Annotated in this window: 53 protein-coding genes and 1 tRNA gene (1 of these 54 running past the window's edge); 25 read left to right on the forward strand and 29 right to left on the reverse strand. The window is 60.9% G+C overall.

Annotated features, from left to right (window positions below):
- Both TRM7557_RS16275 and thrS read right to left on the reverse strand, forming a co-directional pair.
- Window positions 1-273, reverse strand: partial view of a BufA1 family periplasmic bufferin-type metallophore gene (locus TRM7557_RS16275; RefSeq protein WP_058291279.1) — the 5' portion only. Its footprint begins 33 nt before the window's first position; 273 of the gene's 306 nt are visible here — the first part of the coding sequence; the start codon lies at window positions 271-273; its stop codon lies beyond the left edge, outside the window.
- A 231-nt stretch (window positions 274-504) separates the two neighbouring features.
- Complete coding sequence (thrS, locus tag TRM7557_RS16280) at window positions 505-2,436, reverse strand: threonine--tRNA ligase (protein ID WP_058291280.1); 1,932 nt, start codon at window positions 2,434-2,436, stop codon at window positions 505-507.
- A gap of 294 nt (window positions 2,437-2,730) precedes the next feature.
- Here thrS and TRM7557_RS16285 point away from each other — a divergent pair, with 294 nt between their 5' ends.
- Window positions 2,731-2,964 carry a hypothetical protein gene (locus TRM7557_RS16285; protein WP_058291281.1) on the forward strand — a complete coding sequence of 78 codons (234 nt, stop codon included), beginning with the start codon at window positions 2,731-2,733 and terminating at the stop codon, window positions 2,962-2,964.
- A 21-nt stretch (window positions 2,965-2,985) separates the two neighbouring features.
- Here TRM7557_RS16285 and TRM7557_RS16290 read toward each other — a convergent pair whose 3' ends face one another.
- Both TRM7557_RS16290 and TRM7557_RS16295 read right to left on the reverse strand, forming a co-directional pair.
- Window positions 2,986-3,393: an MAPEG family protein gene (locus tag TRM7557_RS16290; protein WP_058291282.1), complete on the reverse strand. Its 408-nt coding sequence runs from the start codon at window positions 3,391-3,393 to the stop codon at window positions 2,986-2,988.
- A 12-nt stretch (window positions 3,394-3,405) separates the two neighbouring features.
- Window positions 3,406-4,164 (reverse strand): ArsR/SmtB family transcription factor, encoded by a 759-nt coding sequence (locus tag TRM7557_RS16295; protein ID WP_058291283.1) that lies wholly within the window; start codon window positions 4,162-4,164, stop codon window positions 3,406-3,408.
- A gap of 140 nt (window positions 4,165-4,304) precedes the next feature.
- Between TRM7557_RS16295 and TRM7557_RS16300 the strand changes: the two genes are divergently transcribed.
- The 3 genes from TRM7557_RS16300 (at window position 4,305) to TRM7557_RS16310 (ending at window position 6,632) form a co-directional block, all read left to right on the forward strand.
- The gene (locus TRM7557_RS16300) at window positions 4,305-5,054 is read left to right on the forward strand and encodes an alpha/beta hydrolase (RefSeq protein WP_058291284.1); all 750 of its coding nucleotides are present in this window, start codon (window positions 4,305-4,307) and stop codon (window positions 5,052-5,054) included.
- 84 nt (window positions 5,055-5,138) lie between these two features.
- The gene (locus tag TRM7557_RS16305) at window positions 5,139-6,140 is read left to right on the forward strand and encodes an alpha/beta hydrolase (protein WP_058291285.1); all 1,002 of its coding nucleotides are present in this window, start codon (window positions 5,139-5,141) and stop codon (window positions 6,138-6,140) included.
- 63 nt (window positions 6,141-6,203) lie between these two features.
- Window positions 6,204-6,632 carry a VOC family protein gene (locus tag TRM7557_RS16310; protein ID WP_058291286.1) on the forward strand — a complete coding sequence of 143 codons (429 nt, stop codon included), beginning with the start codon at window positions 6,204-6,206 and terminating at the stop codon, window positions 6,630-6,632.
- Window positions 6,633-6,639: 7 nt separating this feature from the next.
- On the opposite strand, the gene TRM7557_RS16315 is transcribed toward TRM7557_RS16310, so the two are convergent.
- Window positions 6,640-7,233 (reverse strand): DUF6151 family protein, encoded by a 594-nt coding sequence (locus TRM7557_RS16315; protein ID WP_058291287.1) that lies wholly within the window; start codon window positions 7,231-7,233, stop codon window positions 6,640-6,642.
- A gap of 10 nt (window positions 7,234-7,243) precedes the next feature.
- Window positions 7,244-8,527: a polyhydroxyalkanoate depolymerase gene (phaZ, locus tag TRM7557_RS16320; protein WP_058291288.1), complete on the reverse strand. Its 1,284-nt coding sequence runs from the start codon at window positions 8,525-8,527 to the stop codon at window positions 7,244-7,246.
- 257 nt (window positions 8,528-8,784) lie between these two features.
- On the opposite strand from phaZ, the gene phaC reads away from it, so the two are divergent.
- From phaC to TRM7557_RS16350, 6 genes are all read left to right on the forward strand, one after another.
- On the forward strand, window positions 8,785-10,587 hold the full coding sequence (phaC, locus tag TRM7557_RS16325) for a class I poly(R)-hydroxyalkanoic acid synthase (protein ID WP_058291289.1): 1,803 nt from the start codon (window positions 8,785-8,787) through the stop codon (window positions 10,585-10,587).
- A 215-nt stretch (window positions 10,588-10,802) separates the two neighbouring features.
- Window positions 10,803-11,246 carry a phasin, PhaP gene (locus TRM7557_RS16330; protein WP_058291290.1) on the forward strand — a complete coding sequence of 148 codons (444 nt, stop codon included), beginning with the start codon at window positions 10,803-10,805 and terminating at the stop codon, window positions 11,244-11,246.
- A gap of 211 nt (window positions 11,247-11,457) precedes the next feature.
- Window positions 11,458-12,408 carry a LysR family transcriptional regulator gene (locus tag TRM7557_RS16335; protein WP_074941807.1) on the forward strand — a complete coding sequence of 317 codons (951 nt, stop codon included), beginning with the start codon at window positions 11,458-11,460 and terminating at the stop codon, window positions 12,406-12,408.
- Window positions 12,409-12,494: 86 nt separating this feature from the next.
- Complete coding sequence (locus tag TRM7557_RS16340) at window positions 12,495-13,199, forward strand: NAD(P)H-dependent oxidoreductase (RefSeq protein WP_058291291.1); 705 nt, start codon at window positions 12,495-12,497, stop codon at window positions 13,197-13,199.
- A 173-nt stretch (window positions 13,200-13,372) separates the two neighbouring features.
- A complete protein-coding gene (gene phaR, locus TRM7557_RS16345; protein WP_058291292.1) occupies window positions 13,373-13,948 on the forward strand; it encodes a polyhydroxyalkanoate synthesis repressor PhaR in 576 nt (191 codons plus the stop codon).
- A 5-nt stretch (window positions 13,949-13,953) separates the two neighbouring features.
- The gene (locus tag TRM7557_RS16350; protein WP_058291293.1) at window positions 13,954-14,727 is read left to right on the forward strand and encodes a trypsin-like serine peptidase; all 774 of its coding nucleotides are present in this window, start codon (window positions 13,954-13,956) and stop codon (window positions 14,725-14,727) included.
- Between the two features lie 76 nt (window positions 14,728-14,803).
- Here the strand turns inward: TRM7557_RS16350 and TRM7557_RS16355 are convergent, their stop codons facing one another.
- From TRM7557_RS16355 to TRM7557_RS16420, 14 genes are all read right to left on the reverse strand, one after another.
- Window positions 14,804-16,012 (reverse strand): DegT/DnrJ/EryC1/StrS family aminotransferase, encoded by a 1,209-nt coding sequence (locus TRM7557_RS16355; RefSeq protein ID WP_058291294.1) that lies wholly within the window; start codon window positions 16,010-16,012, stop codon window positions 14,804-14,806.
- 227 nt (window positions 16,013-16,239) lie between these two features.
- Window positions 16,240-17,550, reverse strand: coding sequence for an NAD(P)/FAD-dependent oxidoreductase (locus TRM7557_RS16360; RefSeq protein WP_058291295.1), 1,311 nt, complete (start codon window positions 17,548-17,550; stop codon window positions 16,240-16,242).
- Between the two features lie 5 nt (window positions 17,551-17,555).
- Window positions 17,556-18,941, reverse strand: a complete 1,386-nt coding sequence (locus TRM7557_RS16365; RefSeq protein ID WP_058291296.1) for a glutamine synthetase family protein — start codon at window positions 18,939-18,941, stop codon at window positions 17,556-17,558.
- Window positions 18,941-19,621, reverse strand: coding sequence for a type 1 glutamine amidotransferase (locus TRM7557_RS16370; protein ID WP_058291297.1), 681 nt, complete (start codon window positions 19,619-19,621; stop codon window positions 18,941-18,943). Before TRM7557_RS16370 ends, TRM7557_RS16365 begins: the two co-directional genes overlap by 1 nt.
- A gap of 26 nt (window positions 19,622-19,647) precedes the next feature.
- Window positions 19,648-20,967, reverse strand: coding sequence for a glutamine synthetase family protein (locus tag TRM7557_RS16375; protein ID WP_058291298.1), 1,320 nt, complete (start codon window positions 20,965-20,967; stop codon window positions 19,648-19,650).
- A gap of 197 nt (window positions 20,968-21,164) precedes the next feature.
- Window positions 21,165-21,971, reverse strand: a complete 807-nt coding sequence (locus tag TRM7557_RS16380) for an ABC transporter permease (protein ID WP_058291299.1) — start codon at window positions 21,969-21,971, stop codon at window positions 21,165-21,167.
- Window positions 21,968-22,858, reverse strand: a complete 891-nt coding sequence (locus TRM7557_RS16385) for an ABC transporter permease (protein WP_074941809.1) — start codon at window positions 22,856-22,858, stop codon at window positions 21,968-21,970. Before TRM7557_RS16385 ends, TRM7557_RS16380 begins: the two co-directional genes overlap by 4 nt.
- A 92-nt stretch (window positions 22,859-22,950) precedes the next feature.
- The gene (locus tag TRM7557_RS16390) at window positions 22,951-23,661 is read right to left on the reverse strand and encodes a transporter substrate-binding domain-containing protein (protein ID WP_058291301.1); all 711 of its coding nucleotides are present in this window, start codon (window positions 23,659-23,661) and stop codon (window positions 22,951-22,953) included.
- 34 nt (window positions 23,662-23,695) lie between these two features.
- Entirely contained in the window at window positions 23,696-24,475 is a 780-nt protein-coding gene (locus TRM7557_RS16395; protein ID WP_058291302.1) for an ABC transporter ATP-binding protein, read from the reverse strand.
- 174 nt (window positions 24,476-24,649) lie between these two features.
- Window positions 24,650-25,414, reverse strand: coding sequence for a phosphate/phosphite/phosphonate ABC transporter substrate-binding protein (locus TRM7557_RS16400; RefSeq protein ID WP_058291303.1), 765 nt, complete (start codon window positions 25,412-25,414; stop codon window positions 24,650-24,652).
- Entirely contained in the window at window positions 25,411-25,851 is a 441-nt protein-coding gene (locus TRM7557_RS16405) for a tellurite resistance TerB family protein (protein WP_058291304.1), read from the reverse strand. The genes TRM7557_RS16400 and TRM7557_RS16405 overlap by 4 nt, the downstream gene beginning before the upstream one ends.
- Before the next feature lie 4 nt (window positions 25,852-25,855).
- Window positions 25,856-26,350: a tellurite resistance TerB family protein gene (locus TRM7557_RS16410; protein ID WP_058291305.1), complete on the reverse strand. Its 495-nt coding sequence runs from the start codon at window positions 26,348-26,350 to the stop codon at window positions 25,856-25,858.
- A gap of 44 nt (window positions 26,351-26,394) precedes the next feature.
- Window positions 26,395-26,688 (reverse strand): DUF1330 domain-containing protein, encoded by a 294-nt coding sequence (locus TRM7557_RS16415; RefSeq protein WP_058291306.1) that lies wholly within the window; start codon window positions 26,686-26,688, stop codon window positions 26,395-26,397.
- Between the two features lie 227 nt (window positions 26,689-26,915).
- Window positions 26,916-30,020 carry a valine--tRNA ligase gene (locus TRM7557_RS16420; protein WP_058291307.1) on the reverse strand — a complete coding sequence of 1,035 codons (3,105 nt, stop codon included), beginning with the start codon at window positions 30,018-30,020 and terminating at the stop codon, window positions 26,916-26,918.
- Window positions 30,021-30,216: 196 nt separating this feature from the next.
- Here TRM7557_RS16420 and TRM7557_RS16425 point away from each other — a divergent pair, with 196 nt between their 5' ends.
- Window positions 30,217-30,714 (forward strand): GNAT family N-acetyltransferase, encoded by a 498-nt coding sequence (locus tag TRM7557_RS16425; protein WP_058291308.1) that lies wholly within the window; start codon window positions 30,217-30,219, stop codon window positions 30,712-30,714.
- Between the two features lie 225 nt (window positions 30,715-30,939).
- Here the strand turns inward: TRM7557_RS16425 and TRM7557_RS16430 are convergent, their stop codons facing one another.
- Window positions 30,940-31,374: an Lrp/AsnC family transcriptional regulator gene (locus tag TRM7557_RS16430; protein WP_058291619.1), complete on the reverse strand. Its 435-nt coding sequence runs from the start codon at window positions 31,372-31,374 to the stop codon at window positions 30,940-30,942.
- A 100-nt stretch (window positions 31,375-31,474) separates the two neighbouring features.
- Here TRM7557_RS16430 and TRM7557_RS16435 point away from each other — a divergent pair, with 100 nt between their 5' ends.
- The 3 genes from TRM7557_RS16435 to TRM7557_RS16445 all read left to right on the forward strand — a co-directional run bounded on the left by TRM7557_RS16435 (window position 31,475) and on the right by TRM7557_RS16445 (window position 36,146).
- Window positions 31,475-32,680, forward strand: a complete 1,206-nt coding sequence (locus TRM7557_RS16435) for a type III PLP-dependent enzyme (protein ID WP_058291309.1) — start codon at window positions 31,475-31,477, stop codon at window positions 32,678-32,680.
- A 77-nt stretch (window positions 32,681-32,757) separates the two neighbouring features.
- Window positions 32,758-35,046 (forward strand): xanthine dehydrogenase family protein molybdopterin-binding subunit, encoded by a 2,289-nt coding sequence (locus tag TRM7557_RS16440; RefSeq protein ID WP_058291620.1) that lies wholly within the window; start codon window positions 32,758-32,760, stop codon window positions 35,044-35,046.
- Window positions 35,046-36,146, forward strand: a complete 1,101-nt coding sequence (locus tag TRM7557_RS16445) for a DUF2235 domain-containing protein (protein ID WP_058291310.1) — start codon at window positions 35,046-35,048, stop codon at window positions 36,144-36,146. Before TRM7557_RS16440 ends, TRM7557_RS16445 begins: the two co-directional genes overlap by 1 nt.
- Here TRM7557_RS16445 and TRM7557_RS16450 read toward each other — a convergent pair.
- Together TRM7557_RS16450 and metF are read right to left on the reverse strand one after the other, a co-directional pair.
- On the reverse strand, window positions 36,143-36,643 hold the full coding sequence (locus tag TRM7557_RS16450; RefSeq protein WP_058291311.1) for a PaaI family thioesterase: 501 nt from the start codon (window positions 36,641-36,643) through the stop codon (window positions 36,143-36,145). The genes TRM7557_RS16445 and TRM7557_RS16450 overlap by 4 nt on opposite strands.
- Window positions 36,644-36,730: 87 nt before the next feature.
- Window positions 36,731-37,615 carry a methylenetetrahydrofolate reductase [NAD(P)H] gene (gene metF / locus TRM7557_RS16455; RefSeq protein ID WP_058291312.1) on the reverse strand — a complete coding sequence of 295 codons (885 nt, stop codon included), beginning with the start codon at window positions 37,613-37,615 and terminating at the stop codon, window positions 36,731-36,733.
- A gap of 115 nt (window positions 37,616-37,730) precedes the next feature.
- Here metF and TRM7557_RS16460 point away from each other — a divergent pair, with 115 nt between their 5' ends.
- From TRM7557_RS16460 to TRM7557_RS16470, 3 genes are all read left to right on the forward strand, one after another.
- The gene (locus TRM7557_RS16460; RefSeq protein ID WP_058291313.1) at window positions 37,731-38,636 is read left to right on the forward strand and encodes a LysR family transcriptional regulator; all 906 of its coding nucleotides are present in this window, start codon (window positions 37,731-37,733) and stop codon (window positions 38,634-38,636) included.
- 117 nt (window positions 38,637-38,753) lie between these two features.
- Window positions 38,754-39,824: a hypothetical protein gene (locus TRM7557_RS16465; protein WP_058291314.1), complete on the forward strand. Its 1,071-nt coding sequence runs from the start codon at window positions 38,754-38,756 to the stop codon at window positions 39,822-39,824.
- A 146-nt stretch (window positions 39,825-39,970) separates the two neighbouring features.
- Window positions 39,971-40,756, forward strand: coding sequence for an inositol monophosphatase family protein (locus TRM7557_RS16470; RefSeq protein WP_058291315.1), 786 nt, complete (start codon window positions 39,971-39,973; stop codon window positions 40,754-40,756).
- A gap of 63 nt (window positions 40,757-40,819) precedes the next feature.
- Here TRM7557_RS16470 and TRM7557_RS16475 read toward each other — a convergent pair whose 3' ends face one another.
- The gene (locus tag TRM7557_RS16475) at window positions 40,820-41,602 is read right to left on the reverse strand and encodes a rhomboid family intramembrane serine protease (RefSeq protein WP_058291316.1); all 783 of its coding nucleotides are present in this window, start codon (window positions 41,600-41,602) and stop codon (window positions 40,820-40,822) included.
- Between the two features lie 110 nt (window positions 41,603-41,712).
- On the opposite strand from TRM7557_RS16475, the gene TRM7557_RS16480 reads away from it, so the two are divergent.
- Window positions 41,713-42,279 carry a tetratricopeptide repeat protein gene (locus tag TRM7557_RS16480; RefSeq protein ID WP_058291317.1) on the forward strand — a complete coding sequence of 189 codons (567 nt, stop codon included), beginning with the start codon at window positions 41,713-41,715 and terminating at the stop codon, window positions 42,277-42,279.
- 148 nt (window positions 42,280-42,427) lie between these two features.
- Window positions 42,428-42,513, forward strand: a tRNA-Leu gene (locus TRM7557_RS16485).
- Between the two features lie 60 nt (window positions 42,514-42,573).
- On the opposite strand, the gene TRM7557_RS16490 is transcribed toward TRM7557_RS16485, so the two are convergent.
- Window positions 42,574-43,344 carry an alpha/beta fold hydrolase gene (locus TRM7557_RS16490; protein WP_058291318.1) on the reverse strand — a complete coding sequence of 257 codons (771 nt, stop codon included), beginning with the start codon at window positions 43,342-43,344 and terminating at the stop codon, window positions 42,574-42,576.
- Window positions 43,345-43,456: 112 nt separating this feature from the next.
- Here TRM7557_RS16490 and TRM7557_RS16495 point away from each other — a divergent pair, with 112 nt between their 5' ends.
- The 4 genes from TRM7557_RS16495 (at window position 43,457) to TRM7557_RS16510 (ending at window position 45,723) form a co-directional block, all read left to right on the forward strand.
- Window positions 43,457-43,822 (forward strand): hypothetical protein, encoded by a 366-nt coding sequence (locus tag TRM7557_RS16495; protein WP_058291319.1) that lies wholly within the window; start codon window positions 43,457-43,459, stop codon window positions 43,820-43,822.
- Between the two features lie 109 nt (window positions 43,823-43,931).
- Window positions 43,932-44,522 carry a TetR/AcrR family transcriptional regulator gene (locus TRM7557_RS16500; RefSeq protein WP_058291320.1) on the forward strand — a complete coding sequence of 197 codons (591 nt, stop codon included), beginning with the start codon at window positions 43,932-43,934 and terminating at the stop codon, window positions 44,520-44,522.
- 175 nt (window positions 44,523-44,697) lie between these two features.
- On the forward strand, window positions 44,698-45,372 hold the full coding sequence (locus tag TRM7557_RS16505; protein WP_058291321.1) for a PspA/IM30 family protein: 675 nt from the start codon (window positions 44,698-44,700) through the stop codon (window positions 45,370-45,372).
- 63 nt (window positions 45,373-45,435) lie between these two features.
- Window positions 45,436-45,723: a YiaA/YiaB family inner membrane protein gene (locus TRM7557_RS16510; RefSeq protein WP_058291322.1), complete on the forward strand. Its 288-nt coding sequence runs from the start codon at window positions 45,436-45,438 to the stop codon at window positions 45,721-45,723.
- Window positions 45,724-45,807: 84 nt separating this feature from the next.
- Here the strand turns inward: TRM7557_RS16510 and glyA are convergent, their stop codons facing one another.
- A complete protein-coding gene (gene glyA / locus TRM7557_RS16515) occupies window positions 45,808-47,103 on the reverse strand; it encodes a serine hydroxymethyltransferase (protein ID WP_058291323.1) in 1,296 nt (431 codons plus the stop codon).
- 225 nt (window positions 47,104-47,328) lie between these two features.
- Here glyA and TRM7557_RS16520 point away from each other — a divergent pair, with 225 nt between their 5' ends.
- Entirely contained in the window at window positions 47,329-48,084 is a 756-nt protein-coding gene (locus TRM7557_RS16520) for an NAD kinase (RefSeq protein ID WP_058291324.1), read from the forward strand.
- 219 nt (window positions 48,085-48,303) lie between these two features.
- Here the strand turns inward: TRM7557_RS16520 and TRM7557_RS16525 are convergent, their stop codons facing one another.
- Window positions 48,304-49,752, reverse strand: coding sequence for an amidase family protein (locus TRM7557_RS16525; protein ID WP_058291325.1), 1,449 nt, complete (start codon window positions 49,750-49,752; stop codon window positions 48,304-48,306).
- Between the two features lie 85 nt (window positions 49,753-49,837).
- Window positions 49,838-51,727 (reverse strand): propionate-CoA ligase PrpE, encoded by a 1,890-nt coding sequence (gene prpE, locus TRM7557_RS16530; RefSeq protein WP_058291326.1) that lies wholly within the window; start codon window positions 51,725-51,727, stop codon window positions 49,838-49,840.
- A 375-nt stretch (window positions 51,728-52,102) separates the two neighbouring features.
- Here prpE and TRM7557_RS16535 point away from each other — a divergent pair, with 375 nt between their 5' ends.
- Complete coding sequence (locus TRM7557_RS16535) at window positions 52,103-52,696, forward strand: YceI family protein (RefSeq protein ID WP_058291327.1); 594 nt, start codon at window positions 52,103-52,105, stop codon at window positions 52,694-52,696.
- Window positions 52,697-52,753: 57 nt separating this feature from the next.
- Here the strand turns inward: TRM7557_RS16535 and TRM7557_RS16540 are convergent, their stop codons facing one another.
- Window positions 52,754-55,036 carry an NADP-dependent malic enzyme gene (locus TRM7557_RS16540; protein WP_058291328.1) on the reverse strand — a complete coding sequence of 761 codons (2,283 nt, stop codon included), beginning with the start codon at window positions 55,034-55,036 and terminating at the stop codon, window positions 52,754-52,756.
- Window positions 55,037-55,276: the final 240 nt, after the last annotated feature.

Raw genomic sequence — 55,276 nt, forward strand, 5'->3', positions numbered from 1 at the left:
GGAGCCCTTGCGCTCGGTGCCGTCCGCCATTGCGGGCACGTCCATGGTTTCGCAGGTGCCTGCGGGGACGAGGGTCCAGGCGTTGCCCTGATAGTCAACGGTCGAGGTGCCCGCGCAGGTGGTGCCGGGGCCTGCGGCGCAGTCGTTGCCGCCTGCGACAGACACGCCATAGCATTTCTCTTTGGCGGCCGCCGCGGCCTGAGTTGCGGTCATTGCGGCCAGTGCGGTTGCAACGGCGCCTGCGACTGCGAAGGTTTTCTTGGTGGTCGACATACGCATGTCCTCCTGAGTGTTTGCGTGTCTTATCAAGTGACAGGGACACACTAACCGAGTGTTTCTGAAAGGAACATTCACGAGGTCGTGCCTCACGACCGCGTTAGGTCATGTGACCGCAAATTTGCCGATGGTTTCATGTTTTTAAGGTGATTTCCCGCCCAAGCGGAGGGGCTGTAACAAAAAGGCCCCCGAAATGGGGGCCAATCTGTTACAGTTTTTCGTCGATTGTTACAGCAGGTCAGGGGCCGTCGCCTCGCGGGCGAGGGTGGCTGTAACATTTTCCAGGGTCTCGACCGAGGTCTGTTTCTGACCCAGACGACGCACAGAGACGGTGCGCTCTTCGACTTCGCGGTGACCGACGGCAAGAATGACCGGGACTTTGGACAGCGAATGTTCGCGGACCTTGTAGTTGATCTTCTCGTTGCGGATGTCGGCTTCGGCCTGAATGCCCGCTTTGCGCAGGGTCTCGACCACCTCGGCCACATAGTCATCGGCATCAGATGTAATCGACGCGACAACCACCTGACGGGGGGCAAGCCAGAAGGGCAGTTTGCCTTCCCAGTTCTCGATCAGGATGCCGGTGAAGCGTTCGAGCGAGCCAAACAGCGCGCGGTGCAGCATGACAGGCGCCTGCTTTTCACCGGACTGGGTGACATAGGTCGAGCCAAAGCGTTCCGGCAGGTTGTAGTCCACCTGCAGGGTGCCGCACTGCCAGTCCCGGCCAATGGCGTCGCGCAGAACATATTCCAGTTTGGGGCCGTAGAACGCGCCTTCGCCCTCAAAGATGGTGTAGTCCATGCCGGCACGATCCAGCGCGGTTTTCAGCGCGCCTTCCGACAGATCCCAGCTCTCGTCCGAGCCAATCCGGTTTTCCGGACGGGTGGAGAGTTTGACGTGCACATCTTCAAAGCCGAAGTCTTTGTAGATCGACAGGATCAGGTCGTTCACCTTCAGACATTCGTCGGTCAGCTGTTCCGGCGTGCAATAGATATGCGCGTCGTCCTGGGTGAAGCTGCGCACGCGCAGAAGCCCGTGCAGCGCGCCCGACGGCTCGTATCGGTGGACCTTGCCAAACTCTGCGATCTTGATCGGAAGCTCGCGGTAACTGCGCAGAGAGTGGTTGTAGATCATCATGTGACCCGGGCAGTTCATCGGCTTCAGTGCATAGTCGCGATCGTCATGCGTTTTGGCGAGGAACATATTGTCCATGTAGTTGAACCAGTGGCCCGAGGTCTCCCAGAGCTGGCGGTCCATAATGTCGGGGGTGTTGACCTCCTCATAGCCTGCGGCCTCCTGACGGCGGCGCATATAGGCAATGAGGTTCTGGAACACACGCCAGCCGGCGGGGTGCCAAAAAACGGACCCCGGCGCGTGCTCTTCAAAGTGGAACAGGTCCATTTCACGGCCCAGCTTGCGGTGGTCGCGTTTGGCGGCCTCTTCCAGCATGGTCAGATGCGCTTTGAGCTTTTCTTTGCCGGTGAAGGCGACACCGTAGATGCGCTGCAGCATCTGGCGGTCGCTGTCGCCGCGCCAGTAGGCGCCGGCCACGGACATCAGTTTGAACGCGTCACCCGGAAGCTGGCCGGTGTGCTGCAGGTGCGGGCCGCGGCAGAGGTCCTGCCAGTCGCCATGCCAATACATGCGCAGCGGCTCATCGCCCGGAATGCTTTCGATCAGCTCGACTTTATAGGGTTCGTTGTTTTCAGTGTAGAAATCAATCGCGCGCTGACGATCCCAGACCTCGGTCCGGACGGCGTCGCGTTTGTTGATGATTTCTTTCATCTTTTTCTCGATCACGCCGAGGTCTTCAGGGGTGAAGGGCTCGGATCGGTCGAAGTCGTAATACCAGCCATTGTCGATCACCGGGCCAATGGTGACCTTTGTGTCGGGCCAGATCTCTTGCACGGCGCGCGCCATGATATGGGCGAGGTCGTGGCGGATCAGCTCATTGGCTTGGGGTTCGTCCTTCATGGTGTGGATGGCGATGGAGGCATCGGCATCAATCGGCCACTGGAGGTCCCAGTGCTGGCCATTTACGGTGGCGGAGATCGCTTTTTTACCAAGGGAGGTCGAGATGGAGGACGCGACGTCGGCAGGGGTGATGCCTGCGTCAAATTCGCGTGCGTTGCCATCGGGGAAGGTGAGGGAAATCTGGGCCATGTGCCTGGCTGCTCCTCGTCGGTTTGGCGCCCACTGAACGCCCGGTTGCGGGTTATTTGTGTGCGCCCTGAATGGCCAAAGGGGGCGGCGAGGTCAAGGGGCGTTGGAGAAAATGCGGTTCAAGTTTTAGCGGTTCCCGCAGGCGGTGAGGGCGGGAGCGAAGGGCCGGCCCTTCGCGCATCCCGGAGTATTTGGGGCCAAAAGAAGAAACGGGGTGGCGCAAAGCGGCCATTGTTTTGATGGGGAAACGGGTTATCTGGGGAGGATCATTGGGGCGCGGAAGCGAGGTGCGCGATGTTGCAGGACAAGCGGAAAGATTTGGACAGTGAACGGCAGAAGAAGCTGTTGCAGCGGCTGGTTGAAGAGCTGAGCCGCAGTCAGCCGGATCTGTATTATCAGACAACCAGCACCATTGCGCTGTTGCTGGAGGCGCATATTCAACGCGGCGCGGGGCTGAGTTTGGAAGAGCGTGACTTGCTGCAGCCCCTGAGCAAGCGCGATATTGAACTGTTGCTGAGCCTGCATTGAGGCTCAGCTGTTGGGGTGGGGTCAGGCCGCAGGCGCAAATAGGAGCGCAAGCGCGATGGCAACAGTGCAGGCATAGCTGGCGGTGAACAGGATCGGGCGGATCGGGAAGGTCGCGAGGCCCGAAATCATGCCCGCCGCATGCAGGATGCGGATCCAGAAAAAGGCGGCGGCGGCGGTTGATGTGACCCAGGTGGATATCCCGGCCAAATGGGCGATCAGAACAACAATGGCAAAGGGCAAAAGTGTTTCCAGCATGTTCTGATGGGCCCGGAAGGCGCGTTGCACCCAATCCCGCATGCGCCGTTGATCGGGCGGGCGGGTGAAGTCGGTGTAATCCTCCGGTTCTGAGCTGACGCCGACAATGAAAGGGATCCAGAGCGACCCTGCAAGCAGGGCCGTCAGGGTCAGGTAGAAAAGCTCCGGTGTCATGCGCGCGCGCCCTTAGTTTGGCAGCTTGATGGGGGTGCCGGTTTCAATCCAGCTTTTCATCGACGCAATATAGCGCGCCCAGCCGTCGCGGACGCCTGCATGGGCTTCGGGAATCTCGTAGTGTTCGCAGGTCAGCTTGCAGTGGGGGCCTTCGACCTCGATCACAAAGGCCATATGACTGATGGTTTTGACGCCATCGCCAAAGTTGGGTTCAAAGGTCATTTCGAGCCGGGATTTCGGTTCGATCTTGGTGACCTTCTGGCTGAGCATGACGCTGCCGTCCTGACGGATCATATCCATCCGATCGCCTGTGGCGGTGGCATCACCGCTGGCTTTGGAGCAGGCAAAATGGTGCAGCGCGACCTGATCGGCGCGGGTCAGCGCGTCCCAGAGCGCATCTTGGGTGCAGCGGATCATGGTCTGGTGAACAAAGTCGGGTGTGCGGGTGTCGAGCATAGTCTGGTCCCCCTCCAGGTGGGATTTGAGATCAATCATGCCGCGGGCAAGCGGGGCGGCAATCAGCGGTTCGATCCAGCGATCGATGACTTCCTGCAGGGGCACGGCGTTCAGATAGTGGTATTTGAACCGCCCCTTTTTATAGGTCGTGATCAGTCCGGCCTCTTCCAGGAGACCCAAGTGTTTCATCACCCCAAAGCGGGTCATGTCGAACTGTGGCAGCAGGTCTGACAGGGTCTGACCATCTTTGTCCCGCAGGCTATCCAGGATCGCGCGGCGGGCTGGGTCGTTCAGGGCTTTGAAGATCGCGTCCATGTTTTGACTATAGGTGAGTAAATAGTCACGTGTCAATTGGGTCACCTAATGGGGGCAGTGGAAGCGACGACAGGAGTTTTGCATCGGGGCAAAAAACGTGGCATTCCAACGGCAAGCACCGAGATTTAGGGAGAGCGCTGATGTCTGCTGAGACCACCCCGAGCTATCTGGACACGCCGCAGGGGCGGCGAATCGCCTATCACAAGACCGAAGGGCAGGGCCCTTGCGTGGTCTTTCTGGGCGGGCTGAAATCCGACATGGAAGGCACCAAGGCGCTGCATCTGGAGACTTGGGCGCGGGCGCGGGGGCAGGCGTTTTTGCGGTTTGACTATTCCGGGCATGGGCAGTCTTCGAACACGTTTGAGGAAGGCTGCATTGGCGATTGGCACGAGGACACGCTTGCGGCGGTGGATCAACTGACCGAGGGGCCGATTGTGCCGGTGGGATCCTCCATGGGGGGCTGGCAGGCGCTGTTGTTGGCAAAGGCGCGGGCGACCCGGATCAAGGGCATGGTCACCATCGCCGCAGCTCCAGATTTCACCGAGGATGGGTACTGGGCCAATTTCACCGACGCGCAGAAAGCGCAGCTGGAGGCCGAGGGGCAGGTGGCGCTGCCGAGCGATTATATGGAGCCCTATATTGTCACCAAACGGATGGTGGAGAACGGGCGCGAGAACCTGGTGCTGCGCGACGCCCTGCCGCTGCCGTTTCCGGTGCGTTGCCTGCAGGGCACCGATGACAGCGCGGTCAGCACGGAAACGGCGCTGCGCCTGCTGGATCATGCCACCTGCGATGACATGCGGCTGACGCTGGTCAAAGATGCCGATCACCGGTTTTCGGACGAAGCCTGCCTGGGCCTGATCGAAGCCGCGGTCGCGGAGGTTCTGTAACCTCGCGCGTGACGCGGCGTTCGTATTGCGGCACTTGGCCTTGGCTTGCAGGTTTGTTGAAACTGCTCAGCGGGAGGGCGACGCATGCGGCGCGCATTGAAAATCATGGGCCGGGGCGTATTGGGCCTGGGGCTGGGCCTGGGGGTCGCGGCGGCGGCACTGTTTGCCTTTGGGCCCTATGAACCCGTTGATCTGGAAGTGTCTTTTGACGACAGCCAACTGGATGGCGGCGTGGACGCCTATTTCCAACAGGTGGAAGCGGGCTTCTCTGATATCACCCCGGGCGTTGAAAAACGGGTGGTCTGGGCAGGCGTATCGGAGGCAAAAACGCCGGTTTCGGTGCTGTATGTGCATGGGTTTTCGGCCACGTCCGAGGAGATCCGCCCGGTGCCGGATCGCGTGGCTGCGGCGCTGGGCGCCAATCTGGTCTTTACCCGCCTTGCGGGTCATGGGCGCGGCAGCGCCGCCATGGCAGAGCCAACAGTGCAGGACTGGATGCAGGATGTGGCCGAAGCGCTGGCGGTGGCGCGGCATGTGGGGGAGCGGGTGGTGGTGATGTCCACCTCGACCGGGGGCACGCTGATGGCGCTGGCAGAGCTGGACCCGGAACTGAAACGCGCAATTGCCGCGCAGATCTTTGTGTCGCCGAACTTTGCCCTGCAGGGGAGCATGGACAAAGTGTTGTCGCTGCCAGCGGCGCGCTATTGGGGGCCGATCGTTGCCGGCGCGGAACGTGCGTTTGAACCGGCGAACACTGAACATGGGCGATATTGGACCACCACATATCCCACCGTGGCCCTGATGCCGATGGCCGCCGCAGTGCAGACGGTTCAGAAGCAGGACTGGTCACGGGCGACAACGCCTGCCCTGTTCTGGTTTTCGCCCGAGGACTGGGTGGTGGATGCCAGTGTCACCGCAGATCTGGCCGCGCAATGGGGCGGTGACAGCACGGTTGGGCATCCCGATCTGAGCGCCGGTGACGATCCGTATTCTCATGTTATTGCAGGGGATATCATGTCGCCCCATGCAACAGACCAAGCGGTCAGGGCGATGGTGGATTGGTTGCAGTCAGAGGGGATCGAGTGATTTTTGTTCCCTTAATGTTCTTTAGATGCTAGGGTTGGCCCCAGACGGGTCTGGGAGGGTAGAATGGACCAAAGGGTAAGCCTGATCACATTGGCCGTGCACGACATTGACCGTGCGGCGGCGTTTTACGCGGCATTGGGCTGGGCAGAGGTGCAGCACCTCAACGAAGGTATTGTTGTTTTTGACCTTTTGGGCCAGTCGCTGGGGCTGTATCCGCGGGCGAAACTGGCCGAAGACATGGGGCTGCGCGAGGCAGAGCTGGGCCATGGCGCCATGACGCTGAGCCATAATGTCGAAAGCCCCGCGGCGGCGGATGCGATTATGGCCAAGGCCGAAGCGGCAGGGGCGACCGTGCTGTCGCCCGCAAAAGAGGTCTTCTGGGGCGGCTACACCGGGTATTTCCGCGACCCTGAAGGCCACGTCTGGGAAGTGTCGCACAACCCGTTTTCCAAACTGTCCCCCGAGGGGGCGTTTCGCTGGAACGGGTACTGACCAGCCTTCAGTCGTAGAGCGCCGCGCGTTCGGATTTTGAAAGGACCATCGGTTCGGCCCGTGGGGTGCGGCTGCCCGTGTCGAAAAACGGCGTGTTGCGCCAGCGGCCGGTGACCAGCGAGGTGATCATCCGCGAAAACACGCCATAGACCAGACGCCCGGCACCGCGATGGCGGGGCTGGCCGCCGGGGGTGCGCGGCGGCAGGAAGCCTTCGGCTTTTTCGCGGCCCAGAGCGTCGGGGGTTTCCAGCGTGTTCACACAGACCCCGACAAAGGGCAGGGTGGGTTTTGCCAGCGTATTACACATAGGCGTGCCGCAGCAGCTGGCATACCAGCGCATCAGCCCGTTTGGCCCCAGCCGCATCACCGCCAGATGTTCCTGCCCGGTGTCAAAATGCACAAAATCGGGATGGGTCTGGTACAGGGCGACACCGCGCGCAGGTTCGTCCCGTCCCTGAGCGCGCGTATGGTAGCGTTCCGCCGCGAGGCAGTCATTGCAATGACAGGTCAGCCGCAACCCATGGCGCAGCGCGCCGGGATCCAGATGACCTGTCAGGCTGCCACAACGGCAGGAAAACGAAAGCGTATCAGAGCTGGACATGTCCTGCCCCTTATTCGGCCGCTTGCGGTTTGGCTGGACGCTTTGCCGCGGCCTTGGGCGGTTTGCGGGTGTTGGCATTCATAAATTCGATCACCAGCGGGCGGATATTGTTGCGCCAGCTGCGGCCGGCAAAGATGCCATAGTGGCCGGCGCCGGGTTCAACGTGGCTCGCCTTTTTCTCTTCCGGCAGGCCGGTGCAGAGGTCGAGCGCGGCAATACATTGACCGGGGGCGGAAATGTCGTCTTTCGCGCCTTCAACCGTTTTGACAGCCACATCGGTGATCTTGCCAATATCGACCTTGCGGCCGGCAACGGTAAAGGTATTGGCGCCAATCTCGCGGTTCTTGAAGATGCGTTCGACGGTCGACAGATAAAACTCCGCCGGCATATCCATCACGGCGAGGTATTCGTCGTAGAAGCGGTTGTGCGGATCGTGGTCCGTGGCCTCTCCGCGGCTGACGCGGGCGATCTGTTCTGAGAACGCTTTGGAGTGGCGCTCCATGTTCATCGACATAAAGGACGACAGCTGCAGCAGGCCGGGATAGACCTTGCGACCCACCCCTTTGTATTTGAAGCCGACGCGCTGGATCATGGTCTGTTCCAGCTGCCCCATGGTGACGCGGTGGCCAAAGTCGGTGACGTCGGTGGGCGTTGCATCCGGGTCAACCGGGCCACCAATCAGGGTCAGCGAAGAAGGTTGCGCCTCGGGGTCGATATCGGCCAGATAGGCGGTTGCCGCCAGCGTCAGCGGGGCCGGTTGGCAGACCGCGATCACATGGGTGTCGGGGCCCAGTTCCTTCATGAAGTCCACGAGGTAGAGCGTGTAATCTTCGACGTCGAACTTGCCCGCAGACACAGGGATGTCGCGCGCATTGTGCCAGTCGGTGATGTAGACTTCGCAGTTTTCAATCAGGCTTTTGACGGTCGAACGCAGCAGGGTGGCATAGTGGCCGGACATCGGCGCGACCAGCAGAACCTTGCGCGGCTGGGTCTTGCGGCCCGAGACGCGGAAGTGGATCAGATCGCCAAAGGGGCGTTCGATCACCTTGTCGATTTCCACCAGATGGTCCTTGCCATCTTCGCAGGTGACCGTGTGGATGCCCCAGTCGGGTTTGGCGACCATACGCTGAAAGCTGCGCTCGGTCACTTCGCCCCAGGCAGCCATCCAATTCAGCATCGGATTGGGGATTGCGGCAAAGGCCGGATAGGAGGCCATCGACAGAGCTGTGGCGCCATACCACTGGTTTGCATTGCGCAAAGTCTCCATCAAGTCATATGATAGCATGTAACGCATCTGGTTCTCCTCGGTCCCCGGGGTGCGGGCGTGTCACTCGTTCCGGTATTCTTCCGGTCTTTACTAAGGGTTAGCGCCCCGATCTTCTGGGACCCAGTGTCTCTTTTGCCAGCGTTTGAGACGGTCTGCGCAAATATAGCGCAATTTCGCTTCGCTGGCTTCCCGACATGGTTGTGGAGTCGGTGCTTTCGTCGCTTTGTCATGGAATGTGGTCTACACATTCTGCACAGCAGAAAGATTATGGGGGTTTCCTTAAGATGACAACAACTGACACCGCAAATGAAGTGACTTCGGGGGAAAGCGTTGATCGCCTTAAGGAAAATCTTGAACGTGTTGAGACCCTTTCGAAACGCCTGATGGAGGTGATGGCGCATAAACGTAATCACCACCCGGGGCTGGATGGTCCGAATCAAGAGCTTTTCGCACGTGCAGCATCCTCCTATTGGAGCGGAATGCTTCAAAACCCCGCAAAACTGATGAGCCAGCAGGTCGAGTTCTGGAGCAAATCGGTCCACAACTTTGCCGAGGCCCAGAAGATGGTCAGTGGCCAGATTTCTGAGCTGGAGGACGCCCCCTCGAAGGACCGCCGGTTTCAGAACCCGCTGTGGCAGTCCAACCCTTACTTTCACTACATCAAACAGCAGTATCTGACGAACTCTGAGGTGCTGCGGTCGATGGTGGAAGAGGTCGACGACATGGACAGCACCGACAAGCGGCGGCTGGGGTATTTCACCGAGCAGATTATAAATATGATGTCGCCGACCAATTTTCTGGCGACCAATCCGGACGCTTTGGAAAAAGCGCTGGAGACGGAAGGCCAGTCACTGATTGACGGGCTTGAAAATCTGGTCGCGGATCTTGAGGCCAATGACGGCGAGCTGATCGTGCGTCTGGCCGATGAAAGCGCCTTTGAGGTTGGCGAAAACCTTGCCACCACCGAAGGCAAGGTTGTGTTCCGCAACCGCATGCTGGAGCTGATCCAATACACGCCGGTGACCGAAACCGTCTGTGAAACTCCGATTGTGCTGTTCCCGCCGTGGATCAACAAATTCTACGTCCTCGACCTGAAGGAAAAGAACAGCCTGGTTAAATGGGTGACCGAGCAGGGCTATACGCTGTTCGTTGCCTCCTGGGTGAACCCGGACGAGACCTATGCCGATGTGGGCATGGAGCAATACATCGAAGAGGGCTACCTGGGCGCGATTGACGCCGCCAAGAAGATCTGTGACGTCGATCAGGTCAATGCGGTTGGCTACTGTATTGCGGGCACCACGCTGTCGCTGACCCTGTCGCTGCTGAAACAGCGCGGTGACAAGTCGATCAAATCCGCGACGCTGTTCACCGCGCTGACCGATTTTGCCGATCAGGGCGAGTTTACACCCTTCCTGCAGAACGACTTTGTCGATGCGATCGAGGCCGAGATTGGCGATGATGGCATCCTGCCGCAGTATATTATGGCGCGCACCTTCTCGTTCCTGCGGTCCAATGATCTGGTCTATGCGCCGGCGATTCGCAGCTACATGCTGGGAGAGACGCCGCCGGCTTTTGATCTGCTGTATTGGAACGGCGATGGCACCAACCTGCCGGGCAAGATGGCGGTGCAGTATCTGCGCGGCCTGTGTCAGAACAATGAATTTGTGAACGACGGCTTCGAGCTGTTGGGCCACAAGCTGCACGTCAAAGACGTGGATGTCCCGGTGATGTCGATCACCTGCGAGGCCGACCATATTGCCGCGTGGAAGCAATGTTATCGCGGGGTGCAGCAGATGGGGTCACGCTCCAAGACCTTTGTGGTCAGCCAGTCGGGGCACATCGCAGGCATCGTTAATCCGGTCAGCCGCAACAAATACGGCCATTACACCAATGCCGACCTCAAGGGCACGCCCGAGGAATGGATGGAAGCGGCCACGTTCACCGAAGGGTCCTGGTGGCCGCGCTGGGCGGAGTGGCTGAAGAAACGGTCCGGCAAACAGGTGCCCGCCCGCATTCCCGGCAGCCCCGAGTTCCCGGCACTGGAGGCCGCCCCCGGCCAATATGTCCGCGCCCGCGCAGCCCGCTAAGGGCAGGGGGTAATACGGCATACAGTTGCATTCAAAAGCCGTCTCTCTGCGAGGCGGCTTTTTGCATAATTTACGCGCGCTGTGATACGCAATTTTTGATGAATTTTCTGCGACGCAGCAGAAAACCCTTGAAATGCTGCACCGCAGCATCCATAGTATAGCTACGCACAGAGGACGGGGCTGGCCCGTCAGGGCATGCACAAGGAATGAGTAATATGGCTAACCAAGACTTCACCGCGATGTTCAAAGACATGATGGGCGCGTTCCCGGTTGACACCTCCGCAATGGAAGACGCTTTCAAGAGCACTGCTGCTCTGAGCGAAAAACTGTCCACCGTTGCCCTGGACGCTGCTGAGAAATCCGCAGAGCTGTCCTCTCAGTGGACCAAAGACACCCTGACCAAAATGGGTGAGATCTCCAAAGTTAAGGCAGAGCCTGCCGACTACGCAAAAGCCGCGACCGATTTCGCCTCTGCGTCTGCTGAAGTTGCTGCCGAGAACATGGCCGCTTTTGCTGAGATCGCGAAAAAAGTTCAGATGGACACCGTTGAAGTCCTGATGGCTGCGGGCAAAGACATGTCCGAAGAGGCAACTGCCGCTGTGAAAAAGGCCACCGAAGAGGTGACCACCGCAGCGAAAAAAGCCGCAGCTGCGAAATAAGAACGACCCACAGGCCAGACGCCGCGCGCTCCTCCCTTTGGCGTCGGTTTGTGTAAGCGAAGGGCAGACCTCCACGGGTCTGCCCTTTCCCTGTTTCGGGGGGCCTGTTTTTAGCGCCCTGTTTTAGGGCGCTGAATCTGCGGGGGCTTGGCGGGGCGGGCGGGCGTCTCTATCTCTGGGGGGATCGACACCCAAGGGACCAAAGCGCGCCATGGCATTGGAACAGAAAAACCTGCAGCTGTTTGACCGCGTCGCGACGCTGGGCGCGATTGGCCGGGCGGGGGCCGAATTTGGCCTGTCCTCGACCAATGCCAGCGAGCGGATCAAAGCGCTGGAGGCAGAGCTGGGCGTGACCCTGTTTCACCGCACCACCCGCGCGGTGACGCTGACCCCGGACGGAGAGCTGTTCCTGGGCTATGTGCGCCGGATCCTTGGCGACATGGAAGAGGCGCGCACCGTGCTGGCGCAGGAAGGTGGTGCGGTGACGGGCCGGGTCAAAGTCACCGCGCCGGCGTCCTTTGGCACCAGTCAGATCCTGCCGCATGTGCCAGAGTTCCTGTTGCTTTATCCGCAGGTGGACGTGGATCTGCATTTCAGCGATGCGGTGGTGGATATTGTCGGTGATGGCTATGATCTGGCGTTTCGCATTGCCGAGCTGGAGCCGTCGTCCCTGCGGGCGCAGAAGGTGGACCGCAACCCCACATGGCTGGTGGCCTCGCCCGGGTATCTGGCGCGCGCCGGGCTGCCGGACCATCCCCAAGACCTGATGCAGCACAGTTGCCTGCCTCTGGGCGACCGGCGCAGCTGGCGGCTGAAGGGCGCAGATGGTCAGGTGCATGAGGTGCGCGTTACAGGGCAGGTGAAATCGAACCTTGGCAATGCGCTGATGGATCTGGCGCTGGCGGATGTGGGGATCTGCAAGATCTCGCTCTGGCAGGCGGCGGATCATCTGCGCGAAGGGCGCCTGATCCGGGTTTTGCCAAGCTATAGCGATCTGCCCGAGCTGGAGCTTTGGGCCCTGCGCCCGCCGGGCCGGGGGATGCCTGCGCGGGTAAAGGTGTTTCTGGATTTCATTCGCGACCGCATCCGCGCGCGTAATCGCCAGTTGGCGCGGGATTGTTCGATGATGCGGGCAGAAGTGGCGCTTCACACTCCCAATTAGCGGGATAATGTTTCCGTTTTTTGCTGGATAGACCTGAAATGTGGGCGAGATTAGGTTTCGGTCATCGCAATTCAGGAGATGATCCAATGAAAGACGTCACCCCGCAGACCGCGCTTCAGGCCCAGATCCTGGACGCTTATGCCTTCCGTCATGCCGCCAAAGTTTTTGACCCCGGCCGCAAGATCCCGGAAGACGAATTCAACACGATTTTGGAAACCGGCCGCCTGTCGCCAACATCGTTTGGGTTGGAGCCCTGGCAGATGCTGGTCGTACAAAGCCCGGAAAAACGCGCTTTGCTGGAGCCGATGTCCTGGGGTGCAAATGGCATTGTCAGCGGCACCGAGGGGCAGCTGAAAACCGCCAGCCATTTCGTGATCTTCCTGTCCCACACCAGCGCCACCATGGCCGCCGACAGCGCATATCTGCCGAAGTTCCTGCGCGAGGTGAAAGGCTTTCCTGAGGAAAACATCACCGGTCTTCTGGGCGCCTATGCGCAGTTTCAGGCCGAGCATTTCGACCTGACCGATGATCGCAAAATCACCGATTGGGCGCGTCACCAGTCCTATATCGCACTGGGGAACATGATGACCACCGCCGCACTGATGGGGATCGACAGCTGCCCGATCGAAGGCTTTGAGATGGACGCTCTGAGCGCGGTGTTGGAAGCGGAATTTGACGTCGACCCAACACTGCTGAAACCTGCTGTGATGGCGGCCTTTGGCTATCGCGCCAGCCCGCCGCGCCACCCACAGTCGCGCCGCAGCATGGACGAAGCGGTGCGCTGGGTCTGAGACTGGATTGCGGGCGGGGCCTCATGCGGTCCTGCCTGCGCCAATGCTGCAATGCAGCATTCCATGCTGCGCAGCGAAGCCCCTGCGCAGGATTGTTGCTGCGGCTGCAAGATATGCTTTCTTTTTGTGAAACCCTCGCTTAGTGTTTTTCAACCAAGCGCGGGGAGACTGACATGGCTGAACAGGAAAAACCTTTGCTGATCAAACGGTACGCGAGCCGCAGGCTCTATAATACCGAGACCAGTGATTACGTGACGCTGGAAGATATTGCAGGGTTCATCCGCGACGGGCGCGAGGTTCAGATCATGGATCTGAAGACCGGCGACGACCTGACACGCCAGTATCTGCTGCAGATCATCGCGGAACACGAAAGCCGTGGTGAAAACGTTTTGCCGGTGACGGTTCTGAACGATCTGGTGCGCAGCTATATGGTGCCGGGCGGTGGGGTGATGCCGCAGTTCCTTCAGGCCTCTTTTGACATGCTGCGCGACAGCCAGGAAAAGATGGTCGAGAAGATGACGGCGATGAATTCCGCGATGAACCCAATGGCGCAGATGCCGGGGTTCGAGGCGCTGAAAGCCCAGCAGGAGGCCTTTCTCAAGGCGATGACCGGCGGCTTTTCGGGCGGCTGGCCCGGTTCGACCGGTGGCGCCAGTGGCGCGCGCGACGGCGGCGAAGAGGGCGAGGACCTCGATTCCATCAAAAAGCAACTTGCAGAGCTTCAGGACAAGCTCTCGAAGTTGAGCTGACCTTTATGCGGTGGCGCCGGTGGCATGGGCTGTTTGCCCTGTTGCTGGCCGCCTGTCTGCCAGCAGATGACCTGAAGGCCCAGTCGGCCGGGATCTGCGGGATTGGCGCATCGGGGAGCAAACAGAGCGATGCCTGCGCCGCGGTGCGGGATCGCAGCATACCCGACGCCACGGTGCCGCCTTGGTCGGCGATTGGCCGGGTCAATTTTGCCTCTTATGCACAGCGGTTTCACTGCACCGGCGTTCTGATCGCGGAACGGCTGGTGCTGACCGCTGCGCATTGCCTTTACAATGGCAAAAACCGCGCCTGGGTCCGGGCCGAGGACGTGGTGTTTGCGGGCGGTTATCAGCGTGGGACAGCGGTGGCATCGTCCCGTGTGCGACGCTACATCCTGTCCAAAGACCAGAGGCCGGGGCGGTTTTCACGTGATCACCGCCGAGACTGGGCTGTGCTGGAGCTGGAGGAACCGCTGGGGCAGCGGCTGGGGATCCTTCCGGTCTGGCAGGGGGGCGCAGCCAAGGCGGGGTTTGCCGTTGGCTATGCCGGGCTGCGGCCCCACGTGCAGAACCGCACCGCGCCGTGCCCGCTCAATCCGCCTCAGGGTGGGGTGCTATTGGTGCAATGCCCGTTGATGCGTGGCGATTCCGGGGCGCCCTATATTGTGGAAACACCTGAGGGCCTGCGGGTGCGGGCGATCACCTCGGCCGTGCGGGTGCAGGGCGGCGGGGTCGAGGCGTTGATGGTGCCGGTTGAACACATGGACATTCCACGCCCCTGAGATCAACATCTGCCACGCCAATAGAAAACCCCCGGCAACCCTGCGGCGCCGGGGGCGAGAGATGCTTGCGATTGGTTTAAGCGGCGGCTTTGGCCACGGCTTCTTCGACCGAGGTCAGCAGAATATCGGCAATGACGTCCAGCTCTGCGCGGGTCAGGCGCACCGGCAGGCGCACGTCGCAGGCTTTCATCAGCATGGCGCGGGTCTGGGGAAGCTCGGGCACATTCCCAATGAACTGCCAGTTCCAGAAGGCGCGTGCATTGTCGGCAGAGCGGCCAAAGATCTGGACCTTCACGCCTTTGGCTGCGGTGGCGGCGGCAAAGGCTTCGATCTGGGCTTCGGTCATGTCGACCAGATTGAACTGGATCGAATCCGGTGCGCGCTGTTCCGGGGCCAGCGGGGCGGGCACGTTGAAATGCGCAGCGCTGTTCAGGCGACCGGCCACATAGTCGTGGTTGGCCAGACCGTCACGCACACGACGCGCCAGTTCCGGGATCTGCGGGCGGATCACCGCCGCCGACAGGTTCGACAGGCGCAGGTTATAGAGCGGCAGCTGGTTCTGCCAGCGGCCAAAGGCATTAGACAGTTCGGGGTCGTTCTGGCCTTCGGGGGTTTTGTGCTTCTTCCAGTTGTGCTCGTAGGCGCCGGACATGATCACGGCGCGGGCCACCAGATCTGCGTCGTCGGTGACCAGAATGCCCCCTTCGCCTGCGTTGATCATCTTGTAGCTTTGGAATGAAAAACAGCCAACGCGCCCGATGGTGCCGATGTTTTCCCCATGCCAGGTGGTGCCGAGCGAATGCGCCGCGTCCTCAACCACCGGAATGTCGCGCGCGTCACACAGCGCCATGATCGCATCCATATCGGAGGTATGGCCGCGCATATGAGAGATGATTACCGCAGCGATGTTGTCATCAAGCTTGGCCTCAAAGTCGGCCATGTCGATGCGGTAGTTGTCGGCCACTTCGCACAGGACCGGCACGCAGTCGGCATGGATCACCGAGGAGGGCACAGCGGCAAAGGTAAAGCCGGGGATCAGCACGCGGGCGTCGCGGGGCAGACCCAGCGCTTTCAGCGACAGGAACAGGGCCGCGGAACAGGAGGACACCGCCAGCGCATATTTGGTGCCCAGAAGGGCCGCAAACTCGGCCTCGAGCAAGGCGACGGGAGCGTCTTGCGGGGCTGTGTAACGGAAAAGATCGCCGGACTGGAGAAGCTGCTCAATCGCCTCACGGGCCGCTTCGGGGATCGGTTCGCCCTGATGGACGTCGGGGACGTTTTGCATATTTCAAAATCCTGAATTTAGCCTTTCAAAAATATAAAACAATGCGCGGGAAAATCCAAGAGTGGCGGCGTGAAATCGGCGCTAAGGCGCTGAAATTTCATGAAACTGTTGCGTTCTGGCCGGTCTGGCGCGAAATGGGCAGGGACAAGAGGGACCTGCGGGCCACGTGCGGGCCGCTGCGGCGCGACTCGCAGCTGGGTATCATTGGGAAACTCGAAGCTTTCCGATCAGACCCCAAGCCGGTCGCGCAGGGCGTACCAGGTCATGGCAAGCGTCAGAAGCGGGCTGCGCAGATGGGCGCCGCCGGGGAAAGGCGGCACCGGCAGGCGGGCCATCAGATCAAACCCTTCTGATTGGCCTGCGACGGCTTCGGCCAACAGGCGGCCCGCATGGGTGGCGGTGCCCAGCCCGTGCCCGGAATAGCCAGACGCCGCAAGGGTGCGGGGCGACAGGCGGGCAAAATGTGGCAGGCGTTTCATGGTGATGGCCAATGTGCCGCCCCATGCGTAGTCGATTTTAACATCAGCGAGATGCGGGAAGATCTCGAGCAGGGGCGCGCGCACTTTGGCGGCTATGTCTGTTGGGAAGCGATAGCCATAGCTTTCCCCACCGCCAAACAGCAGCCGCCCGTCATGGGACAGGCGGAAGTAGTTCACAACAAACTTGCTGTCCGCCACCGCCACATCGCGGTTCAGGACCTCGGCTGTGCGCAGGCCAAGGGGTTCGGTGGCGGCGATGAAGTTGTTGATTGGCATCACCCGCGCCGCGACTTTCGGGTTCAGACGCCCCAGATACCCGTTGCAGGCGAGGATCAGGTGATCGGCGCGCAAGCTGCCCTGAGCGGTCTTGACCGTGACCTGCCGGTCCTCAGCAATGCTAAGGACCTCGCTTTGTTCATGGATCTTTGCACCGGCGGCATGGGCGGCACGGGCCAGCCCAAGGGCAAAGTTCAGCGGGTGCAGGTGGCCTGCGCCCATGTCCAGAATGCCGCCGTGATAAGCGGGGGAAGGGCAGAGCTTTTCGCAGGCAGATTGACCCAGTTTCTCGATCTGATCATAGCCGTAGCGGTCGTTCAGAAAATCGGCATAGGCGTGCAGATCGCGGGTTTCGCGGTGGGACATGCCGGTCCAGGCGACCCCCGGTTTCAGGTGGCAGTCGATTTTGTGGCGCGTCACCAGATCGCGCACCAGATCCTTGGCCTCTTCGCCCAGATCCCACAGTTTGGCCGCGTCATCACGGCCCATCATGGCTTCCAGTTTTTCCTGATCCTGCCGCTGCCCCGACCCCAGTTGCCCGCCATTGCGGCCAGAAGCGCCAAAGCCCACGCGCTGTGCCTCCAGAAGGGTAACGGAATAGCCCCGTTCGGCCAGATGCAGGGCGGCTGACAGCCCGGTGAACCCAGCGCCAATGATGCAGACATCGGCCTTCGCGTCGCCGACCAGCGCGGGAAAGGGATCAAGCGGTGTCGCCGTGGCTGCATACCAACTGGTCGGGTACTGGCCGGGCGCATCATTGGCGTGCAGCAGGTTCAGGGCCATCAGCGTCAGACGTTCATCAACAGATGTTCGCGTTCCCACGGTGAAATCACCTGCAAGAACTCGTCATATTCAGCCCGTTTGACAATCGAATAGACGCGGGCGAATTCGGGGCCAAGGATTTCGTGCAGTTTGGTGGCCTCGTCAAACAGATCCAGCGCCTGACCCAGCACGCGGGGGATATCGCCTTCGCCCTCATAGGCATCGCCCTTGAATTGTTTCGAGGGGCGTTCCTGTTCCATCAGGCCAAGATAGCCACAGGCCAGCGAGGCGGCGATGGACAGATAGGGGTTGCCGTCCATGCCGCCAATGCGGTTTTCGATCCGGCGGGCTTCGGGCCCGGAAAGCGGCACGCGAATGCCGGTGGTGCGATTGTCGCGTGCCCATTCCAGATTGATCGGCGCGGCGTGGTCTTTGACATAGCGGCGGTAGGAGTTCACATAGGGTGCCATCACCGCAAGGCCCGCAGGGAGGTGGTTCTGAAGCCCCGCGATAAAGTGATAAAACGCGTCCGTCTCGCCCCCTTGCGGCCCAGAGAACAGGTTTTCGCCGGTTTCCATGTCGATGATCGAATGGTGTATGTGCATGGCCGATCCGGGCTCATCCGCGATCGGTTTGGCCATGAAGGTGGCAAAACAGTCGTGACGCAGTGCGGCTTCGCGGATCAGGCGTTTGAAGTAGAACACCTCATCGGCCAGTTTCACCGGAGAGCCATGGCGCAGGTTGATCTCCAGCTGGCCTGCGCCGCCTTCCTGGGTGATGCCGTCAATCTCAAACCCCTGGGCTTCGGCGAAATCATAGATGTCGTCGATCACAGGGCCAAATTCATCCACGGCGGTCATGGAATAGGCCTGACGCGCCGCTGCCGGGCGGCCAGAGCGGCCCATCATTGGTTCGATCCCACGCGCGGGATCGGTATTGCGGGCGACCAGATAGAATTCCATCTCGGGCGCGACCACCGGTTTCCATCCCTGCGCGTGATAAAGATCCACCACCCGTTTCAGCACATTGCGCGGGGAAAACGGGATCGGTGCGCCATCGCGGTCATAGGCGTCATGGATCACCTGAAGCGTCCAGTCTCCGGTCCAGGGCGCGGCCGTGGCGGTGGAGTAATCGGGATAGAGCACCATGTCCTTTTCGATCCAGCCATCCTCATCGGCGGCATCCGCCCAGTCGCCGGTGATGGTCTGGTAGAAGATGCTGTCGGGCAGGTGGAAATAGGTCTGGCGGGCAAATTTCGACGCGGGCACCGCCTTGCCACGGGCAATCCCCGGCAGGTCCGAGATGATGCATTCGACCTCGTCCAGCCGCTGCCCTTCGTAATAGGCGCGGGCGGTGTCTGGCAGGTCCTCTTGCCAGTCTTTCGGGCTGGTGGGGGTCGCTTTGGGGGACATCAGGGCCTCGGCTTTTTGAAAAATGCGGCGATCTTACGTGCGATCTTGGCGTTGTCGGTTGGCGTGGAGAGCTGTTCGGTCGCGGCCTCCAGCTGGGCATCGGGCACCACGCCGCGCCCACGGGTGCGGATCAGGGCGTCAATGAAATCTGCGGTGAATTCGGGATGCGCCTGCACAGTCCAGATGTGATCGCCATAGGTGAGAACCGCGTTCTTGCAAAAGGCCGAAGAAGCAGCAACCTGCGCCCCTTTGGGCCGTTCGACGATCTGGTCCTGATGCCAGGCGTTCAGCACCAGCGGTGTTCCGGCGCAGTCATATTCGGTGGCACCAACGCTCCAGCCGCCTTTGAATTTTTCGACCCGACCGCCAAGCGCCTGTGCGATGATCTGGTGACCAAAGCAGACCCCGACCAGCGGCAGGCGGCGGGCGTCGATCTTGCGGATCAGCGCTTCGAGCGGGGGAATCCAGTCGTGGTCCTCATAGACCCCGTGGCGCGATCCGGTGATCAGCCAGGCATCCGCGTCCTCGACGCTGGCGGGAAATTCCCCGTCCAGTACCGCAAAGGTGACGAAGTCAAACCCATGGCCTGCCAGCAGGTCACGAAACAGCGCGTCATAGTCGCCGGTCTGGTCCATCAGCGCTTCGGGGGCGCGGCCGGTTTGTAAGATGCCTACTTTCATCTTGGTCCTTTGGGGTCTTGGTCGGCTCAGACCCGGTCGAGCCAGGAAAGCCAGTGGTCTTGGGGCGGGAGCTTGGCAAAGCCTGCGATTTCCTGCCGTTTGGTGCGAATGAAGTTTTCGATCAACGCAGGCGGAAGGATGCGCGGCATCAAGGTGCTGGCCTCCAGCTGGTTTACCGCAGCCGCCCAATCGGGGGCAAGTTGTGGCAGGTCTTTGACCTCATAGGCATTACCGGTGATTGGCGTAGGCGGGGTTAGGGCGTCTTCGATCCCCATAAACGCTGCGCCAAGAATGGTGGCGAGCAGCAGGTAGGGGTTCACATCGCCGCCCGCGACCCGGTGTTCAATCCGCCGCGCCGCAGGGGGCGAGGCTGGGATGCGCAGGGCGCTGGTGCGGTTCTCATAGGCCCAGGCCGCTGCCGTGGGGGCATGGGCACCGGGCACCAGCCGGGCATAAGAATTGCCATGGGGTGCAAAGATCAATGTGCTGTCGGGCATGGCGGCAAGGCAGCCCGCCACCGCAGCCCGCAGCGTGTCGCTGCCTGCATCCGTGCCGTCGTCGAACACATTGCGCCCGTCTGCGTCGACAACCGAGAAATGCACATGCATGCCATTGCCCACGTCCTCGGCGTAGGGTTTGGCCATAAAGGTGGCCGCCAGCCCGTGTTTGCGCGCGGTGCCTTTGACCAGCATTTTGAACAGCCAGCAATCATCAGCAGCGCGCAGGGCGTCCTGATGGTTGAGGTTCACTTCGAACTGGCCCAGCCCCCCTTCGCTGATCGCGGCAAGGGCGGGAATGCCCATGGCCTCGGCCCCGTCGTAAAGATCGGTAAAGAAGGCGTCGAAATCATCAAGCTCTTGCAGGCCCAGCACCGCATTGTGGTCCAGCCTGCGCCCGGTGGTTGGGTTCAGCGGCGCGCGCAGGGTGTCGCCGCTGTCGTCAACCAGCGTGAACTCCAGCTCGGTCGCGGCGAGGACGGTCCAGCTTTTGGTGGCATAGCGGTCGAGCACCGCTTTCAGCGCCTGACGAGGGTCGCCGTCAAATGGGGTGCCATCCACATGGTACAGCTCTGCCAGGATCAACGCGCTGGGGGTGGCCAGCCAGGGCATGGGAACGGGCGCACGGTTTGTGGGCAGAAGCATGCCGTCCGCATCGCCGGTTTCAAACACCAGCGGGCTGTCTTCAATGTCCAGCCCCCAGATGTCGACGTTTGACGCCGACAGGGGCAGGCGTGCCGCCCCAGAGGCGAGCTTTTCCGCAGCCGAGGCCACCATGCGTTTGCCCCGCGCGCAGCCATTGAGGTCGCAGGCGGTCAGACGAACGGTCGAGAGGGCGGTGAGGTCCACGGGGATCTTCCTTGCAGCGTTGGGGCCAGTCTGGCGGGCGCACGCGCGGCTTGCAAGGAAATTTGATCAAAAGTTTGTGCCACCCGTGAGGCCCGCGTGATTTGTGCCACGAAGGCAGCCCTCGTGCCTGTGTTCCAAACGAAAAAAGCCCCGCAAGGGCGGGGCTTTTTGAATGCAGGATTTCGGGGGGTAGCGGATCAGCGGATCAGCTGCAGTTTCAGTTTGATCTTCTGACGCCGTTCCTGTGGCAGGTGCTTGTTCAGGCGGCGGTTGATGCGACCAAAGATCCAAATGATCGTCAGCGTCAGCAGGATGAAATAGAACGCCAGGATCGGGTATGGGATAAACGGGTTGAACGTCTTATCCGCAAAGTAGTTTGCATAATACAGCGCATCACCCTGTTGCCGCCAGGCCGGGAAGCCCGAGAAGAACACCAGCGTGGTGGCGTGGAACAGAAAGATTGCCTCGTTCGTATAAGACGGCCAGGCCAGCCGCATCATGGTGGGGAACATGATCCGTCTGAACCGGCTCCAGCCCGAAATGCCATAGGCGTCTGCGGCCTCCATATCGCCCTTGGGGATCGACTGCAGCGCGCCATAGAAGATCTCTGCGCTATAGGCCGAGGTGTTCAGGAACAGCACAAACAGCGCCCCCACCGCAGCGGAACTTAGCGGGTCAAAGATCGGCGAGACGGACTTCAGCGACAGGAACAGGAAGTAGGCAAAGAAGAACTGGATAAACAGCGGAGAGCCGCGAAACAGGAAGATGAACCAGTTTGCAGGCAGGCGCAGGGCCGGGCGTTTGGACGCCTTGCCCATGGCCAGCACATTGGCAAAGACAAAGCCGCCCAGCACCGCCAGCAGGCCAAAGTAGACGTTCCAGATCAGGCCAGAGCCGATCAGCACAAACTGGTCGCACAGGGTGAAGTCACTGCGCGGCAGCAGCCGTTCACCGTATCCCAGCGAGCGGAAGGCGTAAACTTGCAGGGTTTCAAAACAGCTCATGCCGCCACTCCTTCTTTGCGTTGCGCTTCGCCGGCCAGCGTGGCCTGACCGCGGCTGAGGCGGCGGGTGATCCGGGCGAGCACGACCTCGGAGACTTTGGTAAAGGCGAGGTAGAACACCAGCAGCGCAAGGAAATACCACATGCGCCAGTCCGGGTGCGGGTAGTCGGTAAAGCGCGGCGCCTTGGAGCCGCCCAATTCGCGCGCCCAGTACACAATGTCTTCGACACCAAGCAGGAACAGCAGCGGCGTGGCTTTGATCAAAACCATCCAAAGGTTCGACAGGCCGGGCAGGGCAAAGACCCACATCTGCGGCATCAGGATGCGCCAGAAGGTCTGACGCGGGCTCATGCCATAGGCCTCGGCGGTTTCCAGCTGCGCACGCGGCACGCTGCGCATGGCGCCAAACAGCACATTGCCCGCAAACGCTCCAAAGACGATGGCAAAGGTAAACACCGCAAGCCAGAAGCCATAGACCTCGTGCATCCATTGCGGCGAGGACGACAGCGGCATTTTGGCGATGTCACAGACCACAAAGTCATTGCCCTGGCGCACAGGATCAGCCCAGTCGGGGCATTTCACCTTGTGGCGCAGGTATTCAATCCCCTGATCCAGCGCGATGACAAAAAACAGGAAGAACGCAATGTCCGGCACACCGCGCACAATGGCGATATACCCCCGGCCCAGCCAGCTGAGCGGCGCAAAGCGCGACCGCGCGGCCACAGCGCCGCCAAGTCCAAACAGCAACGCTGCCGGGGCGGTGACGGCCAACAACAGCAGCACCGTGCCAAAGGCGGCGTAGAAAGACATGTGCTTACCGGTCGTCAGGTAGCAGCTGAGCCACGACAGGCCATCAAGCAGCGCGGGGTCGGTACAATAGGCGAAAATGGCGGGCCTCTTACGTCGTCACGGGTCTGGGGGGAGAATGCGGGAAAGGGGGGCGCGGGCCCCCCTTTGTGTTTTCAATGGGTTGAGAAGGCTTAGAACTGGCCTTCGATTTCCCATTTGGCGAGCAGCGCGTTCAGGGAACCGTCTGCTTTCATAGAAGCAATCGCCGCGTCGAACTTGCCGCGCAGCTCTGCGTCGCTTTCGCGGAACGCCATGCCAATGCCGCCGCCGAGGAACACGTCCTCGCCAACGAACTTCAGCTCGGTGCTGTCAACGATCGGGATCAGGAAGTCTTTGTCGGCCAGAACCGCATCCGCTTCGCCCGCGCTCACGGCCGCAACGGTTTCATCCGGGGTCGGGAATTCCACCAGGGTGGCGCCGGTTTCGGCAACATGGCTGGACTGGATGGTGGTGGCCTGCGCGGCGATCACGCCGCCTTTCAGGTCCACGCCATCTGCCATTGCTGCGTAAGCAGAGGGCGACGGGCGGGTGTAGCCCTGAGTGAAATCAACAACTTCTTCGCGTTCGTCGGTGATCGACATGCCTGCGATGATGGTGTCGTAGTTGCCGGACAGCAGGTTGGGGATGATGGAATCCCACTCGTTGGTGACCCACTCGCAGGTCAGCTCGGCACGGGCGCAAAGCTCATCGCCCAGTTCGCGCTCAAAACCGTCGACTTCACCGGCATCGTTGATGAAGTTGTACGGAGGGTAGGCGCCCTCGGTGCCCAGACGCACGGTGTCGGCCATGGCGAAAGAGGCGGTCAGCGCCAGCGCTGCGGTGCCCAGAAACAGGTTTTTCATCAGGTATCTCCCCTAAGAGTTTGGTTTTTAATTATTAATGTTCCTGTCGCGTGGACGACAGGAAGCTGCGAAGCCGCTCGGAGCGGGGGTTCGCGAACATCTCATCCGGGTTCCCGGCCTCTTCCACGAGACCCTTATGCAGGAACACCACAGTGTCCGAGATATCGGCGGCCATACGCATGTCGTGGGTCACGATCAGCATGGTGCGCCCATCGGCGGCCAGATCTTTGATGACCTTGACCACCTCCTGCTCCAGCTCGGGATCGAGCGCAGAGGTCGGTTCGTCAAACAGCAGTGCCTCGGGCTCCATGCAGAGCGCGCGGGCAATCGCCGCCCGCTGCTGCTGGCCGCCGGACAGCTGTGCGGGGAAGACATCGCATTTGTCGCCAATGCCCACCTGATCCAGATATTTACGGGCGGCGCGTTCAACGTCGGTGGCGTCGCGTTTCAGCACGGTGACGGGCGCTTCCATCACATTTTCCAAAATGGTCATATGGGACCACAGGTTGAACTGCTGGAAAACCATCGACAGGTTGGTGCGGATGCGCAGGATTTGCGCCGGATCTGCCGGGCGGCGCTGCAGGCCGCTGCCTGTCCATTTGATCGGTTCGCCTTTGAACAGGATGTCGCCCTGCTGGCTGTCCTCAAGCAGGTTGCAGCAGCGCAGAAGTGTGGATTTGCCAGAGCCCGACGACCCGATCAGCGACACCACATCGCCGCGATGTGCTGTAATATCCACTCCCTTGATGACTTCGAGGTCGCCATAGGATTTGTGCAATCCGCGAATTTCCAGAACGGGGCTTTGGTCAGTCAAGGTGGTGTGGTCCAGTTGTGCTGTGAAGTGGCCCCTATTGGAACAATTTGGGATCCAATTGCAATGTCGAAATGTGTGCGCTCACACGATGATTTTGCACATTTTGGCACCGTTGGCGCATCAATGTGCAGGGGCGCAGGCCGAAACTGCGCCCGCATGGGGTAGGTGGGCGGCTTAGGCTCGCGCCAAACGGTCCTGCACCAGCGTCGGTCCGGGCGGGGTGGGAATCGCCAGATAGGCGGAGGGTTCCAGCCGCACCACGCCACGCAGATGCAGGGCATTGCGGTGTTCAGCGGACAGGGCACCAAGGGCGGTTTCCATCGCCGCAAAGAGCGCCGCGCCATCTTCGGTTTTGGCGGTGATATAGGGCAGGGCCGGGGTGGGTTCGGTGCGTTCGATTTCGACCAACCCTTCGGTCAGCGGTTCGTAATCGCACAACAGCTGCCAGGTCAGCGCGTCAATGGCAGCAAAATCCGCGCGGTCTTCGGCGACGGCGGCGGCAGAGTTCCGATGGCCACCGGTCTCGACCAGTTCGCCGGGCAGCATATCATGGGGGCGCATATGCATCATGGGCGCGGCCCAGCCCGATTGCGACAGGGCCTCATTATAGGCAAAGCGTTGACCCGCAAAGGTTTTTAGATCGTTCCCTACGCGATCTTTGCGAGCGATGATGACGCTGTTGTAGTGACCCGCCGGGCAGCCGGGCAGGCCATAGTCGGGCGTGGCGACCAGTTGCACCTTGCCATACAGGCGGGTGCGAAAGGGCATACCGCAGGTCTGCGCCAGCAGAAGATCCGGCGATTGCCAGGCCTCCCACATGTCGATCTCGCGGTCCAAAGCTTCGGGGCCGCGGCCCAGAGCGGTGCGAATTTCGCCCCAAAGCGCATCTGTTGCAGCGCGTAATTCTGGGCGGTCGTACATGGGAAGGGTTGCGATCACAGTTTGGCCTCCGCGCGCTGTCGTGCCTTGGCACTGTCCACATCGTTGACGCCCAGAAGATTGGCCGCCAACCGGATCAGCGCGTCCTCTTCCGCGTCGCGTTCCCCGTCGGACAGGGCCACCTGCCACAGGGATTCGACCACGCCGGCGCGCCCTTCCAGCGGCACGGCCTCTTTGATCGCACGGGTGAAGCGGACGGTGTCCGGGGCTTCGGCCTCCATCGCTTCGCCCTGTTCGCGCAGAATTTGCGATGCTCCGGGGTCCAGATCAAAGCGGGTGCGCAAAATACGGTCGATCCGGTCCCGTTCGGCGTCGTCATAGCGGTCGTCCGCCCGCGCCAGCCGCACCAGCAGTGCACACATCGCCAGCCGCGCGTCTTCGTCGGGCAGGATGGCAGGCGAAGGCTCGAGCAGCCGTTTCAGCAGATCTGCGATCATGGGCTTATTCCTCTTGGGTCGCAGGTTCCGCCTTTGCAGACAGCGGGGTACCTTGTGCGGCCAGTTTGTCGCGGGCCTTGTCACGGGCCCGGCTGTTGTCAATTTCAGAAAGCCCCATCGCCTTGCAGGCTTCGGCAATTATGCGGATCTCGCCTTCGTGTTCGATCCCATCGGCCAGAAGCACCTCCCACAATGCATCCAAGGCCGCGAGCCGGTCTTCGATCACCGTGGTTTCGCGGATCAGCTTGGCAAATGTGTCTGTCTCAGGGGCTGCAGAATGCAGTTTTTCGCAGGTGGCGCGCACCATCGCGGCCTCGATCGCGTCGTGGCCGTACAGGCGGGCCAGAATACGGTCAATGAGGCGGATTTCTTCGAACTGATAGGCGCGGTCAGACTGCGCCACACGCACCAACAAAGCCCCAAGCGCCAGCTCGGCATCCGGGTCGGGAAGTCCTGGCGCGCCACTGGGGCGGAAGGCCTGCAAGAATTTCTTCAGCATCTTGTCACTCTCAGCCTGTGTCCACTGTCTCGTGAAGGGCGGGCCTAGTCGCCGTAACCTTCGATGATTTCCATGTCTCCGGTTGAAACCGGATCGCGCAGCGCCTTGGCGTCCTGATATGACACCGAGTCGTAACAGGCTTTGGCTGTGGCAAAATCCGCGAACTCGATCACAACGGTTCGGGACCGCATCTGGCCCTCGCGCACCTCTTTGTGTCCACCGCGCACAAGGAACCTGGCCCCGTATTCGGCAAAGGGCGCCGCATTGGCACTGATGTAGTTTGCATATGTCTCCATGTCATCAATGTCGACATGGGCGATCCAATAGCCTTTGGGCATGTGACTTTTCCACCCTGTGCCGTCGGTTTGTATGCGACGGTCTCCACTCTTGGACCCAAGCTGTACCAGAATGTGCCTTTTGGCAATTCCCTGATGCGAAGAAGGCGGGGGAAATTCGCGGGGAATTTGCGGTGAATGCCCGCAGAATGTAATTGGGGTGCATCTGCAGAAACGCCCGCAACGATGATGTTGCGGGCGCATTGTTTTTTTCCAGTGCTGAGGCTGGCTTAGCCGATCTCGGCCAGACGCGACAGCGCCTCGTTTATGCGGGCCTCTTCCTCTTCGCGGGCGGCGAGGTTTGCGCGGGCTTCTGCCACAACCTCTTCCGGCGCAGAGGCCGCGAACTTCGGGTTCTTCAGGCGGCCACGCAGACCACCCAGTTCCTTGGCCAGCTTGCCGAGGTTCTTTTCCTGACGCGCTTTTTCAGCGGCCACGTCAATGATGTCGGCGAGCGGCAGGCCCAGCGTGGCCCCCGGCACCGGAATGGTGATGCAGCCCTTGGGCATGGCGTCCACCTCGGCCAGATCCTCGATCCGCGCCATGCGTTTGATCAGGGCGCTGTTGCGCTCCCAATAACCGCGTGCGGCGTCGGACATTTCCGGCGCGACCATCGGCACAATCGCACCTGCAGGAACGTTCAGCTGCGCGCGCGCCGAACGGGTGTTGTCGATCACGGCGATCACCCAGTTCATTTCGGCCTCAGCCTCGGCATCCACCAGATCGGCAGCCGTGAAGGTCGGCCATGCGGCATGGGCCAGCATTTTGGAGGCGTCGCCTGTGGCATAACCCCGGCCTTCGGTTGCGGCCCAGATTTCCTCGGTCACAAAGGGCATGATCGGGTGCATCAGGATCAGCGACTGGTCGATGGCCCAAGCGTAAACCGCTTGGGTCTCGTCCTTCGCCGCCTGATCATCGCCGTGGAAGACCGGTTTGGTGAATTCCAGATAGCGCGCGCAGAAGGTGTTCCAGAAGAAGGCATAGAGCTTCTCTGCCGCGTCATTGAAGCGGAACGACTCAAACGCCGCGTCGACCTCTTCGCGCACTTTGGCAAGTTCGCCAATGATCCAGCGGTTCAGGGGCAGGGTGGCCTTGGGCGGCTCGGCCCCGCGGTCTGCGCTGAACGCATCAATCTGGCTGTCGCCATAGGACGATGCCTGCCAGATCTTGGTGACAAAGTTCCGGTAGCCCTCGATCCGCTTCATGTCGAGCTTTAGAACGCCACCCAAGGACGCCATGGCCGCATTGGTAAAGCGCAGCGCGTCGGCGCCGTATTCGTCAATGATTTCCAGCGGGTCGATGACATTGCCGGTGGATTTCGACATCTTCTTACCCTTGGCATCGCGCACAAGGCCATGGAGGTAGACGGTGTCGAACGGAATGTCATCCACGACTGCCAGCTGCATCATCATCATGCGCGCAACCCAGAAGAACAGGATGTCCTGCCCGGTCACGAGGGTCGAGGTCGGGAAATATTTCGAGGTCTCTTGCCCCCACTCGGGCCAGCCCAGCGTGCCAATCGGCCAGAGGCCAGAGGAGAACCAGGTGTCCAGCACGTCGGGGTCGCGGTAGGCGACCATATGCGCATATTCTTCGCTGCTCCCAAATTGGGAGTTTACAAGAAATGCGTCCATTGCGTTGTTGTTTGGCAGAGTGAAGTCAGAGGGAATTTCTACAAACTCGTTCGCACCAAAGCGGTCCTGAACGATTTTTCTAACCTCGTTTTCACTTGCAGCACAGATGGTAAGAATACCATTTTGTTTTTCGTTCGGCGCGCACGCCGTTCCGTCAGCATTTCGCCCGGGGAAGTACCAAACCGGGATCTGATGACCCCACCAGAGTTGGCGCGAAATACACCAGGGTTCGATGTTTTCCAGCCAGTGGTAATAGACCTTCTCGCCGCTCTCGGGCAGGATTTTGGTGCGGCCATCGCGCACGGCGTCCAGCGCCGGGCCAACAACCTTTTCGGCGTCCACGAACCACTGGTCCGTCAGCATCGGCTCGATCACGACCTTGGAGCGGTCGCCGAACGGCTGCATGATCGGCTTGTTTTCGACCATGGGCAGGACCTCGGAAACCTCGGTCTCATTGCCCTCGTCGTCCTTCACCACCTTGGTCACGGTCTGCATCACCGCCAGACCTTCGTCGGTGATCTGCTGCACGACCAGTTTGCGCGCCTCGAACCGGTCCAACCCGCGCAGATCATCGGGGACGAGGTTGATGGCGTCGACTTCGTTCTCGGTAAATTCCGCACCCTTGGCGTGGGCTTGGGCCTTGGCGGCCTCTTCCCCATAAGGGGCGCCATCCGCGCGCATTGCGCCCTTCATGTCCATCAGGCGGTACATGGGGATGCCACCGCGTTTGGCGACCTGATAGTCGTTGAAGTCATGCGCTCCGGTGATTTTCACCGCGCCGGAGCCGAAATTCATATCCGGGTATTCATCGGTGATGATCGGGATCAGGCGGCGGTGTTCCTTGGGGCCCACGGGGATCTCGACCAGTTTACCGACGATCGGCGCATAGCGTTCGTCGTCGTGATGCACCGCAACCGCGCCGTCGCCCAGCATGGTCTCGGGACGCGTGGTGGCGATCGAGATATAATCGCGCTCTTCCTCCAGCGTGATGTTCCCGTCTTCGTCCTTTTCGACGTAAGTGTAGGTCGCACCACCCGCGAGCGGGTATTTGAAGTGCCACATGTGGCCCGCGACCTCGATGTTTTCGACCTCAAGATCGGAAATCGCGGTTTCAAAATGCGGGTCCCAGTTGACCAGACGTTTGCCGCGATAGATCAGGCCCTTGTTGTACATCTCAACAAAGACCTTGATGACGGCATCGTGGAAGTTGGGCGAGTTCTCGTGGCCGGTACGGGTATCGCCTTGCGCGCCCGCCATGGTGAAGGCGGTGCGGTCAAAGTCGCAGGACGCGCCAAGGCGTTTCAGCTGGTTGATAATGGTGCCGCCGGATTGTTCTTTCCAGGCCCAGACTTTCTCAAGGAACTTCTCGCGGCCCAGTTCGGCGCGCGACGGCTGCTGGTTTTTCGCCAGTTCGCGTTCGACAACCATCTGGGTTGCAATGCCTGCGTGGTCGGTGCCGGGCTGCCACAGGGTGTCAAAGCCCTGCATGCGTTTCCAGCGGATCAGGATGTCCTGCAGCGTGTTGTTGAACGCGTGGCCCATGTGCAGGACGCCGGTGACGTTCGGCGGCGGGATCATAATGCAATAGGTCGAAGCGCCGGGTTTGGCGTTTGCGCCTGCGGTGAAGCAGCCCGCCTTTTCCCAGGCGTCAAACAGGCGGCTCTCCGCCTCGGCTGCGTTAAAGCTCTTTTCCAGTGCCATTTCGTGTTCCTGCGTCGCGTCAATTCGGGTTGCGTTCTCCCATAGCGAATGGGGGCCAAAAGGAAAAGGGCGCTCATGCGCCTTTGCGGCCGCTGCGACAAAGGGCTGGACCGGGCGCGGGGTTTGGTGCCACGGTGTCCGTCCTCTCACCCGGTCGCCACACTGGGTGTAGGGGGATGCGTGAGAGGTGTGTAAAATGAAGATCGAACAGCTCACAACAATAGAATGGCCACGGTATCGGCGCCTGCGTTTGCGGGCCTTGCAAGACAGCCCAGAGGCGTTTTGCACCTCGCATGAGACAGAGGCCCATTGGGATCCTGAACAATGGCAGCGCAGGCTGACCGGAACCTACACAACCTTTGTGGCGGTGCTGGACGGGCGTGACTGTGGTCTCGTCACGGTCGCGGCCTTGCGGGGGCAACCGCAGGACGCGGGGCTGTTTGGTATGTGGGTCGCGGCAGAGGCGCGCGGCTACGGGGCTGCGCGTGCGCTGGTCGCTGCCGCTGTCGAATGGGCGCGGGCGGGGTGCTACAATCAGCTGTTTCTGGATGTGATCGACGACAATGGACCGGCGATCACTCTTTATGCCCGTTGTGGCTTTGTGCCAACCGGTCAGGTTGGAAGGCTAGCACCCCCGCGGGACCATATAACAGAGCACCAACGTGTTTTGCCCCTGCACGGGTCCTCGGCCTAAAAAAGGTCACTGGTTTTGGGCAGCACAGCCGGTGTACGGGGGCGGCACAGATGTCACCGCCCTTGGGTGCGCACAGACTATGGCGGGTCGTGCGTCCGGCCCGGTCGGCGTCCAGCGCCCTCAGACCAGACCGGACGCGGAAGGTCCCGCCCAGATATGCGCTCAAGATCGCGCTTTGGGGTTAATTTTCACCAAATGTGACGCGACATTTCCCAGATGTTTTGCCTAGCCCAGACGGTCGATTTTGGTGGACAGATGGATCAGGCTTTCCGACGACCGCACGCCTTTGGCCGCGCCGATGTCGTCAATGGTTTCATCCAGGGCTTCGGTGGTGTCTGCGACCACCTGCGCCAAGAGGTCAAACCGCCCCGATGTGGTGTGCACCACTTCGACACCGGGCAGCGCCTTGAGGCGGGCCAGAACGGCCGGGCCGCTGCGCGGTTCGATCTGAATAAGGACGGTGGCTTGCAGCGCAGGGCGCGTGGCGGCACTGCGCCGCAGGGTATAGCCGGTGATCACGCCAGCGCTTTCCAGTCGTTCAATCCGGGCCTGCACCGTGGTGCGGGCAAGGCCCAACCTGCGCGCCAGATCGGCGACGGGTAGGCGGGCGTTTTCGCGCAGCAGCGCGAGAAGATGTTGATCGGTTTCGTCTGTTTGCATCATGGAGCCGTCAATATGCCGAAAGTTTCCGTCAGTCTATGCGATAAGACTGGAGATTTCGACGAAATTCACGCGCAGACTGAAGGAAAGGAGACCGTTTATGAACCAGCTCCAATCCCTGACGCAGATCCAGTCCGACGCGCTTTGGCCCAGTCCGGAGACGCATCTTGCAGAGATGACACCGGATATCCCGGTGCTGTATCTCAGCCCGGCGCGGCTTAGGGGGCAGGCGGGGCGTTTTCTGCGGCATTTTCCGGGGCAGGTCACCTATGCGGTGAAGGCCAACCCGCATCCCGTTGTTCTGCGCAATCTGGTGGCGGCTGGGATCACTGCTTTTGATGTGGCCTCCCCAGCCGAGATGGAGGCCGTGCGCAGCGCCAGTGCGGCGGCGGTTCTGCACTACAACAACCCGATCCGATCCGAGGCCGAGGTCGCGGCGGGCGTCGCCTTTGGCGTTTACAGCTGGTCGATTGATGACGCGCGCAGTCTGGCGCAATTGGCCAATGTGCCGCGTCACTGCGAGGTTGCCGTGCGCTTTGCGCTGCCGGTGGCCGGGGCGGCCTATGATTTTGGCACCAAATTCGGCGCCAGCCCAGAGGAGGCAATTGATCTGCTGCGTCAGGTGGCGGCGCTGGGGTTTCGCCCGGCCTTGTGTTTTCATCCCGGCACCCAATGCGAAGACCCCAGCGCCTGGATCGCCTATATGCAAGCGGCCAAGGAGATCGCGGCCTGCGCCAATGTTCAACTGGCGCGATTGAATCTGGGCGGCGGATTTGCGGCGCGCCACTATGGCACACCGCCAGATCTGGAGCCTGTGTTGCTGGCGCTTGGGCAGGCCAATAGGCGGCTGTTTGGCGCGGCAGGGCCGGACCTGCTGTGTGAACCGGGGCGGGCGATGGTGTCCGATGCGTTCACCCTTGCGGTGCGGATCAAGGGGATGCGTGATGGCGGCGATGTGGTGTTCCTGAACGACGGGATCTATGGCGGGTTGATGGATCTGCGCGACATGGGGCTGCCGCACAGGCTGCGCGTGGTGTCGCCAGACGGGGCCCTGCGTCAGGGCGCGGTCAAGGCACGGCAAGTGTTTGGCCCGACCTGTGACAGTCTGGATCAGCTGCCCGATGGGGTGCCCCTGCCGGTGGAGTGCACGGTTGGCGACTATCTGTTGTTCGAGGGGCTTGGTGCCTATTCCCTTGCCATGAGCACCCGCTTCAACGGTTATGGTTTGAGCGAACTGGTAACAGTTCAATCCTTGGTGCCGCGCATCAGCGATGAACGCTCTGGACAGGGGGGCGTGTCGGGGTAACCTCCTGCTCAAAGCGCACGTCAGGACCGCATGTCTGGATTGCGCGCAGGAGGAGGTGGGGCATGACAACCCAAGCGATGCAGAAATTCGGTAAAAGCCAGCCGGTCACCCGGCGCGAGGATCAGCGCCTGCTAACCGGTAGGGGGACCTATATCGAAGACAGCTTCCCGGCGGGCGCTCTGCGTGCCTTTGTGCTGCGCAGCCCGGTGGCGCATGGGGTGATCACGCACCTAGATGTCGCAGAGGCCCGCCGCGCCCCAGGGGTTGCTGGCGTTCTGACCCAAGGCGACCTCGAGGGCGGCATGGATGCCTTTATGGACAGTTTGGTGGTCGATCAGCTGGATGGCACGCCGGGGGCACGGCCTGCGCGGCCAATGCTGGCCAAGGATCGTGTGCGCTTTGTGGGCGAAGCCGTGGCCGTTGTTTTTGCGGACAGTCTGAGCCAGGCGCGTGATGCCGCGGAAAGGATCGTGCTCGATATCGAAGACCTTGCGGTCAAGCTGGATCTTGCCCCCGGTGGGGTGGCCTTGCACGAGGGGGTGACGGATAACACCGCCTTTGATTGGGGGATCGGCGACCGCGACGCCACCGATGCAGCCTTTGCGGCGGCAGACCATGTGGTCAGCCTTGAGGTGCCCGACAGCCGGGTGATTATCAACACGATGGAGCCACGGGGCTGCCATGCCACATGGGATGGGGCGCGCCTGCATTTCGCCTATTCCGGGCAGGCGGTCTGGTGGATGAAAGGCCCTTTGGCGGCCAAGCTGGGACTGGCCGAAGACGATGTGCATGTGACCATTCCGGATGTAGGTGGGGCCTTTGGCATGAAGGCGATGCCGTATCCTGAATACTTCATCGTGGCCCATGCGGCGCGGCAGTTCGGGCGGCCGGTGGCCTGGGCAGCGGAGCGGTCCGAGTCGATGATGAGCGACCATGCGGGCCGTGATCTGACCTGCCATGCAGAGCTGGCCTTTGATGCGGATCTGAAGATCACCGGCTACCGGGTGCACAGTCGCTGTAACCTTGGGGCTTACAACTCTTTCAATGGGCAGAACATTCAAACCAATTTGTTTTCCCGTGTTCTGACAGGGGTTTACAACATTCCGGCGGCTTGGTTGCAGGTGCAGGGGATCTATACCAACACCACCCAAGTGGACGCTTATCGTGGCGCCGGGCGGCCCGAGGCGATATATGTGATTGAGCGCGCCATTGACACGGCCGCACGGCAGCTTGGCGTTGATCCGCTGGACCTGCGGCGTCGGAATTTTATCGCGCGGGATCAGTTTCCCTACCAAACGGTCATGGATGAAAACTATGACGTTGGCGATTTCCACCATGTGCTTGACCGATTGGTCACGGTCGCTGATCTGGAGGGCTTTGCCGCGCGCAAGGCACAGGATGCGGAACAGGGTCGTCTGCGGGGCGCGGGGCTGTGTTACTATATCGAAAGCATTTTGGGTAATCCTGAAGAGACGGCAGAAATTGAATTCCTGAAAGGGGGCGCGGTGAACATCTATGTCGGCACCCAAAGCAACGGCCAGGGGCATGAGACCGTCTTTGCCCAGTTCCTTGCGGATCAGACGGGGTTGCCGGTCGAGGATATTCACGTGATCCAGGGCGACAGCGACCTGATCCCCGAAGGCGGCGGCACAGGGGGCTCGCGGTCTGTCACCACCCAAGGCACCGCTACACTGGCCACCGTTGACCAGATGGTAAGCGCCTTCACCCATTTTTTGGCGGAAACTTGGGATATCCCGAAAGAGGACATCCGGTTCGAGGACGAGGCCTTCCGTTCGGTCAGCACCAACCATGTCCTGCGCCTGTCCGAAGTGGCCGAACTGGCCCGAGAGGCAGGTCGCGAAGATCTGATGCGGCACCGGGCCAAGGCAAAACTGCCCGGTCGCAGTTTCCCCAATGGCGCCCATCTTGCCGAGATCGTGATCGATCCCGAGACCGGGCAGACGCAGCTGGACCGCTATACGGTGGTGGATGATTTTGGAAACCTGATCAATCCGTTGCTGGCCGAAGGGCAGGTCCACGGTGGCGTCGCCCAAGGGGTCGGGCAGCTGCTGATGGAAGCCGTTCACTATGACGCGTCTGGACAATTGCTCACGGCAAGTTTCATGGACTACGCTATCCCAAGGGCCAATGATTTACCCATGGTGGCCTTTCATTCGGAACCGCTGCCCTCGACCCAGAACCCAATGGGGATGAAGGGCTGCGGGGAAGCCGGCACTGTGGGCGCCATGGCGGCCGTGGCCAATGCGGTACAGGACGCCCTGTGGCCCTGTGGCAGTCGTCAGGTGGACATGCCGCTGACGCCGCTGAAACTCTGGGAGATGCTGCACGAGGAGGATCGCGCATAATGGGAATGAGACGGCTTGGAGCGAAATTTATGCGCTGGCTTGGCGGGGCGTTCCTGGAGGAACACTCGCAAGACCGCGCCTCGCGAGAGCCGTTGTCCCATGTCATTATCCTCGATGGCACCATGTCGTCGCTGGAGCCGGGGTTTGAAACCCATGCGGGCATGACCTACCGGCTGTGTCGGGAAATGGGGCCGCAGGTGTCGGTCTATTACGAGGCCGGCGTCCAATGGAGCGGCTGGGCCAAGGCCACGGATGTGATGGTCGGCAAGGGGATCAACCGCAAGATCCGCCGCGCCTATGGCTATCTCGCGTCGCGCTACCGTCCCGGCGACAAGATTTTCCTGATCGGCTATTCGCGCGGCGCTTATGCGGTGCGGTCGCTGGCGGGGGTTCTGGGCAATGTGGGCCTGCTGCGGCAGGAACACGCAACCGAGCGCAATATTCTGATGGCCTATCGCCACTACCAATGTGACAGCAGCCCAGAGGCGGTGACAGCTTTTAAGGGCGCGTTTTGCCACGAGAATGCACAGGTCGAAATGGTCGGGGTCTGGGACACGGTCAAGGCGCTGGGCCTGCGGTTGCCGATCCTGTGGCGCTGGGCGGATCCGCGCCATGCGTTTCACAATCATCAGCTGGGCCCACATGTGAAAAACGGTTTTCAGGCGCTGGCGTTGAACGAATCCCGCAACTCCTTTGAACCCGTGCTGTGGGACAGCACCGGGGACTTTGAGGGCCACGTCGAACAGGTCTGGTTTCGTGGCACCCACGGCGATGTGGGCGGCCAGCTGGGCGGGTTTGAACCCGCGCGCCCCCTGGCCAATCTGTCGCTGGTCTGGATGCTGGAGCGGGCGGAAAACTGTGGCCTGCCTTTGCCCGTGGACTGGCGCATGCGCTTTCCGGTGGACCCCAGCGCGCCGTCGATTGGCAGCTGGCGCGGGGCGGCAAAGCTGTTTGTGCTGCGCAGTCGGCGCAGGTGCTGCTGTGATCCAAGTGAACGGGTGCACCCGTCGGCCCTGCCGTCCGGTCAGGCCAGGCCGGACGCACAACAACCATCGCGCGCCGGGTCCATTTTACCCAGTTTCTGGCGCAGCGCGCGTTAGCTGGACGGGGCCAGCGGCATAATAATGCAGGTTGTCGACCCGGTGGCATAAAGCTTGCCATCTTGCGCGCCGCGCAATTCCCCATGGGCTATGCCGGTTGACCGGCCTGCGTGGTCGGTCTGACCGGTGCAGATCACCGACATCCCCAACGGAATGGAGCGGACAATATTCACCTTATATTCTAGGGTGGTATAGACCGACCCGACCGGCAGACAGGTCATCACCGCACAGGCCATCGCGCTGTCCAGAATGGTGCCATACCAGCCGCCATGTACCGTGCCCATCGGGTTGGTCACCGGAAACTGCGGGGTGCCGGTAAAGGTGACCCGCCCGCGTTCCACCGCAGACAGGCCAAATCCCATTGTTTCGGCGATGGGCGGGCCGGGCAGGCGACCGTCGAGAATGCCTGTCATGAAATCGAGCCCGGACATCGACGCAATTTCAGACAGGTTCAGCAAATCTGCGGGGGATTTCGCAAGGAAAGGGGGCTGCGGCATCGTGGGACCTTTGGTTCTTCGGTGAAGGTGACCTTTGGTCAAACGCTATGTCGCAGCCCCGTCGGGCGCTAGTCTTACGCCACGTTCTTAGGCAACATTCTCCAGACGCACTTTCGGCGTGATCCCAAGCGCGTTGCAGACATCGCGGGTCAGTTCGGGGCGGTTCAGCGTGTAGAAGTGCAGGCGGTTCACACCGTCTTCCAGAAGATCAGTGCAGAGCTCGGTACAGAGCGCAGTGGCCAGCAGATCGCTGCGACCGTCCCGCTGCGCCTTTGCAAAGGCTTCGTCCAGCCAGGCCGGGACACGCGCGCCACAGCGCAGGGCAAAACGACGCGCGCCGCCCCAGTTCTCAATCGGCAGAATGCCGGGGGTAATCCGGTCTGTGTCAATGCCCGCCTTGGCGCAGGCGTCACGGAAGCGGAAGAAGCTTTCCGCTTCAAAGAAGAACTGGGTCAGGGCCTCGTCTGCACCGGCATCAAACTTGCGCTTTAGCCAGTCCACATTGGCCTGCATATCAGACGCCTCTGGGTGGGCTTCGGGATAGGCGCCAACGCGCAGGATGAAATTGCCGGTTTGGGCCAGCGCCTCGATCAGTTCCACGGAAGAGCCAAAGCCATCCTGGGTCGCTTCAAATGCCTTGGCCCCTTTGGGCGGGTCGCCGCGCAGGGCGACAATATCGGTGATCCCGGCGTCGGTATATTGTTCGGCGATTTCCAGCGTTTCGGCTTTGGTGGCAGAGACACAGGTCAGATGTGCCGCGACCCGCAGGCCCGAATTGCGCTGCAGCGTGGTGACCGCATCGCGGGTCAACTCGCGGGTGGTGCCGCCCGCCCCATAGGTCACAGAGACAAACCGCGGGTCCATCGGCGCCAGCGCCTGCACCGTATCCCACAGGCGAAACGACGCCTCCAGGTTCTGCGGCGGGAAGAATTCAAAAGAAATCTCAGGCGTTTTGGTCTTGGCGTCAGTCACACTACTGCTCCTACGGTTTGTATCCGGGTCATCCGGCGATTGACCCTTTGAAACACAGCGGCTAGCAATGAGGCAAATTCATAATCCTCAAGAACAAGATGAGGTGCGCTCAGGTATGCATATCGAATTTCGTCATCTTCGCACCATTAAGGCGATCCATGACTGCGGTGGTCTGGCGCGGGCCGCAGATCAGCTGAACATCACCCAGTCCGCTTTGTCACATCAGATCAAAGGTTTGGAAGATCAGGCGGGGGTGGAGCTGTTCGTGCGCCGTTCCAAGCCGATGAAGCTGTCGCCTGCGGGGTTGCGGCTTTTGCGGCTGGCCGAGCAGATCCTGCCGCAGGTCGAATCCATGCAGGCCGAGTTCGCAAGCCTGCGCGATGGTGAGACGGGCCGCATGCATATCGCCATTGAATGCCACGCCTGTTTTGAATGGTTGTTCCCGGTTTTGGAAGAGTTCCGCAAAGCTTGGGGCGATGTGGATGTGGACATACGCCCCGGTCTGGCGTTTGACGCGATGCCGGCGCTGATCCGCGAAGAGGTGGATCTGGTGGTGTCGTCCGACCCCGAAGATATTCCCGGCGTCGAATTCTTTGAACTCTTTGATTATGATGCGGTTTTTGTCGCCTCTCGGACGCATGAGCTGTCCAAGAAACCCTTCGTGGAGGCCGAGGATTTTCTGGGTCAGACGCTGATCACCTATCCGGTTGAAAAGACCCGGCTTGACGTGTTTTCACAACTTCTGATCCCCGCCGGGGTCGAGCCCGCGCAGGTGCGTCAGGCTGAACTGACGGCGGTGATCCTGCTGCTGGTGGCCTCCAACCGTGGGGTTGCGGTGCTGCCGGACTGGGTGGTGCGGGAAGTTAAATACAATTCGGACTATGTCACCCGCCCGCTGACCAAAGATGGGATTAAGCGCAGATTGTACGCCGCCATCCGGTCGGAGGACGCGGAAAAGCCGTTTATGAAAGAGCTGATCAAACTGGCAAAGATCGAGGCCCGCAAGTTGCAATCGGCCTAGGTTCGCCTTCGTCAAAAATCCGCAAAGGGGGAGAGTTCAGTCGACTTTGACGCTAATTTGCGTCAAATTTTATCTGGGTGGGTAAAAAATAGTCAGATCTCTAAAAGGAGATAAGCGATGTCGACTGACCCCCTTTGGCCCTTTGAGGACGGTGACACCTTTCGGGCAGCCGAGAATTTTCACCAGATGACCAAAGACGCTCTGACCGGCCCCTGCGCACATCGCGGTGGGGCGGATGCGGCGCTGCATGAAAGCATTGTCGATATTCATCGCTTTGGCCGGGTGGAATACGCGCAGAACATCCGAAAGGTCGGGCGCAATGTCTATCCGCTGATTATTGCCCGCGACAACGAACCGGATCAGGATCGCGGCGACATTGGGCGGCAGGGTTTGGGCGGCATTTTCACGCTCTATCTCGCCAATGGCGAAAGCCGGACGATCCAGCCCACACCTGCGGCTTACGAGCGGCTCAAATGTCTCAGCCATATTCCTTTGGGGCTGTTTACCATCCTCAGCCCCTATTTCGGCGATGCACAGGCGCAGGGCTGGATGGCCAAGGCCAAGGTGATGGCCACCAAAGTCCAAGAGGCGCGGCGGCGTCTGACAGAGGATGCTTTTGATGCGCGCGAACAGCGCATTGCAACGGTGATCCTGAAGCGCAGCTACAATTACATCAACCGTATCCTGTCGGATGTGCGCTGCACGCGTGAAGGGTTCGAGGTCTATGCCGCCTCGATCCGGGCTGAAATTCGCGACGCCATGGATTACGCAGCCGAATTGCAGATGGACGCCTGTATGGAGGCGTTGGGAGCGTGGCGCGACGAACTCGGCCCAGCGGAATGGCGCAAGCTGCATGTGGTGGTGACCACGATCTGGCCCGTGTCGGAACATAGCCCGCGCTGGCAGTTGTTTCGCACGCTTATGGACCCAGAGACGGTGGACACGCATCTGATTGTGGGCGAGGGCGTCAAATCCGTGGAAGAGGCCCGCGATCTTCTGGGCCGGATTGTCGCCGACCGTCTGGCCTCGCGGCTGATCGTGGGCATCGACGACGAACGCGGCCGCCGCATGACCCAATGCCTAAGTTCCCGCACGGATGTGGTCGCCGACAGCGCCTACCGCGCGCTGCAGCGCAGGCAGTCGGGCGAATGCCCTTTTGCACCGCCCAAACGGGCAGAAGCGGGATAAAGCGCTGCGGATCCATGCGGGGGACGCATGGCCGCCCCCCGTCTTTTGACGCATTTCTCTGTACTCTTGACCCTTGGCAAACAGCTTCGGGGCGCGTATAGGCACGGTTTGACCGACATCGCCCCCCTTCAAGGATCCAACGTACAATGATTGGCAGCGCAAACCTCAACATTATGCTCAAAGCCGCCCGCAAGGCTGGCCGTTCTCTGGTGAAAGACTTCCGCGAGGTGGAAAACCTGCAGGTCTCGTCCAAGGGGGCAGGGGACTTTGTCTCGCGCGCCGACATTATGGCCGAGAAGATCCTGAAAGAAGAACTGATGGGCGCACGCCCGACCTATGGCTGGCTCGCCGAAGAAGGTGGCGCGGATGAGGGCCAGGACCCGACCCGCCGCTGGATTGTCGACCCGCTGGACGGCACCACCAACTTCCTGCACGGCCTGCCGCATTGGGCGATTTCGATCGCACTGGAGCACAAAGGCAAAATCGTTGCGGGCGTGATCTTTGACGCCGCCAAGGACGAGATGTTCTTTGCCGAAAAAGGCACTGGTGCGTGGATGAACGAGACCCGTATTCGTGTGTCTGACCGTCACCGCATGATCGAGAGCATCTTTGCAACCGGCGTCCCGTTTGGGGGGCGTGCTGATCTGCCGGAAACTCTGAAAGACCTCGCGCGTATTATGCCGACCTGCGCCGGTGTGCGCCGCTGGGGCTCTGCCGCGCTGGACATGGCTTACGTGGCCGCTGGCCGTTACGAAGGCTACTGGGAACGCTCCCTGAACGCATGGGACGTGGCTGCGGGTGAGATCATCGTCAAAGAGGCCGGTGGCTTCTGCCAGGCGATGGATGCCGAAGACGAGGTTGTCGAAAGCGGCACCGTGCTGTGCGGCAACGAAGTGATCTTCGACACCTTTGCCAAGATCATCCGCACCTAAGCGCGGCGATACATGAGACTTTGAAAAACGCGTCCCCCTTTTTGGGTGGGCGCGTTTTTTCGTTTATCGTCCCCAGGGACCGGGCTGGCGCGGGGGCGCTTGCCGTCGTGGCTGGACCTTGGGAATATGGCTGCGACCGATGTGATAGTCGCGTTCAGGGTGGGGCGGGCTGCCGACGGTCTGTTGCCAGAACCGGGTACCGCCCCGGCGCAACCACAGTGGCAGGGTCAGAAGCAGCCCCACAAAGAACCCGCCCGCATGGGCCCAGTAGGCGACTCCGCCGGCTTCGCCAGAGGATCCGAACCCACCAAGGAACTGCATCCCCAGCCACAGGCCCAGCATCAACCAGGCGGGCACCGGAATAATGCGGAAAAACACAATCAGGATCAGCAGAATATCGACGCGCGCGCGGGGGAACATCAACAGATATCCGCCCATGACCCCGGCAATGGCACCAGAGGCCCCAACCATTGGCACCTGCGACGTTGGATCACTGGCCACATGCAGCAGGGTCGCCCCCACACCGCTGGCCAGATAGAACAGCAGAAACGGGACATGCCCCATCTCGTCTTCCATATTGTCGCCAAAGATCCACAAGAACAGCATATTGCCCCCAAGGTGCATCAAGCCGCCGTGGATGAACATCGACGTCAGCAGGGTCAGCTGCCCGTCGCCAGCGGTGATCTCGGCCGGGACGGTGGCCAGTGCCGCATAGAATACGTGCAGATCACGCGCGGTGGTGAAGGTGGTGGAATACCAGAGGAATGCCAGAATATTGGCGGCCATCAACGCATAGACCACATAGGGCGTGGTACCGGACGGATTATGATCACGAAGCGGAAACATGTTTTAAATCTGGGAGTTGGCCCTTCGGGCGTCAAGGGGAAAGGGCCGGGGTGCTGCGCAGACTTGTCGCCCGCGTCTTTTGTCCCATTTCTTTTGGGATGAGACATTTGATGTATCCCGCCATTTGCCTTTTCGTTGCCAGTGTCGTTTTCAGCGCCACGCAGGCCGCTGCAACCTGTCCGGTGTCTGAGCCGCAGACCGAAGATCTTGACCGTGTGATTGCGCGGTTGCAGGCGGCGGCGACCGAAGGGCAGGCGCAGGCGCTCAATACCCAGCTTTGGGAAATCTGGACCACAGCCCCGGATGAACGGGCACAGGCCATTCTGGATCGGGGGATGCGGCGGCGGTCGGGGTATGATTTTCTGGGTGCTCTGGCGGATTTTGATGCGCTGATCGCCTATTGCCCGGACTATGCCGAAGGGTGGAACCAGCGCGCCTTTGTGCATTTTCTGACCCGCGATTTCGAGGCAGCGCTTGTTGATCTGAAACAAACTCTGATCCTGTCGCCACGCCACATTGGAGCCTTGTCGGGTCAGGCCCTGACCTTGATGGAACTGTCGCGTCCCGATGAGGCCCGGACAGTGTTGAACACGGCATTGGCGCTGAACCCCTGGCTGCCAGAGCGGCATCTGATGGCCCCCGGCGGGCCGCTTGCGCCCAAAGGAACCGACCTTTGACACCCGCGTTTGTCATCCGCATTTGACACCGGCCAGTGGATGGATTTCACCCCCGCTTTCAGAGGCTTATGTCGGGGCTTGTATCACCGCGAAGCTGCCGCTAGACAGGGCAAGCCCGAAGGGGCGACTTGCTCTGCTCTCCGGGCTTGCCCGCGTGGTGGAATGGTAGACACAGGAGACTTAAAATCTCCAGGCCTTAGTGCCGTGCCGGTTCGAGTCCGGCCGCGGGTACCAAGTCGCCCCTCGGGACATCCATGCTTTTCCGATTAGAGGTTTGCCCTGCCAATCTGGTGCTTAGCTTTCCAGAAAGACGCGGACGGCGGCTTCAAATTCGCGCGGTTTTTCTGCGTGCAACCAATGGCCCGCGCCGGGGATCTTGGCAAAATGCGAATTGGGAAACAGCGCGCGAATGGTCGGGCGATGGTCCGGCAGCACATAGTCTGAATTGGCCCCGGACAGGAACAGGGATGCGCCCGCGAACTGGCCGCTGACGTCCTCGGGGAAGCCCACAATATGGGCCATATCCCGTTCCAGCGTGTCCAGATTGATCCGCCAGCCCTTGTTTGGAATGTCCAGCGACTGGGTGAAAAAGCTTTGCAAATCGCGGGGCACGCCTGCCTCGGCCAGTTGGGCTTCGGCATCAGAACGTCGCTCCACCCGGCTCATGTCGACGCTGCGCATGGCGGTGATGAACTGGACCTGCGAATGGGTGTAGGGCACCGGCGCAATATCGGCGACCACGAGGCGGTTCACCCGCTCTGGGTGGTGCAGTGACAGTATCATGGAGGCTTTGCCGCCCATCGAATGCCCCAGCACATCCATCTTGCCATCGGGGCCTGCGTGTGCGGCCACGACCTCGGCCAGATCGCCGGCCATATCGGCATAGGTGTGGGTCTCGGTCCGCGGGCTTTGTCCGTGATTGCGCATGTCAACCGCCACCACCTGACGGCGGTCCGAGAGCCGTTTGGCAATCACGCCCCAATTGCGCCCAGAGCCATACAGACCATGGGCAATCAGAAGCGGGGGCAGGTCGGTCGCATCGCCGTGCAGGATTGTGTTCAACATGGGTTTTCTTCTAGCGCCGCGCCCGCGCACTGGCCAGCCCTGTTGAAGCCCTATCGCGGGGAGGATAGGGTGGCGCCACTCAAAAAGGACACCGACCCAATGGCCAAGACCGATGCCTGACACGCTGCATGAAGAGATCTTAGGGCTGCAGGCCCAGATAGAGCGGCAGCTGAAGCTGAAAGGGTCGTTTCCGGAACAGGCGCGCCGGGCCAAACGGCATGTGCCGCGCGGCATGCAGAAGCGGTTGGCGACGCTGGCCTCTGCGCTGGAGCTGATGGATCACCCCCGTCTTGCCCTGACGCTGGACCAAAGCGCCTTGCTGCGGGACGTACGGGCCCTGTCTGCCTATTTGAACGACGTGGATCTTGCCGATCGGCGAAGGGGGCGGCTGCTGGACATGGCGACCACGGTTGGCTTTGCCGTTTTGGCGGTGATTGGCCTCTTGGTGCTTGTGCTGCGCTGGCGCGGGTTCATCTGATCTGTCTTGCGCATTTTCGGGCGCGGTTCGATTTCTGCTTTTTAATTTCCTGCACCTGACGTAGGGGTGGTGAACATGGTTCACTCTGGCGCTCGGGAAGGGATCCTCTATGGCCACAGCACGCGAAGAACGCAAAGCGCAGTTGCAGGAAAAGCTGGTCCTTGCGGCGGAAACGCGGATTGCGGCTGCGGGCGCGGGGAGCCTGCGGGCCCGCGATCTGGCGGCGGATGCGGGCTGCGCGGTTGGGGCCATCTACAACGCCTTCGACGACTTGAACGCCATTGTTATGGCGGTGAACGGGCGCACCTTCCGCCGTCTTGGCGCGCAGGTCGAGGCGGCCGTTGCGGGGGCGCAGGATGCCCCGCCTGTTGATCGGTTGATCGTGATGAGCGAGGCCTATTTGGACTTTGCCAGCGACAACAGCCGCCTGTGGCGGGCGCTGTTTGATCTTGAACTGCCGGATGATGCCAATGTCCCAGAATGGTACCGCGCGGCGCTGGCACAGCTGTTTTCGCACATTGCAGGACCAGTGGCAGAGCTGTTCCCCGAACAAGGCGCAGAGGATCAGGCCCTGACGGTGCGGGCCCTGTTTTCGTCTGTGCATGGGATTGTCCTTTTGGGTTTGGAGAACCGGATTTCCGGTGTCCCACCTGCGGAAATCCGCCGGATGATCGCATTGGTGCTGTCCCATTTGTCGTAAATATCAGGCCTAGATCAGGCGAAACATGGCGCTGAGTCCGGTTCTGGGGTCGGGTATTCCTTACCTTTTGGTGATTTCTTGAACATTGTTCAAAAAATAACTTGAACGATGTTCACGAATTTCTTAACTCTGTTTGTGAACGATGTTCATGACATCACAACGCAGGGAGACGACAATGTTCAGAACGCTCAAAACGCTGATGACAGGGGCCAACCGCCGGGCCGAAGCGGAACTGCGCGACCATTTCTCGATTGAACTGATCGAAGAGAAAATCGCCCAGGCCGGGGACAATCTGAAAACCGCCAAGGCCACGCTGGTGGGGTTGATCCAGAAAGAACGCGGCGAGACGCGCCAGATTGCCAAACTGGACCAACAGATCGCAGATCTGACGGCCCGCGCCCAAGCGGCGCTGGAGGCCGGGCGCGAGGATCTGGCAACCACGGCGGCTCAGGGCATTGCCGATATGGAAAATGAACGCAGCCTGCGTCAGCAAACGTTGGAGCGTCTGGAAGGCCGGATCCTGCGTCTGCGCCAGTCAGTGGAGGCGGCAAACCGCCGGATCCTCGATCTCAAACAGGGTGCGATTGCCGCCCGCGCGGTGAAATCCGAAGCCCGCATGCAAAGCCGCCTGAAGCCCGCGCTGGAAGGCCAGCCGATGGATGAAGCGGCCGAGCTGATCGCGCAGGTGATGGGGCAGGATGATCCCTTTGAAGCCTCGGACATCCTCAGCGAAATCGACCGAGGGCTGGCGCCGCAGAACCTGTCTGACACGCTGGCTGATGCAGGATTTGGTGCGCCCACGCGGGCCAGTGCATCGGCCGTCCTGGGCCGCCTCAAAGCTGGCAAGTGAAGACAGCACCCTCACCCGAGTTAAACGCGCCGCAGATGGGCGCACCGCAAAAGGAATATGACAATGACCAATCTTCGTACCGACAACGCCCTGATTATTCTCCTCAATGTGATCGGGGTGGGCGTGGCCTATGCCATGCTGGGGATCTCGCTGTGGCTGTCCACAGACGTGCCGCTGGCCACCAAAGGATACTGGGCGATGGGCGTGCTGCTTTTGTCGCTGAGCCTGATCAATGTGGTGAAATATCGTTTTGATATCCGGCAGAGCGAGGACCGCATTCGCCGCATTGAGGATGTGCGCAACGAACAAATGTTGGAAGAGGCGCTGAAGGACAAGACGTCTGGCGTCTAAGTCTGGAACGGGCTGCGCGCCCTGCCCAAACAGAAACCGCCGCCCGAAAAGGGCGGCGGCTTTTTGTTTCGCGATCTGCGACCCTTAGTGGTTCGGGTACAGCGGGAAGCGACCGCAGAGGTCAGCAACCTTGCCACGCACGGCTTCTTCCACCGCGCCGTTGCCGTCTTCGCCGTTTGCGGCCAGACCATCGACAACTTCGACGATCAGACGGGCGATTTCGCGGAACTCTTCCTCACCAAAGCCACGGGTGGTGCCCGCCGGGGTGCCCAGGCGGATGCCAGAGGTCACGGTGGGCTTTTCCGGGTCAAACGGGATGCCGTTCTTGTTGGTGGTGATGTGGGCCCGACCCAGCGCTTTGTCGACGATATTGCCGGTCACGCCTTTGGGGCGCAGGTCCACCAGCATCACGTGGGTGTCGGTGCCGCCGGTGACGATGTCCAGACCGCCTTTGATCAGCTCGTCCGACAGGGCAACCGCGTTTGCACGCACCTGCTTCTGGTAGGATTTGAACTCGGGACGCAGGGCTTCACCGAAGGCAGCTGCCTTACCGGCGATGACATGCATCAGCGGGCCGCCCTGAATGCCGGGGAAGATCGCGGAGTTCACTTTCTTCGCGATGTCAGCATCGTTGGTCAGGATCATGCCGCCGCGCGGGCCGCGCAGGGTTTTGTGGGTGGTGGTGGTCGCAACATGGGCGTGCGGGAAGGGCGAGGGGTGCTCGCCAGCCGCCACGAGGCCCGCAAAATGCGCCATGTCCACGTGCAGATAGGCGCCAACCTTGTCTGCGATTTCGCGGAAGCGGGCAAAGTCGATCTGACGCGGGATGGCGGAGCCACCGGCGATGATGACCTTCGGGTTGTGCTCCAGCGCCAGCGCTTCGACCTCATCATAGTCGATCAGGCAGTCTTCTTTGCGCACGCCGTACTGAACCGCGTTGAACCATTTGCCGGATTGGTTCGGGGCGGCACCGTGGGTCAGGTGACCACCGGAGGCGAGGTTCATGCCGAGGATGGTGTCGCCGGGCTGCATCAGCGCCTGGAACACACCTTGGTTCGCCTGCGAGCCGGAGTTCGGCTGAACGTTTGCAAATTCGCAGTTGAACAGCTGCTTGGCGCGGTCAATGGCGAGGTTTTCAGCCACGTCGACATACTGGCAGCCACCATAGTAGCGACGGCCCGGGTAGCCTTCGGCGTATTTGTTGGTCAGAACCGAACCCTGTGCTTCCATCACAGCGGCGGAAACGATGTTTTCAGAAGCAATCAGTTCGATCTCGTCGCGCTGGCGGCCCAGCTCGTCTTTGATTGCGCCGGCAAGCTCGGGGTCGCGCTCGGTGAGGCTCTGGGTGAAGAAACCGGGGTCGCGGATGGTCTCGGTCATGATAGCTCCCATGCAGGTAGGGTTGGTTGCGTATTGTCTACGGAATTTCCTATCGGAAACATCGCCACTCGAATAGTTCGAAAGCGTCGCCGCCTGTCATAAAAACGCCTTACCCAAGTTTCTAGGGGCAACAAAGGTGTAACAGTTGGGGAAGGCTGGTGTTTGCGCAAATCCTGTGCTTGTTTCGGAACCTGATGGATCCTACCGGAAACAGGGGCTTAGGACATGAGAATCGCGTTCCTCGCCAGCACGGCACCTGTGGCGCAAACCGCACGCGCTGCTTTGATCGGGCGATATGGCAATTTGCGCCCAGAGGAGGCGGATGTCGTTGTGGCCCTCGGTGGTGACGGATTTATGCTGCAAACCCTGCGGGCAACCGAAGAATTGGACCGCCCGGTCTATGGGATGAATCGGGGCACCATCGGTTTTTTGATGAACTCCTACCAGGAAGGCGATCTGCTGGAGCGCCTGTCGGCGGCGGAAGAAGAGGTGATCCATCCGCTGGCGATGCGGGCCAAGGACCGGGCGGGCGGCATTCACGAGGCCCGTGCGATCAATGAGGTGTCGCTGCTGCGGGCAGGGCCACAGGCGGCGAAGCTGAAGATTTCGGTGGATGGGCGGATGCGCATGGCCGAGCTGGTCTGTGATGGGGCGCTGGTGGCGACCCCTGCGGGATCTACAGCCTATAACTATTCCGCGCATGGTCCGATCTTGCCGATTGGGACAGATGTTCTGGCGCTGACCGCGATTGCGGCGTTTCGCCCGCGGCGCTGGCGGGGGGCTTTGCTGCCCAAAAGCGCCACGGTGCGGATTGACGTGCTGGATGCGGCCAAACGCCCGGTCATGGCGGAGGCGGATTCCGTGGCTTTCCGCAATATTGACTGGGTCGAGGTGCAATCAGACCCCAGTGTCAGCCACCGCATTCTGTTTGATCCCGGTCACGGGTTGGAAGAGCGGCTGATCTCTGAGCAGTTTACCTAGGCACTTGCGGCTGGGTTGGAGGGCCTGCGCAGGGCGCAGGCTGCCTCCGGCGGGGATATTTTTAAAAAGATGAAGTGAGAGCCGTCTTGGAATTGATCCGGGGGATCAATTCAGGCTCGAACGGGCGGAGCCCAGCCGGTCCACGCAGTGGCAAACGACCTGAGGCGTCGCTTGAGCTGCGAACGGGCGGAGCCCCATACACCTGCCCGTCCGGCGGCGTCAGCGGTTTGTCTGACTTGAGTGGCTGTCCATATGGGACCAGAGTGTTTTGGCCACGGGCGGGATGCGGGATTCGATCGATTGCATGGCTGCCACGGCCAGATCTTCGCGCCAGCGGGGAGCGGCGATCTGGACATTGATGGGCTGTGGGCCTTTGGGCATGTGTGCGAGATGGGTTGGCAGGCAGCCGGCAGGCAGGCCGAGGAAATTCATCCCATAGGAATAGACTGCGCATCCCAGCACATCATGGGCACCTTCGACCCCTTCGGTGTCACGGTCCGGGGCAAAGAAGGGATGGGGCAGGAAAGGCATCAGCACCAGCGGATAGTCCTGCTGGAACAGCGCCCAAGCCCGCGCATAGTGGCTGCGTTTTGCCATCATGCGCAGCAGATCATCGCCGGTGATCGGCTCGAACTCCTGGAAGTAGGTATTGAACATCGCCTTGATGGTGTCGGAGCCGTAGGTGTCGATGTCCGGTTTCAGCAGGCTGGCGATTTCACCCATAAGGGCGCGGTAGCCGTTGCGGCCGATTTCGAACATATTGGGTGGCTCGACCTCTTCCACCACATAGCCAGCGTCCATCAACGCGTCGCGGGCGGCCAAAAGGGCGGTCTCGACCTCTGGGTGGAGGTCATAGCCATGGGGGTTGCGGGTGAAGGCGACTTTGATGGGGACACCCAGCGCTGCGCCGTGCCACGGGACCGGTGCGTGAAACGGGTCGCGAGGATCGGGGGCGATCAGGCTGGGCATGGCGTGCGCCAGATCATCCGCCGTGCGGCACATGAGGCCCTGAACGCTCATCATTTGCGCCAGAAGCCCGCGTTCGCTGCGCTGGCTGGGGTTCCAGGCGGGCACGCGCCCAAGACCCGGTTTCACGGTGACGGCACCATTGGCCGATGCCGGAAAGCGCAGGCTGCCGCCAATGTCATTGCCATGCGCCAGCGCGCCAATGCCTGCCATCACCGCCGCGCCGCCGCCGCCCGAGGAGCCCCCGGCCGAGATATGCCGCCCCCAAGGGTTATGGGTGCGACCGAACAGCGGGTTGTCGGTGTCGGCGCGGAAGGAAAACTCGGGCGTATTGGTGCGGCCAATGACGACCGCGCCTGCGCGCAGCAGGTTTTCGACGACGGGGGCGTCGGCGGGGGCGATCAGATCCTTGAAGGCAAGAATGCCGTTGGAGGTGGCTTCGCCCTTTTGATCCACATTGATTTTGATGGTGACGGGCACGCCGTGCAGCGACCCGCGATCAGAAGCGGGCAGGGTGTCGAGCAAGGCTGCGCGGGCCATCGCATCAGCGCGCGTGTCAACCACCACGGCGTTCAGGTCCGGGTTCACGGCATCCATGCGACCAAACGCGCTGGCCACGGCCTCCGTTGCGGTGATGTCGCCTGCGCGGGTCAGGCGGGCAAGCTCTGCCGCGCCAAGGGTCCAAAGTTCTGCACGGCTCATGCATGTCTCCTCTTTCAGGAAGGAGACTATCCCGCTTGCCTGTCAAGGCAAGCGGGCAGGGCGGGTTCCGCAGGGGAATGCGCGATTATTGGGCGTAACCAAGGCCTTTGAGCGCCACGGTGATTTCGTCCAGAATCGCCGGGTCGTCGATGGTGGCGGGCATTTTCCACTCTGCTCCATCAGCGATGGACACCATGGTGCCGCGCAGGATCTTGCCGGACCGGGTCTTGGGCAGGCGGTCCACCACGCAGGCGATTTTGAACGCCGCGACCGGGCCGATCTTTTCTCGTACCAGTTTCACGACGTCATTCACCACCTCAGCGTGATCCCGGTCGCAGCCAGCATTCAGACAGAGGAAGCCCACCGGCATCTGCCCTTTGAGCGCATCTGACACCCCAATCACCGCGCATTCGGCGACGTCTGGGTGACCGGCGAGGACCTCTTCCATGCCGCCCGTGGACAGGCGGTGGCCCGCGACATTGATGACATCATCGGTGCGCGCCATGATGTAGAGATAGCCATCCGCATCCTTCATGCCCGCATCACCGGTCTCATAGTAGCCGGGGAAGGTGTTGAGGTAGCTTTTCTTGAACCGCGCCTCGGCGTTCCAGAGGTTCGGCAGCGTGCCCGGCGGCAGCGGCAGTTTCACGGCAATGGCGCCCAGCGTGTCCGGCCCAACCGGGTGGCCCGCGTCATCGAGGATCTCGACCTGATAGCCCGGCATCGGCACGGCAGGGGAGCCCGGCTTGATCGGCAGTTCCTCAACGCCCAAGGGATTGGCAGCAATGGCCCAGCCGGTTTCTGTCTGCCACCAATGGTCGATCACCGGCACGTTCAGGTGTTTCTGCGCCCATTCAATGGTGTCTGGATCGGCGCGTTCGCCAGCCAGATAGACCGCTTGCAGGCCCGAGATATCATAATCCTTGACCAGCGCGCCTTCGGGGTCTTCGCGTTTGACGGCGCGCAGGGCGGTGGGGGCGGTGAAGAAGGCTTTGACCTTATGTTCGGACATCACCCGCCAGAAGGTGCCAGCATCCGGCGTGCCTACCGGTTTGCCTTCGAACACAATGGTGGTGTTGCCGTGGATCAGGGGGCCGTAGCAGATATAGGAATGCCCCACGACCCAACCCACGTCTGACGCCGCCCAGAACACGTCACCGGGGTCGACGTTATAGATGTTCTTCATCGTCCAGTTCAGCGCAACCAGCTGGCCGCCGGTGTGGCGGATGACGCCTTTGGGCTGGCCGGTGGTGCCGGAGGTATAAAGGATATAGGCCGGGTGGTTGCCCTCAACGGGAACGCAGTCCACCGGCTGAACACCGTATTGGAACCCGTGCCAGTTGACATCGCGGCCCTCGACCAGCTGCGCAACTTCCTGTTCGCGCTGAAAGATCACGCAAAAGTCCGGCTTGTGGTCGGCAAGGTCAATGGCAGCGTCCAGCAGGGGTTTGTAGTGCACAATCCGCCCCGGTTCGATCCCGGCAGAGGCAGCGATGATGGCCTTGGGTTTGGCATCATCAATGCGCACGGCCAGCTCATTGGCCGCAAAACCGCCAAAGACCACTGAATGCACCGCGCCAATACGGGCGCAGGCCAGCATGGCCTCCAGTGCTTCGGGGATCATCGGCATATAGATAATGACACGATCGCCTTTTTCCACGCCCTTGGCGCGCAGGGCGCCGGCCAGCGTGGCCACGCGGTTGCGCAGCTCCACAAAGGTAATCTCGCGTTTGGTGTGGGTTACGGGGCTGTCGTGAATAATGGCGACCTGTTCACCGCGGCCTGCGTCCACATGGCGGTCCACCGCATTGTAGCAGGTGTTGGTCAGGCCATCGGCAAACCATTCATAAAGCCCGTCACCTTTGTCGGTCAGCGCTTTGGTTGGGGGGCGGTGCCAGGCAATGGCCTCGGCCGCCTCCATCCAGAATGCCTCGGGGTTGTCTTGCCAACGGGCATACATCGCGGCGTAGGTCATCGCTGTCCTCCTCATGTCTCCTCTTGGGGAGGGAGCCTAGGGGGAAGGCTGACGCCGGGGCAAGGATCTAGAGCGGCAGGAGGTGCAAATCCGCGAAGTTTTCTGCCTTTTTCCGACGTGAAGATTGCAAAACTTTGCAAACCTTTCCTGTTTGTCCGCTATCAAAAGAAAAAACCGCGCGTCTTGCAAAGTTGCGAAGTAAATATGTACCTGAGTTGCAAATTTCCGAGTCGGTTTTGACGGTGGTGTGATCGCGTTTGAGCTGCGACGTGTGAATAGTTTTTACCTTTGACGTGTTCTTCTGAGGACGGGTGCCTGATCGGCCCAGTCATATTGCGTGCAAGTTTCACGCGCTTTCCAATCAGGAGACAGCCAATGAATGTGAGAACCCGCCTTGCCCTTCGCCTTTTGACCTTTGTGCCCCTTGGGGTGCTGTTTGCCGGCGCTGTGTCTGCCGCGCCGCAAACCTATGAGTTCGACCAAAACCGCAGTCAGGTCGGTTTTACCTATGCGCTCAATGGCAGCCCGACCGATGGTGTCATGCCAGTGGGGGCGGCGGACTTGCTCATTGACCTCGACAATCTTGGGGCCAGCCGCATTGACGTGGTTCTGTCGCCGCGCAAGGCCCGTGCGGGTTTTGTGCTGGCAACTGAGGCCATGCGCAGCGCTGATGTGCTGGCCGCGCGCAGCTATCCTGAAATCCGCTTCCAGACCACGCAGATCACCGGCTCTGTCCGGGCGGCCAAAGTCACCGGTGAGCTGACCTTGCGCGGGGTGACACGCCTGGTCACCTTGGACGCGCAACTGTTTCGTCAGGCAGGCAGCGCGGTCGGTAGCCATGATCACCTGTCCGTGCTGCTGACGGGCAGTTTGGATCGCACCGATTTTGGGGCAACCGGATATCCGGATCTGGTCGGACCCCAGATTGATCTGCGGATCCTCGTGCGCATGGCGCGCAGCGGCGTCTAATTAAAAAGGGCCGCCCGAACGGGCAGCCCTGTGCTTTGGCTGTGGTCGGATACGGGCTTAGCCGTAGTGAGCCACAGGCGTGCCTGCAATGGCGGCCATGTTCAGCAGACCGCGGGCGGTGATCGAAGGCGACACGATATGGGCGCGGTTGCCCATGCCCATCAGGATCGGGCCGACCTCAAGGCCACCTGCACGCATCTTCAGAATATTGCGCACGCCCGAGGCCGCATCTGCATGGGCAAAGACCAGAATATTTGCAGCACCGGGCATCCGCGAATTCGGGAAGATCCGCTGACGCAGCTCCGGATCCAGCGCGGTGTCGATGTTCATCTCGCCTTCGTAAAGGAAGTCGTGGGTTTCCGCATCCAGCAGATCAATCGCCGCGCGCAGACGTTCGCCGGTGTCGCAGGGAATGTTGCCGAACTGAGACTGCGAACACAGCGCCACCTTGGGCTCGATGCCAAAGCGGCGGGCGTGGCGGGCTGCGCCAATCACGGTTTCCGCAATCTGCGCGGGCGTCGGCTCAATCCGGACCTGCGTGTCGGCAATGAACAGCGGGCCGTCTTCGAGGATCATCAGCGACAGCGCCCCATGCGGGGAGTAGTCGCCGCGCCCGAGGATCTGGTTCACATAGTTCAAGTGCCAGCGGTATTCGCCAAAGGTGCCGCAGATCAGGCTGTCCGCATCACCCAGATGCACCATCAACGCGCCAATGGCAGTGGTGTTGGTGCGAGCAACGGCGCGGGCAATGTCCGGGGTGACGCCGCGGCGCTGCATCAGCTCGTGATAGGCGCCCCAGTAGTCGCGGTAGCGGCTGTCCTGCTCGGGGTTCACGATCTCCAGATCCGCGCCGGGGCGGATGTCCAGACCCAGCCGTTCGCAGCGCGTGGCGATCACATCAGGGCGTCCAATCAGGATCGGGGTCTCAGTTGTTTCGCGCAGCACCGACTGCGCCGCACGCAGCACCCGTTCGTCTTCGCCTTCGGCAAAGACAATGCGGCGCGCGCCTTTGCGGGCGGCTTCAAACACCGGCTTCATCAGTAGGGCAGATTTGAACACGCTCTGGTTCAGCTTGGCCTCATAAGCCTGCATGTCCTCCATTGGGCGTTCGGCCACGCCGCTTTCCATCGCAGCCTTGGCCACGGCGGTCGACACCACGGCCACAAGGCGCGGGTCAAAGGGTTTGGGGATCAGATAATCCGCGCCAAAGGTCAGCTGTTCGCCCTGATAGGCAGCGGCTGCTTCGGCGCTGGTGGTCATCCGCGCCAGCTCCGCAATACCTTCGACGCAGGCGATCTGCATCTGGTCGTTGATTTCCGTCGCCCCCACATCCAGCGCGCCGCGGAAGATGAAGGGGAAACACAGGACGTTATTGACCTGATTGGGGAAATCGCTGCGACCGGTGGCAATGATTGCATCGGGCGCCACTTTGCGGGCCTCTTCCGGCATGATTTCCGGGTTCGGGTTGGCGAGCGCAAAGATGATCGGGCGCGCGGCCATTTTAGCGACCATTTCGGGCTTCAGCACATTGGGGCCAGACAGGCCCAGGAACAGATCCGCGCCATCAATGACATCATCCAGCGTGCGTTTGTCGCTGGCCTGGGCAAAGGCGGCCTTGTGCGGGTTCATATCCTCGGTCCGGCCTTCATAGACGAGCCCGTGAATGTCACACAGCCAGATATTTTCGCGCTTCACCCCCAGCTTTACCAGCATATTGAGGCAGGCAATGCCCGCCGCGCCGCCACCGGTGGAGACGATTTTGATGTCCTCGAACTTCTTGCCCGTCACATGCAGCGCGTTTTTGGCGGCCGCGCCCACAACAATCGCGGTGCCGTGCTGGTCGTCGTGGAAGACGGGAATGTTCATCCGCTCGCGGCAGAGTTTTTCGACAATAAAGCAGTCGGGCGCTTTGATGTCTTCGAGGTTGATGGCGCCAAAGGTCGGCTCGAGCGCGCAGACAATATCCGCAAGCTTTTCCGGGTCGCTTTCGTTGACTTCAATATCAAAGCAGTCGATGTCGGCAAACTTCTTAAACAGAACCGCCTTGCCTTCCATCACCGGCTTGGACGCCAGCGCGCCAATGTTTCCCAGCCCCAGCACCGCAGAGCCATTGGAGACCACCGCCACCAGATTGCCGCGCGAGGTATAGCGCGCGGCATTGGAGGCATCGGCTTTGATCTCGGTGCAGGCCTCGGCCACGCCAGGGGAATAGGCGCGGGCCAGATCAGAGCCATTGTTCATCGGCTTTGTGGCGCGGATTTCCAGTTTCCCGGGGCGGGGTTGCTCGTGATAACGCAGCGCCGCATCACGCAGCGACAAGCTGGACTTGGTATCAGACATTGAGGGGGCCTCCAAAAGGTGTTGGTTTAATATTAAACTACTTTCCCAATGAGGGAAACCGGCATTCTTGACCCTAGGTCCGACATTGCGGGTCATTGCGCGTCGGTTTTGGTGTCTTGACGGAGAACATGGGCGGGGGCGGTGGCCTTCTGGGTTGAGTTTCCACCGCTACACGCGCAGACTTGCAGCAGATGCCCCTGAAAACCAATGGTTTGGACCTTCTAAATAGTACTATTTGCG

It is taken from the genome of Tritonibacter multivorans, from assembly GCF_001458415.1.
In the GTDB taxonomy this organism is placed as follows: domain Bacteria; phylum Pseudomonadota; class Alphaproteobacteria; order Rhodobacterales; family Rhodobacteraceae; genus Epibacterium; species Epibacterium multivorans.

What these genes read in the sequence shown, in the direction of transcription:
- thrS (WP_058291280.1), bottom strand. Translation starts at nt 2,436, where the DNA reads ATGGCCCAGATTTCCCTCACCTTCCCCGATGGCAACGCACGCGAATTT.
- TRM7557_RS16285 (WP_058291281.1), top strand. Translation starts at nt 2,731, where the DNA reads ATGTTGCAGGACAAGCGGAAAGATTTGGACAGTGAACGGCAGAAGAAG.
- TRM7557_RS16290 (WP_058291282.1), bottom strand. Translation starts at nt 3,393, where the DNA reads ATGACACCGGAGCTTTTCTACCTGACCCTGACGGCCCTGCTTGCAGGG.
- TRM7557_RS16295 (WP_058291283.1), bottom strand. Translation starts at nt 4,164, where the DNA reads ATGGACGCGATCTTCAAAGCCCTGAACGACCCAGCCCGCCGCGCGATC.
- TRM7557_RS16300 (WP_058291284.1), top strand. Translation starts at nt 4,305, where the DNA reads ATGTCTGCTGAGACCACCCCGAGCTATCTGGACACGCCGCAGGGGCGG.
- TRM7557_RS16305 (WP_058291285.1), top strand. Translation starts at nt 5,139, where the DNA reads ATGCGGCGCGCATTGAAAATCATGGGCCGGGGCGTATTGGGCCTGGGG.
- TRM7557_RS16310 (WP_058291286.1), top strand. Translation starts at nt 6,204, where the DNA reads ATGGACCAAAGGGTAAGCCTGATCACATTGGCCGTGCACGACATTGAC.
- TRM7557_RS16315 (WP_058291287.1), bottom strand. Translation starts at nt 7,233, where the DNA reads ATGTCCAGCTCTGATACGCTTTCGTTTTCCTGCCGTTGTGGCAGCCTG.
- phaZ (WP_058291288.1), bottom strand. Translation starts at nt 8,527, where the DNA reads ATGCGTTACATGCTATCATATGACTTGATGGAGACTTTGCGCAATGCA.
- phaC (WP_058291289.1), top strand. Translation starts at nt 8,785, where the DNA reads ATGACAACAACTGACACCGCAAATGAAGTGACTTCGGGGGAAAGCGTT.
- TRM7557_RS16330 (WP_058291290.1), top strand. Translation starts at nt 10,803, where the DNA reads ATGGCTAACCAAGACTTCACCGCGATGTTCAAAGACATGATGGGCGCG.
- TRM7557_RS16335 (WP_074941807.1), top strand. Translation starts at nt 11,458, where the DNA reads ATGGCATTGGAACAGAAAAACCTGCAGCTGTTTGACCGCGTCGCGACG.
- TRM7557_RS16340 (WP_058291291.1), top strand. Translation starts at nt 12,495, where the DNA reads ATGAAAGACGTCACCCCGCAGACCGCGCTTCAGGCCCAGATCCTGGAC.
- phaR (WP_058291292.1), top strand. Translation starts at nt 13,373, where the DNA reads ATGGCTGAACAGGAAAAACCTTTGCTGATCAAACGGTACGCGAGCCGC.
- TRM7557_RS16350 (WP_058291293.1), top strand. Translation starts at nt 13,954, where the DNA reads ATGCGGTGGCGCCGGTGGCATGGGCTGTTTGCCCTGTTGCTGGCCGCC.
- TRM7557_RS16355 (WP_058291294.1), bottom strand. Translation starts at nt 16,012, where the DNA reads ATGCAAAACGTCCCCGACGTCCATCAGGGCGAACCGATCCCCGAAGCG.
- TRM7557_RS16360 (WP_058291295.1), bottom strand. Translation starts at nt 17,550, where the DNA reads ATGGCCCTGAACCTGCTGCACGCCAATGATGCGCCCGGCCAGTACCCG.
- TRM7557_RS16365 (WP_058291296.1), bottom strand. Translation starts at nt 18,941, where the DNA reads ATGTCCCCCAAAGCGACCCCCACCAGCCCGAAAGACTGGCAAGAGGAC.
- TRM7557_RS16370 (WP_058291297.1), bottom strand. Translation starts at nt 19,621, where the DNA reads ATGAAAGTAGGCATCTTACAAACCGGCCGCGCCCCCGAAGCGCTGATG.
- TRM7557_RS16380 (WP_058291299.1), bottom strand. Translation starts at nt 21,971, where the DNA reads ATGAGCTGTTTTGAAACCCTGCAAGTTTACGCCTTCCGCTCGCTGGGA.
- TRM7557_RS16390 (WP_058291301.1), bottom strand. Translation starts at nt 23,661, where the DNA reads ATGAAAAACCTGTTTCTGGGCACCGCAGCGCTGGCGCTGACCGCCTCT.
- TRM7557_RS16405 (WP_058291304.1), bottom strand. Translation starts at nt 25,851, where the DNA reads ATGATCGCAGATCTGCTGAAACGGCTGCTCGAGCCTTCGCCTGCCATC.
- TRM7557_RS16410 (WP_058291305.1), bottom strand. Translation starts at nt 26,350, where the DNA reads ATGCTGAAGAAATTCTTGCAGGCCTTCCGCCCCAGTGGCGCGCCAGGA.
- TRM7557_RS16415 (WP_058291306.1), bottom strand. Translation starts at nt 26,688, where the DNA reads ATGCCCAAAGGCTATTGGATCGCCCATGTCGACATTGATGACATGGAG.
- TRM7557_RS16420 (WP_058291307.1), bottom strand. Translation starts at nt 30,020, where the DNA reads ATGGCACTGGAAAAGAGCTTTAACGCAGCCGAGGCGGAGAGCCGCCTG.
- TRM7557_RS16425 (WP_058291308.1), top strand. Translation starts at nt 30,217, where the DNA reads ATGAAGATCGAACAGCTCACAACAATAGAATGGCCACGGTATCGGCGC.
- TRM7557_RS16430 (WP_058291619.1), bottom strand. Translation starts at nt 31,374, where the DNA reads ATGCAAACAGACGAAACCGATCAACATCTTCTCGCGCTGCTGCGCGAA.
- TRM7557_RS16435 (WP_058291309.1), top strand. Translation starts at nt 31,475, where the DNA reads ATGAACCAGCTCCAATCCCTGACGCAGATCCAGTCCGACGCGCTTTGG.
- TRM7557_RS16440 (WP_058291620.1), top strand. Translation starts at nt 32,758, where the DNA reads ATGCAGAAATTCGGTAAAAGCCAGCCGGTCACCCGGCGCGAGGATCAG.
- TRM7557_RS16445 (WP_058291310.1), top strand. Translation starts at nt 35,046, where the DNA reads ATGGGAATGAGACGGCTTGGAGCGAAATTTATGCGCTGGCTTGGCGGG.
- TRM7557_RS16450 (WP_058291311.1), bottom strand. Translation starts at nt 36,643, where the DNA reads ATGCCGCAGCCCCCTTTCCTTGCGAAATCCCCCGCAGATTTGCTGAAC.
- TRM7557_RS16460 (WP_058291313.1), top strand. Translation starts at nt 37,731, where the DNA reads ATGCATATCGAATTTCGTCATCTTCGCACCATTAAGGCGATCCATGAC.
- TRM7557_RS16465 (WP_058291314.1), top strand. Translation starts at nt 38,754, where the DNA reads ATGTCGACTGACCCCCTTTGGCCCTTTGAGGACGGTGACACCTTTCGG.
- TRM7557_RS16470 (WP_058291315.1), top strand. Translation starts at nt 39,971, where the DNA reads ATGATTGGCAGCGCAAACCTCAACATTATGCTCAAAGCCGCCCGCAAG.
- TRM7557_RS16475 (WP_058291316.1), bottom strand. Translation starts at nt 41,602, where the DNA reads ATGTTTCCGCTTCGTGATCATAATCCGTCCGGTACCACGCCCTATGTG.
- TRM7557_RS16480 (WP_058291317.1), top strand. Translation starts at nt 41,713, where the DNA reads ATGTATCCCGCCATTTGCCTTTTCGTTGCCAGTGTCGTTTTCAGCGCC.
- TRM7557_RS16490 (WP_058291318.1), bottom strand. Translation starts at nt 43,344, where the DNA reads ATGTTGAACACAATCCTGCACGGCGATGCGACCGACCTGCCCCCGCTT.
- TRM7557_RS16495 (WP_058291319.1), top strand. Translation starts at nt 43,457, where the DNA reads ATGCCTGACACGCTGCATGAAGAGATCTTAGGGCTGCAGGCCCAGATA.
- TRM7557_RS16500 (WP_058291320.1), top strand. Translation starts at nt 43,932, where the DNA reads ATGGCCACAGCACGCGAAGAACGCAAAGCGCAGTTGCAGGAAAAGCTG.
- TRM7557_RS16505 (WP_058291321.1), top strand. Translation starts at nt 44,698, where the DNA reads ATGTTCAGAACGCTCAAAACGCTGATGACAGGGGCCAACCGCCGGGCC.
- TRM7557_RS16510 (WP_058291322.1), top strand. Translation starts at nt 45,436, where the DNA reads ATGACCAATCTTCGTACCGACAACGCCCTGATTATTCTCCTCAATGTG.
- glyA (WP_058291323.1), bottom strand. Translation starts at nt 47,103, where the DNA reads ATGACCGAGACCATCCGCGACCCCGGTTTCTTCACCCAGAGCCTCACC.
- TRM7557_RS16520 (WP_058291324.1), top strand. Translation starts at nt 47,329, where the DNA reads ATGAGAATCGCGTTCCTCGCCAGCACGGCACCTGTGGCGCAAACCGCA.
- TRM7557_RS16525 (WP_058291325.1), bottom strand. Translation starts at nt 49,752, where the DNA reads ATGAGCCGTGCAGAACTTTGGACCCTTGGCGCGGCAGAGCTTGCCCGC.
- prpE (WP_058291326.1), bottom strand. Translation starts at nt 51,727, where the DNA reads ATGACCTACGCCGCGATGTATGCCCGTTGGCAAGACAACCCCGAGGCA.
- TRM7557_RS16535 (WP_058291327.1), top strand. Translation starts at nt 52,103, where the DNA reads ATGAATGTGAGAACCCGCCTTGCCCTTCGCCTTTTGACCTTTGTGCCC.
- TRM7557_RS16540 (WP_058291328.1), bottom strand. Translation starts at nt 55,036, where the DNA reads ATGTCTGATACCAAGTCCAGCTTGTCGCTGCGTGATGCGGCGCTGCGT.